Source organism: Bacillus cereus group sp. BfR-BA-01383, assembly GCF_022663495.1.
Taxonomy (GTDB): domain Bacteria; phylum Bacillota; class Bacilli; order Bacillales; family Bacillaceae_G; genus Bacillus_A; species Bacillus_A cereus_AU.
The window spans coordinates 1-48948 of record NZ_JAKUFP010000033.1 but is presented as its reverse complement, the minus strand read 5'-3'; the positions used below and the strand labels follow the sequence as shown (position 1 = coordinate 48948).

Here is a 48948-nt window from a genome sequence, read left to right as displayed (position 1 = left end):
AAGACAGCTCTTGTTTTTGATGCATATTCATAAAAAGCACGTCACCCTTTCTCATTAACATAAGAGAATAGTAACGTGCTTTTAAGTTTAAAAATAGTCTAAATCCTTAATTTGATGGATGTGGGGTACCGCCACATCACCATCAAGTTAAGCTTATATAAGTTTAATTTTACTTAGAATTTTTTCTTTTTTGTAAAGGTCCAGTGTAAGTTCTTTAAAGATTTGCATACTAAATAAACCCTATTGGGTTTCAATTTTTTTGATTATGCTACATGATTGTGAGACATAGTAAAGTCATATACGACGCCTAAGATATCAAAGACTGTTTTCTTCTTGTACCGGTGAGATTTTCTCCCGTTTTTCTCTAAAAGATAAAACAAACGCAGTAAAACTTTTAATAATTCATGGATGCCCTTCTGTAATCCTTCATAAAACAATAGATAATAATTCTTTATCATATAGATGGATTTGTATTCACTTAGCTCTTTCTTTTTCTTATCCAAGAGTAACTGACGCATTTTGAACATCGTCGATGAACAAAGTAAAATACTAATGAGTTGTCCATATAAATGGCATTCCAAATGCTCTTTCTTGATTTCTTTGCACTTGTTAATTTGAAAGAAAGATTTCCATGTTTTGAACAAGATTTCAATTTGCCAGCGTAATGAATACAAGTCATGGATATTTTCCGTTGGAACATTTTCTGAAGAAAGATTCGTTATATACACGTTGATTCCACTCAACCTTTTACTTCGTTCTTTGTAGGTAATACCTTTCTTCTTTTCTTTTTTGGCTTGTTCCTTCAATCTTTTCTCTGTTTGTTCTTTTGTTAATCGATGAATAATAACACGAGCTGGTATTTTTTGATACTGCCCAATGTATGCTTCTGAAATTTCCATTGTTTGACCAGGTGACAATTGATTCATGAGTTCTTCCATATCTAACTGAGTAAATAGTGTTCCTTTCTTCACGGTCCCATTTCGAAAATACTCTGGATTATCATTTTTACGATAGATTCGAGAATTTAATTTCAAACGTGAGACATAGTAGGCTTCCTTTTCATGGATCTTTTGTAAATCATGTAAGTCGAAATACCCTAAATCTCTTATGCACAAGTCTTTTGGTTGTATGGCTTGTAGGCTTATTGAACCAAAAGTTTTATCATTTTCTCTTCCTTCTCCTACATAAACGTGCAGGAACTTTCCACTTAATAGGTCATACTCCAATTGAATTTTAACTCCTGCCGTATGGCTACTTCCACCCGAACCTTGATAATGTGAAGAAAACTTATCTGGAAGCTGAAATGTTGTAGAATCTAGAACCCGAATGCGCTTGAATATCGGAGTATATTGATGAATCATTTCTTGTGTTGAATGGATTCTTTGAGTTAAAAGGTTAGCTAGAACTTGTTCAAGAAACTGTACTGCGGAAACATTAAATCGTTGATTAAGTCCTTCAGGACTGATAAGAACACCTGTAGATACTTCAAGGCAGCTACATAATTGTGTGAGTGATGTACTTGCGACCTGTTGACTAAGCCATACACATAAAGCAACTAACTCCTGTGCTTGATATTTACTCTTTCGCTGAACGAATCCTTTTTCTTTGGCTAGGTGTTCTAGAACATGAGGAGACATATGTCGTTGTAATTCTTCAGCAATCAGCTGAAGTTCATCAAGAATCGAAAAATTCATAAAGAAACGCCATCCTTTCTGTATATTGCTACAAAAAGAATAGCGTTTTTTTCGCTTTATAAATACAATTTTTTTCAGTAAAAAATGTGGACGGTACCCCTAATACCCCAGAAGGAAAAGAAGAGTTTGAATCCTTTAACGTACAGGGTGTTCCATATATCATTGTAAAAGATCATGAAAATAACACTCAAAAATCAATTCTTGGATTCAGCACTCAATCATTAGAAGAAGCTATTTTATAATAATCATCCAACACCATGAAAAAGAAACGAACAAAAATGTTCGTTTCTTTTTCATGGTGTTTAATGCTCAAGAAAACTTATAACCGCATAAGTATATAGAACGACTAGAGCAAAGGCACATATTCCCATAATTATAATCGCTAGTGCGCTTTTCTCTTGTCTAAACCCTATAATTCCAAGAATAAATGCACTCAACATTGTTACCTTAAGCATTGTAGAAAGGTTGGGAATCGAATATCCACTCAACCAGGTAGAGAAACTTACAATTACGGAAAAAGAGAACAAAGTTAGAACAATAGATAATATATTAATTTGCTTCCCATACTTCAGTTGCATTTCGCTACCCCCTTTTCTTTTCATCAGTGAATAATAGGTAGATGGCTATATTTTTATTTTATTCTAAACTTTCTTGAAAATCTACAACAAAAAGAAGAGGTTGTCCCAAAAGTCGCTGAATAGTTACTTTTAGGCAACCTCTTTTCTTTATTTTTTACTTTCCTCTAGTTTAGAGATATTTGCTTCTTTTTCAGGTAACGTATCAACAAAATCCTTTTGAGATTTTAATAGGTCAGATTGTTGTATCCAAGCCATAAGATCATCTAAAGATTTACGAGCTTCTTTTACATCGCCAGTAATATCATTCATGTTCAACTTATTAAATGTAGCTAAAAATTCTTGTTGAATCTCACCTTGCAATGCATTGGCTTGCTTTGTTAATTCTTTATTTTCATCACTTTTTGCCTTTTGAACATTATTCATAGCTTTCCCGATTTCATGTTTATCAAAAGCATCTTGCGCTTTCTTTAAATTTTCGGTTTGTTCTAACTTACTTTTAATCTTCTTATCATCCTTCAACTTCAAAGCCTCTTGATAATTCTTTATAGCTTCGCTATATTTTTTATCCTTAATGTTCTTATCAGCTTTTGATGTATAATCTTCAAAGGAATTACTACTACAAGCTGCTAGTAGCAAGATGAATGCTAGAAACAACCCATAAAACTTAACGTTTTTCATAGAACCTATGCCTCCTCTTCTATATGCATATACTTATAATATTACAATTTCTGTAAAAATAGAAAGGAATAGATATGTTATCAATTTGATAAATATTCTATTGGAGGCATTATGTATCATTTATTATCTTTTTCGGTAGACTGAATATATTTAAAGAAATCCGGTGGTTCTTTCATTGCTTCTTTTTTAAATTTTTCAAGCTCTTCACGTTCACGCGGAGACAATCTTTCTAGTAGGGGTACCCCCTATCACCATCAAGCATAAGAAATGCAAATACCTCAAAACGAAAAAATGAGCATTTTGGAAAAAAACCACGTTAAGCAAAAAATACAATGAGCTGTCCATATGGACAGCTCATTTACATAATTATCGTTATCAGAAGTTACTCTTGGATTCTCATAATTGGATCTTGATCATGAAAACCAATACAAATTGGGATATGAATTGTTGCAATAATTTTTTTAAATGTAACAACAGTTCTAGCAATAAGATATAATGTTGTGCCTAGTGCTTTCTCATTATTATCAAATCCATTTTCAGTGTAAATCTGCGCAAATTCTTTTAAATCAGGACCTTCTACTTCACTAATCCAATCACTTGCCCAATCATCATCTTCTTCAGATAACTTTGTATACTCATCACAAATAAAGAAAGTACTGTTCCAGTCGTTGTCCATATCATATTCAAAATAAATGGCCTTTGCTGAATTCTGATTAGCTATATGTAGGGAGGTAGAAAAGGCATCTTTCAGCTTACTTTGAAACAAATCTAAATTTATATTCTGGATTCGTTTTGCTTGTTCTTTTCCTACTAATTTGGAGCATAGGTCGTAGTATTTCGCTTCAATCTCTGGCCATGAATGTTTTAATAATTCAGCTTGCATTTGATCTAAATAGTCGTATATTTCCATATTATTCATTCCTCTCTAAAAATAAGGCTTATATACTATTCAAGTTATCATAATTCTCGTTATAAGAAGTTAATTAACATTAGTTTATTCGTCTTATAAAATAAAAAATTAAGGAGGACAAAGTAACAGGAAGACTAAATTTAATAAAATCCATTATAGAATAAGATACATATCCTCTAGATAATCCAATGTACATTAAATACGTATAGGAAACACCTAACAATATAAACAGGGGAATCCCAATACTTAATTTATAACTTCTTTTTATTTTTCTATAAAAGAATTCCCCTAGTAAACAGCCTATAAGTACAGGTATACTCCCATACATAATATAAAGAATAGCTATCGACCAGAGAGAACCCCATGATTCCTCCATACCCTCAGGGTTAATTATAAATTCCAAACTAGATGTAAATATAGAAAAGAATATAAGACATACTAAATAACTAACTATAAATTTTTTCATTGCTACCCCCCATATAATTCATAATGCTATCTTCATTATATGGCAGTTACCTTTACCTTATATAGATAAAATGTAATATGTATATCGTATTCATGTAAGGTTAACATAACATCTCATTATGGGAATTCAATGTATTTAGAAGACTATTAAAAGTCCTCCAGATTGTTTAACTGGGGGACTTTTGTGTTCACATAATTATCGTTATTGGAAGTTATTTTTTGTTTTATTTTTTCTCACTAATTTTAAGTCGTCTTGCATTTCCAAAAAATGCGCTCCCAATTACGAATATAACAGAAGAGATATACAGTGTTATCCCTGAATATTCATTATCAAATATTGTAGTATTAAGAAAAGTAACAAACATCATCAATATAAGTGATATGTACAATCCATTAATATTTTTCATTTATGTTCCTCCCTTACTTTTTTCTTGTTCTTACGAATAAACCACAACACCACAGTTAAAAATAATAAAAAAATCAGTAAAAAGAGCGGTATTTTTTGAATAAAGAAAAATCCTTTCCAAAAATCTAACTTAGTACTATCAGGAGAATCTGTTGCCATCCCACCTATAAAAAAAGACAACGGAATAGCAAGTATATTTATCCCTAAACCGATCATTATGAATGATAGATTTTTATTCCGAATTTTTGGTAATGCAGCCATAATAAATAAAGATAATGCGGTACCAATTATAAGAAACAGTAATCCAAAATAAAATACAATATACATAATAAATCCCATAATATCCCTCCAAGACTTTAATTGTACCATCAATAAGGGTAATTTTGGTTGAATATGATATTCATAGAAAGTTAACATAACGTATCATTATCGGGATTCAATGTATTTAGAAGACTATTAAAAGTCCTCCAGATTGTTTAACTGGAGGACTTTTGTGTTCACATAATTTTTGTTATTGGAAGTTGATTAATATTAGCTTATTTGTCTTATAAGTTAAATTGAGAACAATTAGATTCCAAAATATTTCAGTTCTTTTTGTATGTTATTCAAAGCAAATCCCTCTCGTTCTCGAAAGGGGTTATTTGATTCGTTCGAAGATAATCTCAAAATATTGCGCGTATCCTGCGATTGATGGTGCAAAAATTTGAACAAATTTCCAACCGTCTTCAGCATGTTCGGCAATAATACGCTTATAATCTTCTTTAGGCTCCCCTTTCCAGTTATTAACTTCGACTTTCACGAATTTGTAATCGTACATATCCTTTCCCCCTTTTCCTAATTGTACCATTTCGGAGAATCGATTTGTTATGATTTTTGGATGTATATGTTATTCGCATTCAGTTAACATAACGCAATATTATTGGTAGCAAGGAAAAGGAGGAACCCCTACTCTCGTAAGGGAACCTCCTTTTTTATTCTATGCATTTTTTTATACATTCCTATTTTGGCGTGCCTTTTGGCCTCCCCATAGTTCCCTATGTCTCCCGATTTTTCGCATAAAATATTGCATGCTCCTAGGGGGTCACTATATATGAACACTACGTATTTGACTTTCTCAATGACCAACATTACTTAACGTGGTAAAATAATATTCGGATGGGAATCCAATGTTATTAAAATTAAAGTGGTTATCAAGTCGGAGGAAGGCACCTTAGGGTGTCTTTTCTTTTTAAAATATATAAGCGCACCATCCCTTTCCTAATAGAGGCTCCCCTCATGCCTCCTTACAGGGAGAATGATAAGGCATTTTTTATTTACCCAATTACCGAGCTCTCAAATGTTTTAAATAGTTACAATACATGTATTGCTTCAATTACATATGATCATTCTTAAGAATGTCATTGAAATGTACCAATAGATTCTAGTGCAGCAAAATAAATTGTGCTATGATGTGAGCAAATATAAAGCTATCTAACGGAGGGATTCACATGCCGCATGTTGTGTTTCGTGGAATTACTACTGAACAATTAAAACGTATAAGCAAGCCATTAGTAAAAGAGCTCGCAGAGATTTGTGAGTGTGGTACGGATAATTTTACGTTGGAACTACCAAGTTCTACGTTTGTATTCAATGGAGAAGAAATAGAAGCGTTTCCTCTTATTGAAGTGAAATGGTTCGAGCGTGGACAGGAAATTCGTGATCGATTTGCCAAGGCCATTACTACATATGTAATGGATTTTGGACTTCCAGAAGTAGAGGTTGTATTTACGGTTTTCACAGAATCAGCGTATTATATTAACGGGAAGCATTGTGCAAGTTAGAGCTATTTGAAAGATTTTTGTAACATTTATAAGAGGTAGAACCACATTGCCATCAAGCTAAGATTTTCAGAAACCTCCCATAACAAAAATTTTATCTTTTCACAGTTATTCATAAGAGTTCGGCTCATTTTTTCTTTTTTTTGGCCTTTATTTTTCTTAATTTGGTGGGTATGTATGGTGACTCCCCTCATGCCTCCTTATAGGGAGAATGAGGGAGCATTTTTTATTTACCCAATTACCGAGCTTTCAAATGTTTGAAATAGTTACCTATCCCCTAATCACCGAGTATGTTTATTCCTCTAAATCACTGTCCATAATAATAAATAAAGACAAACCCTTTATCCTTAAGATACAAAAAGAGGGATTTAATAAAGAATTGATTTGTTATTTAAGTCCCTACATGACAGCACATGTGAATCGATTTGGAAAATATCATATTGATTCAAATCGCGAACCTGAGAAACTACCGTTTGATCTTTCTTTATTTTCAAAAGACATGGTATTCCCTTAAAAATTGTATAATAAAAAACCGTAGGAATTGTAATTCCTACGGTTTTTTACATCAATTAAGCCCTTTAATATTATAGTTCCTCAAATTCATCAATTTCAACTTTGATAAGTTGTCCAATTTCTTTTCCTGTCCCAATCCTGATGTAATTACATGTATCTTCAGCAACCCCCAACCATAGTAACTATCACTTTATCTTCCAATACTTTCAGATAATAAACTTTTTACTTAATACTAAACAAACGTAGGAATCAATAATTCCTACGTTTGTTAATAAAAATCCTTTTTACTTAATAATATCTTTTACATTTCCTATACGTATGTCACCATCATGATGATATTCAATGACATATCCCATATCTGGTGAATATATCCATGTATCAAAACTAACAGCTGTAACATCATCTATTACTTTTAAAACTTGATGTAAGTTTGTTTTAATTATTGGCACTCTAGCATTATCCCAAATAATATATACTGTTTGAGAATATATTCCAAAACAGTTTTGTAGATATACTTTTATTTCATCCTCATTATATAAATCACCATAGTTTTGAATATTGGACCAATCTACTCTCCCCCATGATGTAATAGGAAATGCATTCCCAAAACTTTTTACTATCATTTTCCCTTGATTAGTTTCTAAAATTTCAATTTCTTCGCCTAATGCTTCAATACATTCTTCCAACAATGTTGCCATTTTATTACCTCATTTATTTAAATATTTCAATAATGATTTGAAAGTCTCTTCGTCTCCTTCAAAAGGAATTGCATATTTGATTGCTTTATCTTTTTTCCCATTTCTAAAATCTTCTACATTGATATGCATCCCTTTATTAGGATCATAATCTAATCTCCATCTTGCTTTATGATCAGCTGCCTCTCTACCAACAATTTTACCATAACCAGCGCTTTTTTCCATCGTTCCTATAAATGGTTGTGAATCAGCCCCTAAATCTCCCAATAAGCTCATTGCTTTATTTCTCGCTTGTTCATATGTTTGAACCTTATCAAGAACAATCTCTCCAGAACGACCACCTTTAGCAGCCGCTTCTAGTGCCTTTCCTTTCTTTTCAAGGTCACCAATCTTTCCTACAACTTTACCAACAACTCGTGTTGTACCACCAGATACGACGGCCAATGTGCCCCATGCATAATCTTCTGGACCGTATTTTTGACCTGTTACTAAGTCTTCACCTTTGATTAACTGTCCCAGTTCTTTTCCTGTGCCAACTATAGGCGTAATATCTAACATGAATGATAAATCTCCATCATTCGCACGATTATAAATACGAGATGGATCTCCACCCAAATCATACAATGCACTACTTAAATCAATATTGCCAATATTTCTAGCTGCTGCAGGAATATCAATCTTATGACTTGCTATTCTATTAGCGGAGTCCATAAAAGTATTTGCAAGATCTATTCCCATATTGAAATCTGTGAAGAATCCTGGGACTTTCGCATCCAATGCTTGTAAATCTTGGGCAATGATTGGAGCGTTTTTTCTTGTTACTTGTACAAGTTCCTCTAATTGAGGTTTCGCTTCATCTACAGAATGTTTTAGGCGAATTGAACTATTTACAACTGGTCCTAAGTCTTTAACTACACCCGAAAGTCCTTCAGCTAACTTGCGATGATTTTTTTCGATTTCAACTGTTGCATCAGCTACATCTTTTAAAAAGTCTGCCGATTTACCAGCAACCACATCTAATGCTTTGTAGTAATCAGCATAGGCTTGAGCCATCGATACATATTGTTGAAGAATAAAAGCATATGTATCCATACCAAAATTCAGTAATTCTTTCCCATCGGCTCCAAGCAATTTTGCGAGTTCTTTCCTTTGCGTAACCGTTAAATTTCTTATATCACCTTTCATTGCATTTACTAATTCTTCTAACTTATCATGTGACTCTTTTATCACTTGCATTTTATACTGTGCATCTTGCTTTGCATTGTTTATGTTACTAAAAATACTTTCCCAGGCCTCTGCATCATCTAACAAACCTTGTTCGGATTCTTCTAAAATTTTAATCGTGTTATTTATGAATGGTTCGTCACTTTTTAAATAATCTAATACACCCTCAAATATTTTTATTTTCCCATCAAGAAGAGTAAGTGGACTTTTGGCTTCCTGGTCAAAAATAATTGCATCATGAATACGTACATATCCTTTTTCTCCTTGATAATTAACTTCGTACCAAGAGCCAACTTTCCCAGTTACTTCTATCACTTCACCATTATTCACACGTTTTGCACGTAATACTTTTCTTAAATCTGGCTCTGGATATACTTTTTTAACAAGGGATTCTAATGTAACCCACCCTTTAACCATTTCTCCGTCTTGATTAAAGGAGAATTTCTTGTCTTTATATGTAAAATCTCCTGTTTGTAATGCACCTGAAGGCTGTAGTAAATACCAATTAAACTCTTGCTTCATCCAACCATTTTTGGATTCATGAGAAGCATCAAAATAATACGGTTTCCCATCAACATGTGTAAATCCTGATTGCACAGGACCTAACGGACCAAAGTAATAGATTTTCCCGTCAATATGTTGGATTCCAGTTTGCATCACACCATCTGTTCCCAGATAATAATCTGACCCATTTGTGTGTACCCATCCCGTTTGCATAAAACCATCGGTACCAAAATAATAACGTTTCCCATCAATTGCTTGGAAACCAGTTATTCTTTGCCCATCTTTTTTATAGTACGTCCATTTTCCTTCTTCTTGCACCCACCCTTGTTTATTATCTAAATAGAGTGCTTCTTTTAATTGATCAATCCATTGTAATCCATTCGCAAGAAGAGTTAAACCACTATCTAATTGTTTATCAAATTTCTTGTGAATATTAGGAGGAAAGTATTTTTCAGGATCTTTATGATACTCAGTTATCATAAAATGAGACAAATTCGTTGCTTCTTTTGCTACATCCCATGAACGAACTGGTGATTCACCAATCACAACGGACTCAAATATCCGAACATAACCGACTTCTCCTTGATATTTGACCTGGTACCATAAGCCCTGCTTTGAGATGACTTCTAAAACATCTCCATCTTTTACAGGTTTAGATTTAAATAGAAATTTTGTTTCTGGCTTTGGATAGATTCTTTTAACAGCAGAACGAAGGGTAATCCATCCCTTTTCCATATCCCCGTACTTATTAATTTCAAATGGTTTTCCTTGATAGGTGAATGTTCCTGTCACATACTTCCCCTCTTTTATATAGCTCCATGAAGTTGCAGAAAAACTCCATCCGGTCTTTAATTTACCAGGTTCACTATAATATAAAGTGTCTTTCCCTACCTGCTTTTTCCCTTCATATAGCCTTCCATCTTTAAAAAAGGAATACTCTATTCCATCTAAAGTGATGTTATCTCTTTGCTTACTTCCATCTTTTTGATAATAGTACCAATTCTCATTTTCTTTAACCCAGCCTACCTTATTTAAAACTTCAGCTGCTTCTGTAAATGTTGGTGCATAGGTAGAAAATAATAAAAATAATGACACTATAAGTCCTATGACTTTCTTCATGCTCGCATCTCCTTATCCATTCGTTAAAAACCTTTTAATTGTATATTAGATTTCATTGCTATGAAGATAATAAAGATGGATATGCATAATTGCATATCCATCTTATCAATAGGGTGTCACTTTAGGAGTTATTTTGCACCTATTTTAAGTGCTATTTTGCACTATGAGTAAATATAAAAAGCCTAATTTCTCATTAAAATTGAGAAATTAGGCTTTTTTCGTTGCTCCATTAAAGCGCCTGATTGCGGAAAATCATTTTCCAGCTAGTTTTTTTCATGCATTAGTGAAAAAACAACCCTTTAATAAGAAACAGATACTTTTTTTTCATTCTTTTCACTAACTTTAGAATCTAGCGTTTTTGTTATTATGTAGTACAAAAATGTACCAGTTAACCCTAGAATAAGAAGCAATCCCCCCATATATATAGGACGAATCCACTCTCCAACGATAATCAACAACGAAGATACAATCATTGCTCCATAGAAAGTCAAGCTATTAAAAGCCATATAGGTGCTACGAGCGTTAGATGGTGCAAGTTCCCCTATCATCGCCTGTTTAATAGGAACATACATCAGTTCACCAATTGTTCCAATAAACATGGCAATAAAAAGTAACAACACGCTATTTGTAAAAGCAAAAACACTAAAACATATAGAAAAAATCAACATCCCCGTAACTAGGGTCCAACGATCACTCCACTTTTTAAATAAGAATAATACAACACTTGATAGGAGAACTACAAGAATTGTATTTTCCGTTCGGAGAAAACCCAGCATCTTTGTGCCATCAAGCATGAAATCTATTCCAAACAATGAGGCTGAATGATGGGGTATATCTTTTTCAAGACGAATCCCAATATAGTTTGTTAAAGACTGTTCCAAGGAAAAGATCAAGATCGCTCCGAAAATATAAAACATAAACAGCTTATCTTTTAAAACGGTCGAATAAGTTTGAAACATCTCTATTGTTGAAAATTTTTTCTTATAATTAGAAGACTTAGATGAAGGTTCTGGTGTGTAGGTTTCTGTGATGAAGAATACGGTCATGAAGACAGATAACAAAGAGATGAATGAAATCCCAATAAATAACTCAAACAAGTAGTTTTTAAAAAGAAATGCTCCAATGATTCCTCCAATAGCAGTTGCTAAATTCCCCAACCAGTAGCTAATAGTAAATATTAGCTTTCTCGATTCGGAATTAGTAACATCTATGATCATAGCTTGTGCTGCTGGCTGAAACATTCCTCCACAAAACATATTGATGATAAAGAATGCTGCAGTAATATAAGGAAGGTTAAACCAAGGAGAATTACAAAGTGCTATAAACAGATACGAAAGCAATATACCAATTTCAGAATAAATCATTATTTTTCTCCGACCTATTTTGTCTGAGATATGCCCTCCGATAAACCCTCCAATGACCCCACTAATCACAATTATTATAAGAATAATACCTGTTTCAGTAGCTCCGATTTTCTGAACAAAATAGATTGCCAGAAAAGGTATAACAGCCATGGAAATAAGACCGCCTAGAAATTGCATGACCAGACGAAGTTTGATGTTGGGATGAATATCCCTCAATTTCATATAAATCACTCCTTATTTATTAGAGATAGGTCCAAATAATCTCAGGGCTTGTATCGTTATATCCTTCCATATCAAGTTTGTATATTCATCAATAAACGTTAAACGCATTCCGTTTAAGATGGATAAGTACGACTCAGTAATTAATGAAGGCGATTCTTCATAAAAGTAACCCAGCTTTTGCCCTGCTTCAATAATCGGATGAATACAGTCTATAAATGTATTTACGAAATCGTCTAGTTCTTTAAAAAGCTTTGGAAATCGATCAGGTCTCGCAAGAACCTGCTGAATTAGACGCAGGTATTCACTTCTCATTGAAAAGAGTTTTACATGGCAATCTATCATTTCCTTCACAACTTCAAGAGGATCACCTTTAAAGTGTTCTTCTATCTCAATAAAATATGGTTTGATTTCCTCCAATGGCTCCAAAATCGCTGATTCGTAAAGTGCTTCTTTTGAATCAAAATACGTAAATACGGTACCAAAGCTAACTCCTGCTTCTTTTGCTATTTCGGCAACTTTTGTTTCTGCAAAACCATTCTCACTATACAATTTAATTGCGGCGTTTAGGATAGTAGATCTTTTTCTTTTCTTTTTTTCATCTTTAGTAAGTACAGGTTCCATTTAGATACTCCTTTCATAAAAAAATGATTGATTAATCAATCAAATTTTATTGTAATTTGTTTCCATTGTCAATATGATGAAGGAATTTATTTTCACATTTTTACAGTTAGTTATATTCGAACTTCGTAAACGAATAAATTTATTTTAAAAGTCGTTATTCCATTAAATGGCCCGATTGCGGAACAAAATTAAAAAAGCGCTTTTTATCAAAAAGCAGCCTGTCAATATTTCTTAAACCCAATATTTGTTCCAAAACTCGTCCTTTTCTGAACACGCTTCTTTTTGATTTAAAAGAAGCGTTTTTTATTGTCTTATATGTAATAAAACTCTGTTCATTATTCTATGTTCAATAACCAATTTGTTTCTATCTTATGTTACAATGGTAATAGAGTAAAAATTAGAAAGAGTGATAATTGGTGTTAATTGGATATGCACGTGTATCTACAGGATTACAAAATTTAGATTTACAAACAGATGCACTAACTCAATATGGTTGTAAGAAGATTTTTCACGATAAAATGAGTGGAACAAAAAAACAACGTCCTGGTTTAGAGGAAGCAATTCATTATGCACGTGAAGGCGATACAATTGTAGTTTGGCGATTGGATCGTCTAGGACGCAACATGCAAGATTTGATCCAAATTGTGAATAACTTAAATAAACGTGGTATTGGTTTTCATAGTCTTCAAGAAAATCTAACAATGGACAAAAGTAATGCAACAGGACAATTGATGTTTCACTTATTCGCAGCTTTTGCTGAATTTGAACGTAATTTAATAGAAGAAAGATCGGCTGCCGGCCGAGCGGCAGCTAGAGCAAGAGGAAGGCTCGGTGGCAGACCAGAAAAGTTTGGATTGAAAGACATAGAAATGATGAAATCCCTAATTGAAAGTGGTACACCTATCAAAGATGTCGCAGAAAAATGGGGTGTATCTCGCACTACAATTTATCGCTATTTAGAAAGACAATAAATCAGAAAGGTGGGTATTAATGCAAAATGAACATCCTCCATTAACGGCTTATTCAGAAGAACAACGTCGAGAAGCAATGATAAAGTATAAAATCATTGCGCCTTATCTTACCGATGAGAAAACATTAACTGTCATTATAGAAGAAACCGGTATTGCCAAAAGAACGCTGCAATACTGGATTCAGGGCTATAAACAAAATGGATTAAAAGGTTTAATTCGAAAAACAAGAAGTGATGCCGGCAAAACACATTTAGAGCCGGAAGTTTTCGTATCGATCGAACAATTGATATTGAAGTACAAAAGGAATTCATTAACGTCTATTCATCGGATGATTTGTGAGCAATGTCAGAAAAAAGGCTGGGAAAAACCAAGTTATTATCAAGTGCATAAGGTATCACAGTCCCTTTCGCCAAGCTTGAAGAAGTTAGCGCATGATGGTCAAAAAGCATACAACAATCAATATGATTTAATTCATCGAAGAGAGGCAAGCTACCCCAATGAAATTTGGCAAGCAGACCATACCCCATTAGACATTATAGTTTTAAATGAAAAAGGAAAACCAGAAAGACCTTGGCTAACAATCATTTTAGATGATTATAGCCGAGCAGTCGCTGGATATTTCTTAACTTTTGAAAATCCCTCTGCTATACATACTTCTTTGGTCTTACACCAAGCAATATGGAAAAAAAGTAATCCCGATTGGCAAATATGTGGTATTCCTGAAATATTTTATACAGACCATGGGAGTGACTTTACATCCAACCATTTAGAGCAAGTAGCAGTTGATTTAAAAATTAATCTAGTTTTTTCTACAGTTGGTGTTCCAAGAGGGCGTGGGAAAATAGAGAGATTCTTTTTAACCATTAATCAATTGTTTCTGCAAGATCTACCCGGTTATTTGGGAAATCAGACAAGCACTTCACTTCTTACCATTAAAGAATTAGATGAAAAATTATCAAATTTCATTATAAGTAACTATCACCATAGGGTTCACAGTACAACAAAAAAAGAACCTATACAGGCGTGGAATAATTCTGGATTTCTTCCCAATATGCCTGAGAGTTTGGAAAGTCTTGATTTATTATTGCTAAATGTAGCGAAACCAAGGAAAGTTCATTCTGACGGGATTCACTTCCAAGGACTTAGATATATAGACAGAAATCTAGCTGCATACGTTGGAGAAACGGTCATTATTCGTTATAATCCAAGAGATATTGCGGAGATTCGAGTGTTTTATCAAGATAAATACTTATGTACGGCTATTTCCCCTGAAATCTCTGATTATACAGTAGATTTAAAAGAAATTGTTTCAGCACGAAATAAAATACGAAGAAGCCTAAAAAAGCAACTCGATTCCGGAAAAACTGTTGTAGAAGAAATTGCTTTGTCAAAGCAAAAGGATCTAGAGAACAAAACAAATGAACCTACCAAAAAGTCAAAGTTGAAGAGGTATTTCAATGAATAAAAGTCAAAAATTTATTGAAACAAAAGAATATAAGCGATTCGCCGAGTTTTGTGATGCATGTATTAAATATAAATATATAGGCATTTGTTATGGATTACCAGGTGTAGGAAAAACATTGTCCTCAAGGTATTATGCAAATTGGGATTCCATTGAAAAACAAATAGCTTATAAAACAGCAAATGAAATTGGCCAAAATGCAGATGAAAAGATACTTGAAGCTAGGACAATTTTTTATACAGCTCCAGCTGTACGAGCCACTAAAATGACTCACGAGATTCATACTGTTGGAATTAGAATGAACATGGTAAGAACTATGTATAAAGTACTTACTAAAGGAGAAGAAGAAAAATACTCCACTGACGCTTATGAGGATATCGACTTGATTATTGTTGATGAAATAGATCGCCTAAAAGTACAAAATTTAGAACAACTTAGGGATATTTACGATCGAAATGATATAGCGATGATATTAATTGGAATGCCTGGCATTGAAAAGCGATTAGCTCGATACCCTCAACTCTACTCTAGAATTGGATTTGCTCATGAATTTGATAAACTTAGTAAAGATGAAACCCATCATATTTTGGAATATAAATGGGGAGAGTTAGGACTTTCTATAAAGCTTGAGGACTTTTCCGATTATGAGGCAATAACTAGCATAATAAAGATTACTGGAGGGAACTTTAGGCTCATACAGAGATTGTTCACTCAAATTGAAAGAATACTCGAAATTAATAAGCTTGAAACAATAACAACAGAAGTTGTTGAAGCCGCACGAGATAGTTTAGTAATCGGGATCAAGTAAATAAAAAACGCTATCGTTTTTTATGATGATAGCGTTTTAATATTTACTTATAATGCAAAATATTACTTAAAACAAGCGCAAAATAACTCCAAAAATGACATCAATAGGGCGTACTCTATTGATAGAATTTTGGCTCCTTGATATTATTAGCTTAATAGACTCTCAATAACACTTATCAAAATTATAGATTAAAAGAGGGATAAAAATGATTTATGGATATGCTCGAGTAAGTACACAAGATCAAAATCTAGATAGCCAGATTGATCAACTTACAAAATACGGAGTAGATGAACTTGTGGAGGAGAAAATAAGTGGCGTTTCTAAACAAAAGCCACTTTTAGATGAACTTCTTTCCAAGGTAGTTCCTAATGATACATTAGTTGTGACACGAATGGATCGTCTTGGCCGAAACACTATTCAGTTACTGCAGTTAGTTGAACAACTTAGAGAAAGAGATATACACTTTGTTATTTTAAACTTAGGAATAGATACCAGAACACCAACTGGTAAATTCTTTTTAACGGTAATGGCAGCCTTTAGTGAACTAGATCGAGAAATGATTAAAGAGAAGCAACGTTCAGGAATTAAATTGGCCAAGCAAAAGGGGAAATATCGAGGAAGAGTTAAAAAATATACAGATAAGCATCAAGGTATGAATCATGCCATTGAATTACGTAAAACTACCAATAAAACTGTAAAGGAGATATGTGCAATTACAGGAATCAGTCAGGCGGCATTTTATCGTAGGCTAAAGGAAATAGAAAAAGATAATGGATAACAATTTTAATATATTTAATTATTTTGCAACCAATTTACTTCCTCATTCGACTTTATTGTGTAACGGAGAGGAGAACCAAAATGGATATAGCAAAATTAGTGAAAAAAGCAAAAAAGGGTGATGATGAAGCATTTGAACAACTGATTGATTCTGTTCGACAAAAGCTATATCGAACAGCCTATGCATATGTTAGAAATGAACAAGATACTCTTGATGTCTATCAAGAAACAATTTATACAGCCTATATTTCAATAAAGACATTAAAAAAGCCAGAACATTTTTCGAGTTGGATTACAAAAATTCTAGTCTTTAAATCGATTGATTTTATTCGGAAAGAGTCTCGCCATTTTACTACAGATAATGAGGAAATCTTTACTGAATTAATCGCTTCTGAAAATGTTGATTTTATCATGCATTCGATGGATTTATCAGAAGCATTTAAATTCTTAAATCCTACTGTTAAGACCATTATTTTGTTGAGGTATTATCACGATTTGTCCATTAAGGAAATTGCCACCATCATGAATTACCCGGAAGGAACCGTGAAATCACACTTAAATAGGGCGAAAAAAGAGTTAAGACCCATTTTAAAGGAGGGCTATCTTTATGAATAAAGACAAATTCAATCGATCCATCGACAACATAAATGTACCTGTTGAAAAGCTAATGGCTAGGGAGAAGGCGGCTATCTTTCAAGCCAAGAAAAAAATAAAAGCCGGAAGAACCACAAAACGGTCAATCTTGGTTGCATGTGGGTTATGTCTATCTTTGCTTGGTTCTGGATTTGTTTCAACAGGCATGGCGGAAGCCTTATCAAATGTTCCCCTAATTGGTCCAATTTATAAAGATTTTAGAGACATTGCCTCAGATAAAATTGAACACGATCAACTTACGACAGTAATTGATAAAAAAGATAGTAAAAACGGCTTAACAATGACTGTAAAAGAAGCAGCTTATGATGGAAACCGGATAATCGTAACAGTTGTTTATACAGGTCAAAAAGAACTTTCGATGAAAGAAGAAAAGGCCGGCTTTAGCTATATAACAATTAATGGACAACAAGAAATTAAACCAGCGATGGGTTCAATAGGGCAAGATGACGTAAACTCGAAAACAATAATTGAACATCATCAATTTACTTTTTCTAAGTATAATGAATATGGCGATAACATTGAGATTGAGGTCCATGGAGAAGATTTATTTGGCTATGAAGGTAAGTTGAAGGTGGCTTTCCCACTTGAAAAAATAAAAGGTGATGTATTTGAGTTTTATCCAGAAGTTACAACTCAAACGGTTGATGAAGTGTATACACTAACAGCCGACAAAGTAACATTCTCACCTTTATCAACAAGAATAGACCTAACGATTGATTACCCTGCCGAAATGGATAAAAACGATAGTTGGCCATGGTTTAATTTCTCTGTAGTCGATGATAATGGTCAAGTATATGATAAACTAAAACTACAGGAAGGCATGGCTGTTGGGAACTATGGTCATCATATGGTACTGACTTTGCCTCCAATGGATACCATACCAAAATCATTCACACTCAAGCCAAGCCGAACAAATAGTGAAGGATTTAGTAAAGAAATAAAGGAATTAGAATTAGTCGTTCCTTTAAATAAAAGTAAATAATGACCTCGTTTGCTTTGTTTACTCCTATCGCGGAAGTACCTTAAGCTAACGAACACGCGATAGTTGAATAATGGGTTTTATTAAAAAACGTCATGAAAGCCGGATTCCATAGCTATTGGAATCCGGCTTTTTCACATTAAATTTCCTTAACGTTGTAAATCCGCATTTTCCTGACGGTACCCCATAATAAGGATTCTGCAACAGGAAATAACAAAATTTATAAAATATAAGCATTTAAGAATCAAAATTTAAATTTGAATTACGCCCTTTTCCCTTAAGGGTCTTTACTATATTAATAAAGAAGATTAGTCCTACGGTAAAGAATGTAAGTGGATGTAACCATGTTCTAAAATTAACCAAAGTTACAATAATCATTATTATAGAAGCTATAAAGCCTATAATATCAATGCTAAAAGATAGTTTCCCTTTTGTTGTTTTCATTTATAACTATTCCCTTCCAGATGCCACTTTTAATTTATAATTCTCTATATAATAATAGCATGAACTTTGATTTTTTACATTTAATTACTTTCGTTGGTTCTGGTGCAAGAAATACTGTCATTGTGTACACTGGGGTATCTACCACATCGCCATCAAGCGGAAATTTTATAGTGCCCCCAGAACGAAATTTTGTGCTAACTTGTAACAAAAAAACTTATTTTTTCGTTTTGGGGTAATTTTAAATTCTTAAGTTGATAGGCATGGGGTATCGCCAGCATTTTGGAAAAAAACCACGCTAAGCAAAAAATACAATAAGCTGTCCATATGGACAGATTATTTACATAATTATCGTTATTGGAAGTTAATAAATTTATATCTTTCCCTTCTTGGATAGACTGCCAATAATAACAAAACCACTAAATATAATTAAGCATATAAATAAAATTGGATTTTGGCCGGAATTATCATATTCCCGTTTTTTTTAAACTGATATTTTAGTATTATAATATTTGTGGTAAATAATATGTTGAAATTAAGGAGATATTATGGAAACGAAATCACGGAAAATCATTTTAGCTGGCACCATATGCTATACGATTTTAGTTTTATTTTTTATGTTCTTTGCGTTTAACAGGCTTGATAGTGTAGCCAGTGTAGAAGGGTACACCTTTATCCTTGTTCCAGAAGGAGTACCACTTAAATTTCCAGAACTAAATTATTCATGGATTGTTCAGTTTGGAAATATTGCTGCTTTTATTCCTTTTGGAATACTATTTCCCCTATTGTATTGTGTCAGATTTGGGAAGTTTATACCTTTGTTTGTTTTAGCGATTCTCGTTTTAGAAACCATTCAGGCTTTAACATATCTTGGTAGCTTTGATGTAAATGATGTTATTTCCAATACGTTAGGTGCAATGATTGGCTATGTTGCCTATAGAGTTGGATTTTCTTCAAAAATTTCTTATAAAAATCTCATGGCTTCGGCTCTATCTATTGTTGTCCTTATAATTGGAGTCATGGTGGTCTCTGAAATCATCAAAAAAAGAGAAGGCCCTATTCAAACATTAACTGTTATGAAAGAAATGACAGGAACTACACCTATGACTGAGAACTTTCCAAGTTTCACCATAGCAGGTGAGCCAATAGAGCCGAAAATGAACGTGTATAGTAGTGAAGGTGAATCAACCAAAACATACAACTATATTCTTGGGAACAAAGAAAATGTCTGGCTTTATTTCTATTTCGGCATTCCCGACAATGTAGACTTTAAGGGTGAAGCCAAAATAATCGTAGATGGACAAGAAGTATATCGATTAAACGAACAATCTCTTCAAGGAGCAGAGGCTTTACAGGAGGAGTTGCCTTTTAACGAGGTAAACGAGCTGACCATTAGCGTTTCCGGAAACGCTAAGTTGTGGGACGTTGGAATTAGAGAGATGAAACATTGGTGGGAGTAAAGAATCAATATTTTAAGGGGCTTGTTTTGCACTTTACGTCATGATTGTTCCCTCTATCTTTAAAAAAATGGGTACGAGTTGTCCTTTTAAACTATGAAAATGACGATGAATAAAAATTCATGTTCGGTTAACATAACGCCCATTATCGGGAGCGAAAAAAAAGGCGAACCCCTTACTCTCATAAGGGGTTCGCCTTTTTTCTTTTTATCAATCTATGCAATTTTTTATACATTACTATTATGGTGTGGGTTTTCAGGTTCTCGTTTGTTATTCTATTGGCCGAAAAACTGTATAAAATCTTGCATGCTCCTAGGGGTCACTATATATGAACACTACGTATTTGACTTTCTCAATGACCAACATTACTTAACGTGGTAAAATAATATTCGGATGGGAATCCAATGTTATTAAAATTAAAGTGGTTATCAAGTCGGAGGAAGGCACCTTAGGGTGTCTTTTCTTTTTAAAATATATAAGCGCACCATCCCTTTCCTAATAGAGGCCCCCCTCATGCCTCCTTACAGGGAGAATGATAAGGCATTTTTTATTTACCCAATTACCGAGCTCTCAAATGTTTGAAATAGTTACCTATCTCCTAATCACCGAGTATGTTTATTTCTCTAAATCACTGTCCATAATAATAAATAAAGACAAACCCTTTACCCTTAAGATACAAGCTCTTTCTCAAGAGTATCAAACTCGGTGATTAGGGTAGAGTGGTATAGTCCCCTCTTATCAACTTAATATGTACACCAAAATACCCTTTCAGCTATTGGTTCACTGGCCGATACCTTTATGAAATTTAACAAAATATCCGTTTCGCTTGCTCCTACATATTCATCTTCATCTACATTATAATATTGAACCACCTCAACTTTATATAAGCCATTTTCTATTTCAATCTTATATTTGGAACAATTTCTATCAGGTACTTTGTTATTTTGAAACTGAGCAGCCATTGTAAGGCAGTCATAATCCACTAAATATAGTTGATTTTCCGTTACTTCTATATACCCTACTGCTTTCCTAAAGCATTTATGAGTTATTTCCTCTGCACCTTTTCTAATCTCTACTCTCCAAGAATGTTCAATTCCTTCCTCAGTCATTTGAAAAACTAAAATATGCCCTTGCTTCATCTCGTCTCCAAAATGTTGCAAGAGATTATCTAACTCCCAATCTTCATCTACGAATGATTCGTATTTATTAGTGTTCGCTAATCCGATAAAATTCGTATCACCAAAGTCCATACAAAACCTCATTTTTCTCTTCCCCTTTGCTCGGTGTTTTTTTGACATTGTATCATTTTACTTGGGATAAAACACCAGTTAATTTAAGTTAAAGCTTTCTCAATAGCTTCATCTATAATAATTTCCTTCAAATATGTTATTCGAGAATATGGCCCGATTGTTGAATAACATGACTGGCGTTTTTTAAACAACTTTATTATGTTTTAAACGACTTTATTGTAAATTAAACAACTTTATTATCTCTGTTGTTGGCTTAAAACAAAGTTTGATTAAGAAAGTGTCACGAATGTTGATTTTGTAATAGAATAAGCCCTTTTATTTTGAAAAAAGATTGATCAAAATAAGAGGGCCACATTTTTCTATATAATTCATTTTTAAAACAAAGTTTGATTACAATTTTTTATAAACACTACATCTTTTTTTGTAATCTAAGCTAACAAGAAAGATGCCTTCTTTATAAGAATAATATAGCTACCGGATTGTCGACTAGATACCTAGCAAAAAACTATCATTATCAATGCATAATCAAAAAGTAAATTTAGTGAAAAGGGAATAAAGATGTAAAGAAACTTTAAACCACTTAATCCGTCTTTCTTTTATGTAAATATGGTAATAATGAAATTATCCCAAGGATAGCTAAACACGATCCAATCCACAGCGGAGATACAAAATCATATCCTTTATTGATTCCAAGACCACCTAGTGACGAACCAATAACAATACCCAGCGTAATAAAAGAACTATGAACGGTATTTATCATTGTTCCATTACCAGCTGTTTTCATTACCCTCGCAACCATAGCTGGATTCAATGCTACACCAGTTAAACCAATAAAAATCATAGAAATAACCGCAATGTATTTATTCTCTGCACCTAAAGCAAATAAAGACAATGCTACGATTAATATAATTAATCCACCCATAAGTGTTTTCATTGTAAATTTGTCAGCGAACTTGCCAATTATTATATTCCCAATTACCGTCGCACTACCATAGAGAGCAAGTAAATATGGAATACTTGCGCTTGAAAAGCCTGTAACATTTATAAAGATAGGAGTGAAATAACTAAATGCTGCAAACGTACCTCCAATAATAAACATACTTGTTACGTACGCTGCCCAAAGATGAATATTCTTAAATCGCAGAAGTTCGTCTTTCCAATTTAATTGCTCTATATTTGAAGATGATGGTAACAACCATTGGATCATAATTCCTGATACTAGAACAAGAACAGAAACAGCCCCAAAGCTAATACGCCAGCCAAAATATTGTGAAATAATAGTTGTTATAGGTAGACCTAAGACAGTTGCGATCATTAAACCTGCAAGCACAATTGATGCAGCTTTTCCCCTTGAATCAGAGTGAACCAATGTTGCAGAAAAGGAAATCGCAACTCCAAAAGCTGAAGCTGAAGCGATACCAGTTATAATACGTGAAATCATCATCGTATCATAGTTCCAAGCAATAGCTCCGAGTGATTGACCAATTAAAAATATAAACATTAAAAACAATAATGCTTGTTTACTGCGCACTCGTAGGAGAGTGAGAGTTGCGGTCACAAGGGGACCTCCTATGACCATTGCTCCTGCATAAGCTGTAATTAAATACCCAATAGACGATATAGAAACCTGAAATGCAAGAGCAAGTTCGTTCATCATACCTGCAACCATAAATTCTGATGTAGTCATACAAAAGATTGCTAAAGCTAATAAATAAATAATCGATGGCATAAAAACACTCCTTATCCATTATTGTAATGATTGGTACAAAAATAGCGCGAAAAAAGAGCGCACTAAGCGCCAAAAATGGACTCCATTGTTCCTTTGATAACCTGTTCAGCTAACATCCGATTTTGCATCGATACATTAAGAACACGGAATCCGTAATAACTGCTTAAAAGCAGACTAGCTAATTCCTCAGCTGATTGCTTCTTTGAAATTTCACCTGTTTGCAATCCTTCCTCCATCACTGTTTCAATAGCTTGTTTAAGAAGCTCAACATGCTTTGAGAAAATTTCTTGTACCATTAGATCGTTTTTAGCACGTTCTACACTGGCATTAATCAATAAACATCCTTTTTGATCAATATTCTCAAAGTCTTCTTTCAATGCCCATTCAAAAAAATTACTTAATCGTTCTTTAACTGGAATTGGAGTATCTAACAATTTCCTTTGTTCCCTAATCCCAATTTCATGATAGCGTTCTAATACTTGTTTATACAGTTCATGTTTACTACCGAAAGTATTGTATAAACTTCCTTTTCCAAGTCCTGTATCACTGCATAAATCTTGTGTAGAACACCCCTCATATCCTCTTATCCAAAATGTTTTCATTGCAACATCTACAATTGAGGAATAATTAAACTCTCTGGGTCTGCCACGATTATTCAATCTTATTCTCCTCTCATTTTAAAGATAACATTAGTAGAATACACTTTTTGTACCGACTGGTCAATAAAAGTGTTTTATTGTAACTTTAAAGTAAAATTTGATTATTTTAGATTACGAATAATTAAAAATAGCCCCTTATTCAAACGCAAGTGTTATTTGAATTTAAAATTTTATCAATCTTTATTATTAATTATCAAAATTTGTTATAAGTTATCAATCTTTTTTATAGGCTGTTTTCGTAAGTATTGTGGCTATTAAACTATTTGAAAAGACACTTTTAGAGTGTCTTTTCACTATTGCTAAATTGAATAGCTGTCGATACCCCATACCTCAAAAATATCATTTTTAGACTTTGTAAATAATGTCACATCTAATCCCAAATAATCATCTTCACCTGTTAAACAATGCTCTGTAAATCTTGTTGTAATCATAATCTGAATACCAATAGGACTAACTTGTTTCGAATAAGAAATTGCATCGATATAGTAATTACCCGTTAATTTTTTACGTATTGGAAATAACTCTGAATTTTCATTTTCGTCAAAACACAAGTTATCATCATTGATATATTTAAATACTTCCGTATTAACAATAGAACAAATCTCATTCCATCTTTTATCGATGTCCTTAATTTGTTCTAATGAAATTCCATTATAAAAAATTATATTAGCCTTATTATCATTTTCTCTGAATATTAAATTCAAATTCACACCTCCTAATACTCTATTTATAATACTAGTTAATTCAACTTTCTTGTCATTTTGTTGAATTAATTGCCTATACTTGGGGTATCGCCAGCATTTCGGAAAAAAACCACGCTAAGCAAAAAAAAACAGCCCCCCACAAGAGAGGCTAGTTGACGTAAAATTCGTTATTGGAAGTTAAAACAATAATTCTTTTTTATTTGCGCAGTGAAGAACATGTATAATTAAAAGAATGTTTTAGACTGAGTATCGCTGAATTATTGGGATTTCTCCATTCTTATTCTCCTGTTTTAATAAAATAAGGATTTAGACTGATGAATAGTTTTTATTTAGAGAAACGAGGTTTTATTAAAATAAAGGTAACTACTCAGCTACCCTAAGGTTTTAATGGTTTAATATTTTGATTTTCAAGTTTGCCTTCACAAATTCCTGTTAACACTGATAATAAGAAAAACAGGAGGTGAAGTGTATGAACCGAAAAGATATTCTCCTTGTTTATAAACAAGGACCAGATTCTGTTGTGAATTTAGTTGAAACATTATGCACTCGTATTCAAGAACTCGAATTCAACGCAAAAAAAACTCAAAAAATAGTCATAAACCACCATTAATGGACGGGTTACAAAAACCAGCCACGAAAAGTTTGCGTGAAAAAACAGGCCGTAAAACGGTCGGTCAACTTGGTCATAAAGGTCATACGCTTCGCCAAGTGGAACATCCGAATCATGTGGTTGTTCACCCTGTAACAGTGTGTTCGTGTTGCCAATCATCATTAGAAAATGAACCTGTTAGCTCGAAAAAAGTGCGACAAGTGTTCGATATCCCGCCTGTTTCTTTTGAAGTACTTCAACATGAAGTAGAACGAAAAATTTGTCCACGTTGTTTTCATATCGAAGAAGCTCCATTTCCAAAAGGTGTGACAAATGCGACTCAATACGGGCCAAATATTCAATTGATGGTGAACTATTTAACGCAATATCAATATCTATCTCTTCAGCGGACGACTGAATTCTTTCGAGATGTGTATCAACATTCGATTAGTCAAGGAACAATCAACCGTCTCATTCACTCTTTTAGTGAAAGCTTACAAGAAAAAGAAGAAGAAATTCGTTCGGGAATTTTGGCTTCTCCAATTGTTCACTGCGATGAAACAGGGCTTCGCAATCAAGGGAAAACGGAATGGGTGCATACGTATAGTACACCGGATCTTACCATTCAATATATTCATCAAAATCGCGGGTCTGTAGCAATGGATGAAATTGGTGTAATGCCTGCAATCAGAGGCATTGCGGTGCATGATTGTTGGAAACCATATTTTCAATACGACAAGTGCCAACATGTTTTGTGCAATGTGCATCTTCTTCGTGAATTACGCGGTATATTTGAACAAACGAAGCAAGAATGGGCACAAGAAATGGCCGATTTCCTTTTGAAAGCGAAAAATCAAAAAGAAACAGGTGAATTAGATGCACAAAAACTCGTCAACTTGCATCAAGAATATGAAACGATTCTCGCAAAAGGAGAAGAATTGAATCCCATTCGCCCAAAAGAAAAGAACGCCCGCAGAAGACCGAAGCAAAGTCTGGCGCGTAATCTCTTAAATCGATTGAGCACATATCAAAACTTGATTTTGGCCTTCCTTCTCTACCCCGCCATTCCATTTGATAATAATCAAGCGGAACGAGATATACGCCCAGTAAAACTACGACAAAAAATAAGCGGTTCGTTCCGGAGTGAATGTGCTCGCAATTATTTACGAATTAGAAGTTATATGAGCACGATAAAAAAACAAGGGAAATCTATTTTTCAATGTACCAAAGAATGGATTGAAACGGGAGAATTAGATCTTTCCCCAACTAAAGATGAGAGGTAGTGCTTCGTAGCGATTACCTCTATTTGTCTTGCATTTTTAACTATGGGCTGAGTAGTTACTTTATTTTTTACTTAGTGAAAGACTATTACCTTTTAGATAATCAAGAGATGCGCATTTTTTGGATAGTACGTTAAAACCTAATATAATATATATCTTTTATATAAAAAGAATATAAAGATAAAACTATTATACTTATGAAAAATGGCTTACAAACTCAGTAATAACAGTGTCTGCAAAGTTATAGAACCATAAAAAATCGAAAAAAACACTTATTGGAAATGTATTTATTGCGTTTTACGTCGCTCCAAATATACAAAATATCATAAAGTTGAATTACTTAACCTACACATAATCAGCATCATTTTGATGCGTAGAAGTGTATATAAGATTAATGGTAGTCTAGATTAAATTAATAACATGATTTCCACATACGCTATAAAATAACCCACATTTTATTAACATTTAGAAGTAAGTTATAGACATAATTCAGTAAATCAACATTATTAACAAAAAACATTCTGATTTTAAGTAGATTTTTATATGAAACGTTTATAAATGAAGCTTTTAGCTATTTTATTGTACACATTTGGACAATATTATTAAGATATCCACTGAATTTATATATATATTTACGATTTTTAGTAGATTAAATCGTAAAAAGAGAGTGAACATTCAGAAAAATGTAAAGTGAAATTGTGAATTACTGATTATATTTTAGGAATTTTGTATGGAAGTGTATAAAAAAAGAGAGGTATTCTAACTCAAATTTAAGAATCTCTCTCTTTTATGTTTGGATAGTACGAAAACAACTTCTAATTTCAGCACGAATAGCCCTCCGTCTTTGATTTTTCAAAAAAGGAGAGCATGTAATTTTACATTGCAGGAAGCAGCTGATCTACCGTGCGTGGTGTTTCACTATTTTTACGGTAATAAGCTTCTAAGGAATGAAGAAAATCGATTAAATTAAAGTCTTTAGGAACTTCAATTACACGGATTTTTTCCTTAGGCAATCTATCTATTTTTTCAATGAACAGTTCGCGAATATCACTTGGAATATGATGTTCTTTATGGCCATGAGATTTTAATAATTCACGAATTTTAATTTCTAATGCAATATATGCGTTAACATTTACGCCTTGCTCAAAAGCATACTTCCTAAATAGTGTTTCTTCTTGATACTGCATATAATTACGATGGTATGCTTCTTCAGTCACAGGAACCGCATATGTAGAATGAAGAAGGTCATGTGCTTTACAGAATAACTTCTTAACATTTTGTAATGAATATATAGCAAAGTGAGTACCAAATTTAAATAACGCATCTTCTTGCTTTTCTTTCGGTACATTATGTGTAATCAGAGAATAAATACCTGTTTTAGCAGCGGTATCTAATACGCGATATTGAGAAGACTGCTTTAATAATTTGCTTAGTGTATAAACAAGATTTTTAGGGAAACCCTCTTGTCTATCAATCATTTCTCGTAATCCACGAATCACTTGGCGGATTTGACGATGACAGGAATGTTTTAAGACATTTACAAATTGGTTTATATCTTTTGTAAATTCTGCAATATTCATTTCAACTAACGATTCTTCAATGAACTTAGCTTTACGTTTATAGGTAAGTCTTGGTGTAAATGGATCGCGATACTCTTCCCCTACTTCCTTATTACACAAGAAATCAGGGTGTACAGATAAATACAGTGTTGTATACTGCTTTTTATTCTTTTTCCCTTTTTCTAATTTGCAAATTTTAAACAAAGAAGATCCAGTAGCAGTAGATTTAGTTGTTAATTCAGCCATTACAGAACGTATCTGATGTGGGTATTTCTTATGTAAGAAGCGATACATACCGCCAAAATGAGTCTGTTGTCCTTGTTCATCAAATTTGTATAGTGAACGTTTCAAAGTAGTTTCTCGTTTTTGCTGCATTGCGATATCAATAAATAGCTTTTTAGCAGCAATGGATAAATCGAAGAATTCTTTTGTAAATACAATTGGGCTGATAAACGTGTAAGGATTCGCTTTATTCGTTTCCTTGTTCATAAAATCAGTTAATGTAATTTTATATTTACCACTGTACTCATTCTCAATTTCAATGATGTTGTGTAAGCTAAGCTTTTTCAACGCAACATAGAATTGTGAATGATGAATATGTGAAAATGCTTCTTTATAGTCTTTGTAGTCCTCCCAAAGCATGTGAATGGAAACATGAGAAAGTTCACCATAGGTATTACATTTTTTATGTAGAAATAGAAATACTTCTAGATCTGCATTAGTAATACCATATAGCTTATGCTTTCTGCCATTTGCTTTAGTGAAGAGATTTTTCATTTGAAGTGAAAAAGATGGTTTGGCTTTTTCAACAAACCCTTCTTCATCTGCAATTCGTTCCTCGTAAGACATTGAATTTACGATATCTTCTAGATATGTATCTTTAAAGCTATAGTATTTGCCTTCTAAAGCTTCCACTAATTTTTGCCATACTTTAATTGTTACTAATACTGGAGTTGTTGTTTCACCATTTAAACTACGTTTGTTCTTTATAACGAAAGGTTTAGCCATCTTTTTCACCTCCTCTTATTATGAGTTTCAGTTTTTACCTAAATAGGATATAAAAATTCAATTTTGATTATATCAAATCAAATCTTGGTGAAATGTGTCTCTTTAAGAGGAAAATCAAAAATGTGAAACGCAGCCTCATCCTTAGAGGCACAAGGGATTCAACGTTTCACAAAAAAAATCTTTTGGCCACCATAAAGCTATAAGGTATTTTGAATATGAAACGTATCTGAAATTAATGAAACAGCACCTAAACCTTGATATAATAGGTTTTTTAGTGCTTTGGGTTAAAAGTTGTTGCCACCATATAGCTATAACGTTTCAAGTTTTGAAATGACTAAATAATGTGTAGAATTCATTCATAAATGTTGTGGTATAGCGTTTTCATGTTAATTTACGTCAAAGGATTATTGCCATCATATAGCTATATACGTTTCATGTTTTTTTTAGATTGTTGCCATCATAAAGCTATTCCGTTTCATGTTTGAAATCAATGCTTCATTGCGCTTGAAATGTACCTAAACCCTTGTTACATATGGATTCATAGGTTTTTTTAAAAAAAAGTTGTTGCCATCATATAGCTATAGCATTTCATTGGGATTTTTTGGTTTTTTTAAAGAATGGCTTTATATCAATGTTTAGCACTAATTTAAATAAAAAATATTTTTTTTATATGAAAAGATTTTAGTGCGTTAATGTTTCATATTTAAAGAGTTGTTGCCACCATATAGCTATAACGTTTCAAGTTTTCAATAGTAACTGCCACAATGTAGCTATGATGTTTCATAAAAGTAAAGATATTCGTGCCGATATATGGAATAACGTTAATTCTTGTTAAATGAAATCCAAAAATCCATTGGTATTTCTTGTTCAGGATATACTTGCCAACATAAAGCTAAAGCGTTTCAAGTTTTCAATAGTAACTGCCACAATGTAGCTATAGGGTTTCATAAAAGTAGAGGTATCTTTGTCGAAGTAAGAAATAACGTTAATGCTTGTTAAGTGGAAATCAACAGTTTATCGGTATTTTTTGTTTCGAATATACTTGCCAACATAAAGCTAAAACGTTTCAAGTTCTAAGGAGTAATTGCCACAATGTAGCTATGACGTTTCATAAAAGTAAGGATATTCGTATCATTGTATAGAATGATACGAATAATTTTTTAGATGAAACTAGCAAATCATAGATGTTTCTTGGTAAGAAAGTAATTGTTATCATATCGCTATAATGTTTTATTTCATTTGTAAGAAAAGGGACAATTACGTTTCACTTTAAAAGTATGATTTACACTATTTAATGCCAAATGGGTTTCCCGCATGGAGATTGTGGTGTAAAGTAGTAATTTTACAAATAAGTACAGTCTTATATAATACAAGTACAAGAATGTTTACTTGATAGGACAAATACTGTTCGATAAATCATTTCTCGATATAGATTATTCTGATAACGTTTCAACTTATATGCTATGTTGCCACCATATAGCTATAACGTCTCAAGTTCTATAATTTATATTTCTAATTGGTGGGAATTTAGTAAGGAGGTTTTTAATATGGAGAAAGTATTAGTGTTGTTTAGCGATGCCCTTTTACTTGCTGCTCCAATGTATGAAAAGAACACGCAGCTATGGGAAAAGTGGAATAGATATTATGAGGAAGTACAAGGAAATCATGACAAAGTAGTAACTTCAGCTAATATATCCCCTTCATTTTCAGCACTTGTCTCTTGGTTAGGTCAGAAACAAGAACAAGGGATTTCATTATTGCACATATATGCAAATCTAGATAAATATAAAATTGAGATTCGAAATGTACTCGATAAAATAATAGAGCAAGAATTTGGAGGTACGTCTGAAGAAGTTGAAACGGCTATAATATCTAATACAGACGTTGAAAAGTTAAAAGAGCAAATTGATCTACAAGAGGATTACTATCCTGTAAGTAATGATGCGGTATATTATCAACTACGAGATGGTATAGCCAAGAATCACTTTGAAGAAGATGAAGTAGGAGCAGTACCTGTTTTACCATTAGAAACTAAAAATACAAGTGGAGTTGCTCAGCTATCATCACACAAGGATGAAGATTTAAGGCTAGTAAACACCAATGAAGCAGAAAGATGGTCAATACTAGTCGATGGTGTTATTAGTAACATGGATGATCTTACCGCAGACTGTTTAGATACAATTACAATACAGTGGTTGAATCAAGCGAAATCTCCAGATGATTTTATTGATTTCAGCTATGAAAATGTACTAGATATGTGTAATATTCCAAAAGCATCAGCAAATGGTATAGAGTATTATCGTGCAGAAGATAAAATTAAAATTGCACAACGTATAGCTGCTTTGGCGAGTATCTTTATTTATTTAAATGACGATAATGAAGTCGTGGTTTTAAATGATCGTGCAGAAACTGGTGAGCAATTTGAAATGAAACGTGAAATAATTAAAAGACTTTTCGTTTTAGATTCTGTAGTTCTTTGGAGAGATAAAAATACCAATGATTACGTAGGTATTGAATCTTGTAGAATAAAGCCAGGTAGCTTTTTGTCGATGTATTTATACGGATCTAGTAGCACAACAGCGTTATTATCTAAAAAAGCATTGGAGTATAATAGTTATCGACACAAATTTCATAAGCGACTAATTCGCTATTTATCTTGGCAATGGAGAATTCGACAACAGTACAGTAATTTAAAAAGACCATATTCAATTGATGGAGAAAAAGGACTATTGTCTGTTATGGGGATTAATATAGCTAAGGGACGCCCCCACCGTATTCGTGAGCAATTAGAAAATGTATTAATAGATTTAGAAAAAGAAAAAGTTATTTCACATTGGGAGTACGCTGAGGAAATTGATGAATCAAGAATTGGAGAACGGAACTGGTTTAAGAATTATTACTCAAAATTAGGAATCATCATTTTACCACCAAAAGAGTTAATGGATAATATCGGCAGTTTGGCAAAGAAAAAGGTAATTGATACTCCGGATAAGCAAGAAAATAATGTGATTATAAATACGATAGCTCATAGTACAGTAAGTACTGAGGAGCTAATTAGAGAGAAAATTATGCACCAACATATGCATCAAAATAGAACAATGCGCGAAATAGCAGATGAGTTAGGCTTATCCCCTGCTACACTATCGAGATTCTGTAATAAGAAAATGAAACGGATTTCAAACAGTGTTAATGATAAGTTAACAAAATGGTATGAAAGACAAATGATAATCGAGTCCATGTAAGCAAAAAGGAGGAAACCACTTTGAAAATGGTTTCCTCTTTTTTAATGAATCTTATTGACGGAAAATTCAAACACGTTGTATAATTTTTGGTATTACCAATATCTTTAACATGTATTACCATAAAATAAAGGGGACGATGGCTTGAAAGAAAAGGAACGCTCCTCAGATAAAATTGAGAATGAATTAATTAGATCCATATTGGCTGGTGTTTATTCTGTAGGAAGTACTTTACCGCCGGAAAGAGAGCTTGCGAAAGAATTTGGTGTTGGTCGCCCAACTATTCGGGAGGCGCTTCAACGTTTAGGAAGGAGTGGATGGATAACAGGAAGAAAAGGAATGCCAGCGATTATTAATGATTATTGGAGCAATGGGAATCTAACGACACTTATTAATATTGTTGAGAATCATCATACCATTACAGATGAATTTATTATGTATTTATTAGAATTTAGAAGTTCGTTGACTCCGACTTATATTCGTGATGCTGTTACGTTTAATCAACCTAAAGTGGTTGCTCTCCTTGCCAATCTTGAGCAGCTTGAAGATAGTGCAGAAAGCTATGCAGCATTTGATTGGTATTTGCAAAAAAGGTGTGCTGGGCTTGCTGCCAATCCAATCTTTCTACTCATTTTAAATAGCTTCGATTCCATTTATGTAGATATGGCGAAAAGATATTTTTCTGTAAAAGATCATCGTGGGTTGTCCTTCAACTATTATCACGACTTATTAAAAGCTGCATTAAAGGGAGATGCAATTGAAGCTGAAAGATTGTGTAAGACAACATTGGAGAAAAGCTTGGCTCTCTGGAAAGATAGAAAAAAATAAAGAAAGTTGGAGGCGTGATAAATGAAACTAAAATATTTTAAAGAGTATTTTTCCTATCCTGATATTTTGATCATGAGCTGTCTTTTCCTCATTAGCTTTGGATTTATGATTTTACATTTAACTTCTATCGGAATTTTGGGTGCTTTTATTTTGGGAATGATTATATATTCCTTAGCTGAGTACGCTACTCACAGGTTTATTTTTCATCTAAAGCCACCAAAGAATGCATTTTTATTAAAAATGCTTAAGCGCCTACATTATGACCACCATACAAATCCGAATGAATTACATTTATTATTTTTACCCTTATGGTATAGTGTGCCAAACATTGCAATTTCAGGAGCAATTTTTTATTTTCTTTCATCCAGCTTGGTCATGACAAACGCATTTATTGCAGGTATTATGCTCTTTTTATTATTTTATGAGTGGAAGCATTATATCGCGCATCGCCCCCTTCAACCAATATCACCATGGGGGCGATGGATGAAAAAGGTTCATTTATGGCATCACTTCAAAAATGAAGATTACTGGTATGGTGTTACGAACCCAGCCTATGATTTTCTCATGGGCACCTTTAAAGATCAAAAGGATGTTGCCCAAAGTAAAACTGCTAAAAATCTAGAAAAACGTGGTGACCAGAAAATAGAATTATAAAAAATAATCCATTGTCATCATCCTGGAAATGTCGAATGAATTTTGCAGCTTCGACATTTCTCAGGAAGTGACAGGCATTTTTTCCTATTGAGTAGTAAGCATGGTAATAGATTGCAAAGGCTCGTTTGAAAGTGTTTCTTACCGAAAAATGCATCTATTTTGTTCTCTATTTCTCTTAGCATTGCGTCATTTTTCACGAAGTGTTTCGCGGATTCTATCTACAATCAGTATCGCGTTTGCCCCAGTGATTTCTTTAGCGACTAGTTCCAGAAGAATCTTTGTATCAACAGAAAATTTCCACGTAAAGCTATGGTACCTGACAATGTTATTGCGGAGAAACTCGGAATATTCAGGCGTGAAAGCACGACGAATACAGCCTTCATCATGTATCCATCTAAAAAGTGATTTGATGCAACGAACTCGGTGTCCTAGACTAGATGGCTTTAAGTGTTCTCCTGCTTCAATTAAGTAACCCTTTAGTTTTTCTGTAGTAAATTCACTCATGTTAATGTCACCAAAATAACGTAATAAAAGATTATATTGAAAATAATATGTTTTTAAAGTCAAAGGTGAATATCCCTCAATTTTTTTATCTAATTGATACTGTTCCCAGGCCTCAGTTAATAACATTATTCTTCACGCTCCCATTCTACAAATCAATTAATCTAGATTCTATTATGTTCAAGGAGAGTCTCTTTTATACGCAAGTTATTCAACAATCGTAGAAAACAAAAAAATTACTTAACCATGAGAACACTTGAAATACAAGAAAAAGACGCCTTCTCTATAAAAGAATAGCGCCCGATAATTGAACAAGATAAATTCCAAGGTTTCCCCCATTTATGTATAACAACTTTACTTCCTTTCGAAAGTAAACGTATTTCTATATATATTGCTTTTATTATACCGTCTATCGTAGTTTTTAGGATATCGCTCTTTTACGTTTACAATTAAACAGCTTTATTATCACTGCACAGCTTGAATATAAACTAATGCGTGAAACGGCAACACCGATATTACCACAAAAGGCAGAAAAAAATAGCCCTACTTTGGCAGTGGACTTGTTGTTTAGCTATAAGCGTGCTATACGCTATTAGCTATATGCCAGGGGTATTGTATATATTGCATGTACTCAAATCATAATTTTAGATTGCAGCTGTTCCATTACAAAAAGTATTAAACTAACTAGCAAATATGCGATTTTTATATGGGAAATAAGGACAATTCTGAGACTGCATACTTAATAAAACAAGTATGTTTTTTTCTATAAATCTTTCAAAAGAAAAAAAGGCGTAATCCTTGATACATAAGGGATAAGCCTCTTTGCTTACCTCTTGCAATAGTATGTAATGGCAAATACCTATATATGATATCACAAATTAATGTTATATTTCCCCAATCAGGATGAATACCACTATCCAACCATCTGTACTTTCCATATAATTGAAATATTCTATGTGTCGAGGTGAAATCATGGATTCTTCTTCGTTTTACTCTATTGTGATCATAATTGCTGCGTTAGTCATATGGCGTAGAACTTTGGCAATGTATCGCCCTATTAAAGGAAACGGAACCCGCATTCTCTTACCCATACTATTTTTGTTACTCCCCTGCATTCACATCATCTTAAATCCAAAAGCACATGCCGCTGGCTGGGAATGGATTTGTGCAGCTATCTTTGGATTTCTTTTGTCAATTCCACTTATTTGGACTACTCACTATGAACTCCGATTCGATCAGCATATTTATGCTGTAAGAAACAAGAGCTTTATTATTACCTTTCTCATCGTACTTATTATCCGTTTTTTACTTCGTGATTATTTAAAATGGCTAGGTCCAGAAACAGAAGCAGCACTATTTATGACTGTAGCACTGGGATATATCTTACCTTGGAGAATTATCTCTTTCATCAAATTTCGTCAACTATACAAAAGTCGAATCCAAACTAACAATAACATTGACTTACAATAACACTAATTATGTGAATGGAAAGTACTTTCAGAACTTCTGAGGGGACTTTCCAGGTTTTGCAATACATTGGTTTTATGCTAACAAAAGATGCTTATTTTTTTGAAGAACTATGTTAATTTTGAGGAACAAAGGGACAGATTTACTGCCCCCTATTGTTTACTTATTTTGATTTTTTTTGGGCTCTTAATGCGATTTTTTCAAGTCCATTTTCTCCCGCAAATTCTACATCTGCTTTTGGTACAGCATTTTTATTGTTCTTCAATTGATTATTCTTATTTTTAGCCATTTTTTCACCACCCTTGTAGCCTGATTTAGTTATTCCTTCAAGGATGCCAACTATAATAAATACACTATATACAGATAGCGGAGTTGTGTTTTTTCGTCATCAGCACCCACGATTTTAGTTTGCTTTCTTTTTTGTAGCCTATTCGAATTGATTTACTTCTTTAAATAAACTGCCCCATTCGCTCAATAAGAAATTGAATACAAAGCGATTGCACCCAATGGTTTTAACAATTAATATTTTTTGTTCCTTCGTTGGATAGATACGAAATTTATATGCTTTGTTGTAGCTTTTGAATAAAGTTTGATTAAATTAATCTAATAAACCTTGATAAAAGAGCAAATAGAAAAAGCGTGCTTTGAAAAAAGATTGATCAAAACACGCTTTTTCTATATTCAATTGAATCATCCTTTTATAAAAAAGTTTGATGATTTTTGTGATCCTTGCTCAATTAAAGCGCTCGATTATTGAAGTTCGGTTTTAGACTAATCCACTTCACATATTTACTTTATGAAGCTTCAAGATGAAGACTGCTGCCACGATAAGAAGGGACACCGTCAGAAAAGTAACTGCGAACGCGCTTTGCCCACTTGCGTACAAAGCTGCGGAAGCAACAATGAACACAACCAGCTTAAGCGTAGTTCGTATGGGGAAGGAGAAGATGGGGAGCGACGCCTTCGGGGAGAGAAACATACCCCATAGAGTGGCTATGACTAGTGGCGTGGCAACCGCGAGTATAATTTTGACCGCTGCCCCTGTCTTGATATGATAACCCCAGTAACTGAACGCAGCCATTGCACCAAGCTCCAGTAGAAAGAATCCGGTGAGGACGCTAACACCTATCCATTTTATTTCCATCCGACTCTTCCTCCCAATAAAAAGAATTAAGAAACTAATGTTAATTCTTTTTATATACAATATGTTTCGGTCATATTCTAAAATTCTGCCCTTTAACTTAATAACAATTATTTCAAAATCCCGTGATTTGAGCAATCGCCTTATTCCAGAAAATGGCCCTTTAGTTGAGTAACTTTATAACACATAAAAAGAATCAATTAAAAAAGGATTAATCAAAGTGGATTCCTCTACAACAGATTAAGATATAATTTTCATATAAATATTTGCTTAAAACCTGTGTAGAAGTCTTGTTTTTATGTTTTTAATCGTGGACTTGCATACTTAAAAAATAAATACCCCTATTCGTTTTAAACATATATTCTTCATAACAGCATGCATAATAATCTTCTGTTTCTAATTTAACCCAATAAACTTCTTCTAGTTCTTGTTTGAATTCATTTAATAACTGTTCTATTATATATTCCTTCGATGTCAATCCATGTAAATCCATGTAAATCATATCCATGTGGTATTGTACCAAACCAAGATGCTTCCCCATCAGGGTATTGACAAATAAGGGAATCTTTTTCCAAATCTTTCAACTGTATGAGTTCTATTGTGTCATTATTAGTAGCGTGTGTAGCCATTTTTGCAAGCTTATATATACTTTCCCGCTTATTTTCTGATAAAAGAGTAAGCTCATAATAATTACTCACATGTATTCCTGCATTAACTTTAGCAAAATCGTTTTAAATTTCATTTATTAATTTCATATTTAAATCCCCTTAAATTTAAAGATTCTTCAGCTAAATGTTAGCATATAGTTTTGATAGCTAGTCAGACTTTCATGTTAGTGCAATAAGAAAAAACAAAGTGTAGATAATTCCGATTCCTCTTTTTATAAACGGGCATACTTTTTTCAAAACAGTACGTCTTTGCTTCAAACCAAAACTAAATAACCATTGCTAGGTTTACCGTTTCCAATGTACAAAATTATACTATTTAAAATTTCTTCACACTCTGATGTATCCTGAGAAACTTTCTGTTTTGTCAGCAATCCCCCTCTTCCTCTTTCTTGTTAGGATAAACATCAAGTCCAATTTCTTGAACAAAACTAATCGTCATTTGGTGTATCTATTGCTTTGTTAAGTTGATAGCTGTATTACAGTAATATGTATAATTCAATTAGTAAATCTATACTGAAATAAAAATATAATAAATTTAGTTGTATTAATTAATATTATGACTCTACATGTTAATTATAAAGATGGTGTAGATATGAGATTAACAAGTGAATGTGTAGAGCCTAACACTTGAGATATTGAACTTGCAATTATGTGAGTTAATTCCTGAGAGGAGAACTTATAACATGACATTGACAGATTTCCTTTATCAATGGTTTTAAATAGTAGAAAAATCGTTAATAAATCTAGCTGAATACGAAGATCTCTTTATTAAACTAAAATTTTCATATCAAACCATATGATATGAAAAGAGCAATGATTTTTGTATGTTTTATACACACTGTACATATACACTTTATATATAGGTTTTACATATAAGGTGTATAGAAATGAAATGTGTTAAATATGTTGATATGAAATCGATATATCAGCCACAAAACCTTTATTTTAAGGGAGTGATATATACAGTTTGTATATACAGCTTATATATAAAGTTTATAAATAGAGCGTATGGATGATTTGTGAAGTGTTTTAACATGAAATGTTTGTAATTTGATATTTTTTATAAAGGATTATTCAAAAGAATGTCAAATTAAATATTAAATTTATAGTTTTATAGAAGGTGTTGTTAATTACATGCAACCTGAAATTGATATATATTATATACAGCGTTCATGTACGCTGTATAAATTCATGTTTATATATCAACATTTTAACTAACTTTAATACTTATACGCTTTATATGTAAGTTCTATATATAATCACTTGATATACGTCTTATATTAATGTAATATATTTGTAGGAATAATTAACCAACGTTTTAAGGGGGAGGCAACTTGAACGAGGTATTGAGCGAAAAGTATAAAGTAATTAAATTTCCTGATGAAGTTGTGAACATGTTTGCAGACATTCTTGAAGAGGACGAAATACTTTATAATGTATTTCATTACATAGGATCTGAGGTAAATAAACAATACCAAGAGACGAAATATATGAGAGGCATCTCAATAAATGAAATAGTAGGTAATGTTGTAATTGATAGGAGAGTTAAGAAATTAAAGGGAAAATCATACTCATTAGAGGTTGAACGAACCAATATATCAAGAAGATCTGCTGAAGTAAGTGTTAGTACATTATCTTCAATGTCATTAATAACTGAAAAAATTATGCACCCTTATAAATTTTTAATCTCAACAATTAGAGGGCAGCAGGTGTTAATTGAACTTGGAAAACGTAAAGAAACGAATAGATAAGAAAAAGGAGAGATAAAATAATGGCGAAGAACTTTCTTAAAAACGAAGTAGCAGTAAAAATGACAATGGTTGGTTTTGGTCAGGCTGGAACTAGAATGGTAGATAAATTTGCTGAATATAAGCATACGGATGGAACATCTGTGTACAACTGTCTTGCCCTAAATAGTAACGATGGTGATTTAGCCGAATTAAAAAACGTACCAACAAGTAACCAAGTATCACTAAAATTAGGGGGACTAGGGAAGAATCCAGAACGTGCTGTAAAAGTACTAGAATCAAATGATGAAGCGAAAGAAAAGTTAAAAGAATTCATCACAGAGCGTGTAAGACCAACAGATGAATTGGTACTATTTTTTGCTGGTTTAGGCGGTGGAACAGGTACTTCTACAATCATTAAAGCAATTGAAGAATTCTCGGCTTTTCATAATAAACCTATAATCGCTGAAGAACTTAAAAGTATGGCAATGAAAATTCCTAGAGAGGAATTAATAGCAAATCAACAAAAGTATGCAAAAATTGCATTCAATAATGCAATTGAGCGTAAAGATTTTATTAAAATGGGTATTGTTGTGACACTCCCTGTAAGAGCCGATGGCCCTGATGTACTAAGACAAGTAAATAAATTCTCTCAAGAGATTTGGAAGTTAGCAAATGACCCAGCAAAAGGTGTTGCATTCGTTGTTTTCGCAGATAACCAACATTTCTATGATGAATTTAAGGGATTAAACGAAAATGAGAAAAAAGGTATTGCTAATTCACGAGACTATGCGAATCAGCGCATTGGTGAAATCATCCATGAATTAAATACAGCTTCTAATGGCGCAGGAACATCTGTTATTTTAGATTCACAGGACTTTAAACGTATTTTATTAGAGAAAACTGGTTGTCTAGTTATTAATAAAATTTCTCGCAATATGAATCAAATTGAAAATAGTAAAGAAATAGTAGATATGTTCTCAGAATCGTTGAAAGGAAGCTCTTTCCACCATCCTATAGAATTAGTGAAAAAGAACGATGATGGTGAGTTGGAGGCTTCTAAGGTGCATCATTTTGGAATGCTTGCAATTCTAGACGAACAAAAGAATATTGATGATTCATTTATGGATGATGCAAAAGTAGAAGTTACGAATACATTACCAATCAACGGTACGGTATTTAATGGGTATTTAATTAGTAAAAATGATTTTATGGGCAGTGTGTATACGTTCTATAAAACTGATGCATTACCGTCCCGTTTGTCTAAGGGTTTAGTTGAAGAATTCAATGAATTTAAAGAGAAGCAAAATCAAATTCAGTTTAAAAAATCTCAAATTAGTACAATTGAAATGCAAGATCAAGACGATGATTTCAGTATTAATTTTGGTGATTACATCGATATGGGAACTAGTAATGAGGAATCATCAGCAGATGCTGAGAATGATGAAGAATTAGCTGCATTTATGGATCCAGACAAAATGTTTGGTACATCAAAATAATAAAAAAGAGGCCTGGGAATATCCCGGGCCTCTTTTTTATTCGGATGTCATAATAGATTTCATATACTCTATCATATTTTCGTTTAAATAATTCTCTATAAATAGGTGTTTTTTTGCTAAATCTTCCTCTTTTTTAAACCAACCAACTTTTTTCATACGCTCTTCCTCAGGTTTTTCATTCCAGAGTTTTTCAGCTTGTCTTCTTAATTCTTTACGAGCTCTATGTTCAATTATTATGTTATCCAGTCTTTCTTGTCTTTGGCGTTCTTTCATAGCAATTGGATCTTCAGGCTGAGGTAATGCTTTTAATACATTTTCAAATTTCTCTTGAAATTGTATTTCGATGTTTTGTAAATGTGCTTGAACCTTTTGTTCCACCAATTTCTCGATTGTCTCAGCTGCGTCCTGAAAATCAAATTGAGATAATATTTCGTTAGAGTGGTTTTCAGGAGATACTGGCCTTAGTTCGAATTGATGCGGTAAAAGTTCGATTATGGCATCTAAAGACCACTTTTCATCCCTTTTCTGCTTTATGAAAAGTGCTATATTTAAATCTAATGAATTATATAGCTTTTCATTTGTATTATTGGTTCTAAGAGTCCCGTGCAATCCCTTCTCTTCTAACGTATTAAACCAATTATAAACAGTATTATGGTGTCTACCTACTAACTTAGAAAACTCTGTTATTCGCCAGGCCTTTTCAAAAGCGTCTTCGTGTAATGAGTTCTCATCATCTACCATGGTTTGTTCTGAGTGATTTTCCTGCTTAATCATAGTATTACCTCCTTAGCAGTATGTAATTTCGCTGATAAATGACATTAACATGAAATGCGAGATTGATATGTTAAGTGTTTTTCGACGGTACTAATAGGAATCCCTTTCTTATCTGGAATTAACATGAAAGATAACATTAACATGTTATACTCAAAGTGTTAACAGAACATTAACAAAGTGTTATCTATCCTCACCAAATGTCGATGTTTTGTTAACTGGGATTTGAAATGCATCAATGTTATATAGGATTAATGAGGTACCTTTGTCACCCATATCCTTATAAATGGTTGCTATGAGATTGACAGTTTTATTCACATAACATTAATGATAAGTAAATATAACCGATTTGTAAATAAATTATGAGGATATAGCATTAAACTTTCAAAAAAATAGGTATAAATATGATTAAAAGGGTCCATATTATTAATAATTGTAGTATGAGCCTTTTCCATAGATAACACTTGAGGATATATAACAGATACCTGTTTGACTAATAGAGTGTAGTATCTCTTTTTAACTGATTCCAAGACTAGTAAAGTAATTTTAGATAACAACTATTATAGGTTCATATAAGCGTTAAATTCTAATAGTTAGTCGAGTTATTGGCTATTAGTAGTTTGAAACACTACAAGGTCCCATTCGCTTTGTTGTTGGATAGCTGTAATGCTTAATTTCTAAGTGTTTGCGATAAAGAAAAAAGTTTTTATAGAAGGATCTATTCAGTCCCTAATTATAAGCAATAAAGACTGATGTGAATCTTGGTTTATTAACGCTTTTATTAATAGGGACATATACCTATTGCTGTTTTGTCAATGTCTTGTTATCACAATAATCAAGAATAGTTGATATGAGATTAACAATCTTATCATTCTGAGGATTAACATGTTAATGTTTATTGATATGTTAATCTCATTAATGATGAGTATTTCAATCCAATTATGTGCAATGTCAATCTCATGTTAATACTTACAGAAAGGATTTCTACATTTAAAATAACGATCCTTTAATTATTCGCCCAAGAGTAGATTTGAAACCTCTAAGCCGTATATTACAAAGTAATTTTACTCATGTTAATATTATTTTATTGATTGAATTAACTATAATGAGCGCTGCTTTGTTTGATAGTCTATATTTCTTAGTGATTTTTCTACTTGAAACTTCTAGTAATTTATAAAGCGCAATTCTTAACTAGTGTGGATTTTCTCAATTCAATTTTCGTCCTAATAAAGCCATAGTTTTTATTGATGTTTTGTTAATGTCTTATTTTCATTACTGCTAAGTATAGTCAACATGAGATTAACATTCTTATTCTTTTGTCAGCTAACATGTTAATGCCTATCGATATGTCAATCTCAATCCTGTTATGTATTTCGATCCTGCTTCGCGAAATGTCAATCTCATATCAATACTCTGCGAGAAGAATATATTTGTAAGAAGTATTAAATCTTTAATTGTATATCCAATAGTGGATTAGAGATCTCTAAGTTACATGTTACAAAAAACTATATATATTAATTATATTACTTTATTAAATATGGTCCGATATAATGGATGTAATTTTGCTTTACAGTCTATATGTTCTATTAACCTTCTGTTCGAAATACTTTATTAAAATATGGAGAAACATTCTTTATATTTTAATAGGGAATCATTATATTTATTAATGTTTTTAACCTCTATAAATTTTTATATTTCAATTCTGTTCTAATAAACCTATGGTTTATCCATGTAGTATTAGTTTCTTGTTATCCTTAGTATCAAGGGGGTGACATGAAGTTAACATTTTTACTTTTTTGAAGGTTAACATGTTAATGTCTGTTGATATGTTAATCTCAGTTCAGGTTTGCACTTTGATACTTTTTCACGAAATGTCAATCTCATGTCGACATCCTTCAAGGAGAATGTCTTTGTAAGAAGTACAAATTCTTCAATATTTATGCCGATTGCGCATTTTTTTAGAGTAACAGTATCAGTATGTCCAAGATTTAGAGATTACTTACATGTATTTTGAATTTTTTGCACCTGAACCGTTTATATTTTTTGTAGGATTTTTTGCTTTTTTGTCGAATACACTTAATGCAAGGAGGGACATTACATGATTATTAAAGACTATTTCATCAATCTATCTATTTTTTCTTTATTAGTTAGCGCAGCAATATATATTCAAGTGTTTACGATTCATTCCAGGCGATATTTTGAAAAATTCTATGGGGGGATCATCGCAGTTACTTTGATGTTCTTTTCTTTTCCGTACATGGGATTTTCCTACGATCTTCGAGTTGTTCCTCTTATTCTATCTTTTATTTACTTTGGTCGCATTGCTGGTTGGATTACGTTAATTAGCATTATTATAATGCGCATCTTTTACATTGGAGGGTATTGGGAACCTCCTGTGATTGCTTATTTAGGTATGGGTATCTTATTTGCTACTTTTAAAACATATTTTAAAAACCTTCATCCTTTTAAAAGTGCATCTTTATATTTTTCTGTTTTTTTCGGAATAAAATGGTTAGTTGGTGTATTCTTTAATAATACATTACTTTACACTGGAGGCTTATTATATATAGCTTTAGGACTTTTAATTGGACTATTTCTTATGGAAGCCTACCAGAGATTGTATTATTTAACACAGGACTTATCTAAAATGAATCGGGAATTAAAAAAAACGAAGCAAGAACTCAAAGATACCGTACATGAGCTTCAAGGGGGTATCTTTAAATTTAAAAAAGTGGATAAACATTTTATACACACTTTGTGTGATGGGCAGTTTTATTATCAAAACGGAATTTATTCTGAACGGGTGGTAGGAAAAAGTTTACGTACTATTGATGCTTCTATTATTCCTCCCCATTTAGTTCCACAATTAATGAAGTATTATCTTCAGGCGTGGGAAGGGAAAGAAATTATATTTGAATTACCCTGGCCGAATGATAAAACTATTATTCTTATTGCGCTTAGGCCGATTAAACGAAATGGACAAGTTATTGAAGTTGTTGGTTCTACAGTCGATATAACCGAAAGGAAAAAGGTAGAATCAGAATTAAGAGCTACCAAAGAATTACTGGAATCATTTATCAAGCATAATGTAGATGCTATTACCATATCTGATCGAGAAGGGCATATTTTACAAGCCAATAAAGCTTATGAAAATATATTTGGGTGGTCATCACACGAAATCATAGGTAAGAGATTACCTTGTGTACCAGATTTCTTAATGGATGAATCACTCATTAATATTCAGAAAATTCTAACAAGGGAATCAATAGTTACTAGATTAGAAACTGTTAGACAACGTAGCGATGGAAGTCTTCTTGATGTCAGTCTGACGGTTTCTCCTATACTAGATGTAAGAGGAAATGTGATAGCTTTATCAGCAATATGTAGAGACATCTCTGAAAGAAAACAAGCAGAAAGAGAACGGCATCGATTACACCAACAATTAAGAGATAGTGAAATGAAGTACCGTGCACTAATCGAACAAGCAACTGACGCAGTATATGTAGTAGAGCTGAATGAGGATCGTGTTCCAAGTCGATTTATTGAAGTAAACCCTGTTGGTTGTAAAAGATTTGGATATAGTAGAGAAGAACTGCTCTCGTTACCGTTTCCAAATGCTGTACCACAAGATTCACCAATGATTGTAAGGTTGTTAGAAAAAATTAGAGAGGGACAAACTTCCTTCACTTTGCAAGATGAATATGCTTTTCCAACAGGAAAAATAATAACAACTGAGTTTGGTGTCCGTATTTTTAACTTAAATGGTAAAGAAGTTTTCCTAAGTATTTCTCGTGATATCACTGAACGGCTAAAGACAGAAGAATTACTACGAAAATCTGAAAAACTTGCTGTCGTAGGACAATTAGCGACCGCAATGGCACATGAAATTAATAATCCATTAACCGCAATGAAAGGGTTTATGCAATTACTAAAATCAACGGAAAATGAGAATAATCAGTGTTATATAAATATAGTATCATCAGAGATTGAGCGTATAGAAAGTATTACAAATGAATTTATGGCGGTAGCTAAACCACAGGTGGTAAAGATACAACCCAATGATATTAGTGTGCTAATGGATCAAGTTTTGATGCTACTGCAACCTCAAGCAATGATGAATAATATACAAATTCGCATCGATTTTACAACTGGTATTCCTTTGATTCCATGTGAAGGAAATCAATTAAAACAAGTGTTTGTGAATATTTTAAAAAATGCAATTGAATCCATGCCAACGGGAGGGGAAATTCTGATTCAAATTGATAAACTTGAAAATGATCAAATAAGCATTCGTTTTATCGATCAAGGGTGCGGGATTCCAAAAGAACGTATACCATATCTCGGAGAACCTTTTTATAGTATTAAGGAAGAGGGGATTGGCTTAGGGTTAATGATCTGTTATAAAATTATCGAAACACATCAGGGAAAGGTATTTATTGAGAGTGAAGTGAATAAGGGAACTATAGTTGAAGTCACTCTCCCTATTTGTACATTTCAAAATTAATACATTCTTTTACTGAAATTTTATAAGAAATCATAGAATGGAATTGTGAATAAACATGAGTAATGAGCAACAAAGGATTTCTGCTATGGTAAACACTTTAGAAGATTATCGAGTTAAGGACATATCTAATAACTAAATTTATTTTTAGTGAGCAGTTAGCTTTTGCTAGCTGCTTTTTTGTATATATTGTAATCGATTGTTCATTTTACTGCTTTTTTGATGTTTCATATACAGATTATATAGCCTTACAAAGCTTTGTAAGTGTTTTGTAATATTTACGAGAGACTTTTTTAACAGTTATGAGAGAGAAATGAAAGATTTGTTATATATGATGAAATTAATCTTACTAGTAGGTGTTCTAACTCACCTAGAAACCAAGGAGGAAAAATAACAATGAAAAAATTGAAGCCAGCACTTAGTGTATTAGGTAGTGTATCGATGGCACTGACTTTAGCATCTCCTGCTTTAGCAGATGTAAAACAGCCGAATCCAGGAAGTACAGTTGAAATATTCAAAGAGAATGCAAATGCAAAAAAAGAAGATAAGAATTTCACGCTCGGATCTGATGGGGAAATAGGTTCGCTCATTACACAAAACATTGAAATGACAAACAACGATTGGGACAAAGATGGTATTTCTAACGACCTAGAGATTAATGGATATAAAATTGAATTCAATTCACAAACTGGGAAAAATGAAGCGAAAGCATGGGATCCCGAGAAGGATAAAGGGAAACCAAAATTTATATCGAATCCTATGAATGCAAATACGGATGGTGATCCTTTTACTGATATGTATGAGGTTGAGAATTATAATAATGATTCTGATACTAATTTCAATCCGATAGTTGCCAATATGCCAAATTTACAAATTGGTGTCAAACGAATTGAAGTGATTCCTATTGCAACCATTACGGATAATAATGGCGGATCTGTTAGCAGAGGATGGGAAAAAAGCGTATCTACACAACATTCATTTAATGTAGGTCTAAGTGGCTCAGGTGGTGTAGAAGGCTCAGCAGCCGGTCCTGTTCCTTCCGGAAGTGTTTCAGCAAACGTGGGATACGGATATTCAAAAACAACTACTGAAACGGAGAGTTATACAAATAATTTTGATTGGTCTACCGCAACAACTGTGGATACAGCGAACGCAGCAAAATTACGGGTACATTTGGAATATAAGAATGTAGGCACAGCATCCGCTGAAAATGTTTCGCCTCATTTTAATATTCGTTTAGGAAACAAAATTATTAATACTGTAAAGGCAACACAAGATCGTTATAAGGCAAACTATTTAAGTACAGAAAAAGGTGGACGGAATAAAACAGAAGTAGTAATTGACAGTTTAGAGGGACAAGCAGATGCGAATATTGTCTTATCATTGGATGAATTGAAAGCTGTTGAACAAGGGGAACTTCTTTCGATTGAAGTTTTACCTACAAGTACAATGGATTTATCCATCGAAAAAGGTGAAGAAGTAATGCATTTAGGAGATTCAGGGAGATATGAATCTAGAGTAAATGCAGCTACAGAACAATTAGAAACAGATATAGGAAATATACCAAAGTTTAGGATGTATACTCCTAAAGATAAATCCTTTGCTGATAAGCCAGTCTTATCCTATAACGAAGTTTTTCAGCATATTAATATAGATACGAATAAAGTAAAACATATTGTAAACAAGGCTAAAAGTAATAATCAAGTATCAGTGGTCTCAGATAATAATGGAACTGATGCATTGAACGCTTTAAAAACGGGGCAGGGGGATCGCAGTTATTTACATAAAGACTCTGTACACGGTGCTTTTGCAAAACTACAGCAACCAACATTAGTAGAGGGTAGTTATGATCCTGTTACGCAAAAGATTCGGGCATCAATCTTACCTGGTTTATTTGGTGTGAGCAAAGAAATCCCTACTACTTATAGCAAGAAATGGAATGCTCCTTCACAAACAGTAACACTAGTTAAACGTGAGAATGGATATACATATGAGTCTAGAGAAAATATACACCCTATTAAATCTGAAATTGCAGCGCACAGAAAAGTTACATTTGAAATTAATGACGCACACAATCTAACGCCTACACAAAAGATTGATGCAGAGATTAAAGCTAATAAAGAATTCGAAGATTATGTAGTAGATAATTCAGGTGAATTTGTTACAGAAGGAGTTCCTTATACTGTAGCTTCATATGGAAATACAGCTTATTGGGGAAGTCATCACGCAGGGAATAAATGGGAGTATCTTTGGGCTGAGAAATCTAATGATGAAAAAGTGAATGTAATTATTGAAAGAGTAGGTCAACCTAAACCTGGAAAACCAATTAAAAAGGATGAAGAGGTATTAATTAAATTCCAAAGTCCTATTTATTCAGATTATGCATATTTAAAACTTCAAGATAGTTATATCCATTTAGATCAAAAACAGAACGCAAGTACTTTTAAATTTAATCATGCATATCCAAAGAACTTCACTGGATACCATAAGCAATGGAACATACTATCTAATGGTAACAAGTTAAAGGTAGAATATTTAATCGATTATATGAAATATGGTAATGGAGAGAATGGAACTGATACTATAGCATGGAATCTATCAAGAGCTCAATAATAGGTAACAGTTCTGTTGCTAAGTTTGAAAAAAGAACCGGTAATGAACTGAATTCGAAAAGTTAGATACAAAAATTTAGGCTACTAATAGGGAATGAGTTCGATATGGAATGAGGGCACTGAAAAACTCCATTTAGTTCCACTTGGCGAGATATTCGACGATTGAATCGTCGAATATCTCGCCTTTTTAATTTATAATAGAG

40 protein-coding genes and 2 pseudogenes are annotated in these 48948 nt (G+C 33.0%); 18 read left to right on the top strand and 24 right to left on the bottom strand.

The window, feature by feature from the left end:
- Positions 1–263 precede the first annotated feature (263 nt).
- The 8 genes from MR065_RS22230 to MR065_RS22195 form a co-directional block, all read right to left on the bottom strand.
- Positions 264–1694: an IS4 family transposase gene (locus MR065_RS22230; RefSeq protein WP_242215097.1), complete on the bottom strand. Its 1431-nt coding sequence runs from the start codon at positions 1692–1694 to the stop codon at positions 264–266.
- 302 nt (positions 1695–1996) lie between these two features.
- The gene (locus tag MR065_RS22225; protein ID WP_242215096.1) at positions 1997–2272 is read right to left on the bottom strand and encodes a hypothetical protein; all 276 of its coding nucleotides are present in this window, start codon (positions 2270–2272) and stop codon (positions 1997–1999) included.
- 147 nt (positions 2273–2419) lie between these two features.
- Positions 2420–2950, bottom strand: coding sequence for a hypothetical protein (locus MR065_RS22220; protein ID WP_242215095.1), 531 nt, complete (start codon positions 2948–2950; stop codon positions 2420–2422).
- A 382-nt stretch (positions 2951–3332) separates the two neighbouring features.
- Positions 3333–3860: a hypothetical protein gene (locus MR065_RS22215; RefSeq protein ID WP_242215094.1), complete on the bottom strand. Its 528-nt coding sequence runs from the start codon at positions 3858–3860 to the stop codon at positions 3333–3335.
- Between the two features lie 79 nt (positions 3861–3939).
- Positions 3940–4326 carry a hypothetical protein gene (locus MR065_RS22210; RefSeq protein WP_242215093.1) on the bottom strand — a complete coding sequence of 129 codons (387 nt, stop codon included), beginning with the start codon at positions 4324–4326 and terminating at the stop codon, positions 3940–3942.
- 223 nt (positions 4327–4549) lie between these two features.
- Positions 4550–4732: a hypothetical protein gene (locus MR065_RS22205; protein WP_242215092.1), complete on the bottom strand. Its 183-nt coding sequence runs from the start codon at positions 4730–4732 to the stop codon at positions 4550–4552.
- Entirely contained in the window at positions 4729–5070 is a 342-nt protein-coding gene (locus tag MR065_RS22200; RefSeq protein ID WP_242215091.1) for a hypothetical protein, read from the bottom strand. Before MR065_RS22200 ends, MR065_RS22205 begins: the two co-directional genes overlap by 4 nt.
- Positions 5071–5368: 298 nt before the next feature.
- Positions 5369–5548 carry a DUF4177 domain-containing protein gene (locus MR065_RS22195; RefSeq protein WP_000272495.1) on the bottom strand — a complete coding sequence of 60 codons (180 nt, stop codon included), beginning with the start codon at positions 5546–5548 and terminating at the stop codon, positions 5369–5371.
- Between the two features lie 670 nt (positions 5549–6218).
- On the opposite strand from MR065_RS22195, the gene MR065_RS22190 reads away from it, so the two are divergent.
- Positions 6219–6551, top strand: a complete 333-nt coding sequence (locus tag MR065_RS22190; RefSeq protein WP_001120969.1) for a DUF1904 family protein — start codon at positions 6219–6221, stop codon at positions 6549–6551.
- A gap of 794 nt (positions 6552–7345) precedes the next feature.
- On the opposite strand, the gene MR065_RS22185 is transcribed toward MR065_RS22190, so the two are convergent.
- The 4 genes from MR065_RS22185 to MR065_RS22170 all read right to left on the bottom strand — a co-directional run bounded on the left by MR065_RS22185 (position 7346) and on the right by MR065_RS22170 (position 12810).
- A complete protein-coding gene (locus tag MR065_RS22185) occupies positions 7346–7759 on the bottom strand; it encodes a CDI toxin immunity protein (RefSeq protein ID WP_242215090.1) in 414 nt (137 codons plus the stop codon).
- A gap of 9 nt (positions 7760–7768) precedes the next feature.
- Positions 7769–10603, bottom strand: coding sequence for a pre-toxin TG domain-containing protein (locus MR065_RS22180; RefSeq protein WP_242215089.1), 2835 nt, complete (start codon positions 10601–10603; stop codon positions 7769–7771).
- Positions 10604–10902: 299 nt separating this feature from the next.
- Positions 10903–12189, bottom strand: a complete 1287-nt coding sequence (locus MR065_RS22175) for an MFS transporter (RefSeq protein WP_242215088.1) — start codon at positions 12187–12189, stop codon at positions 10903–10905.
- Positions 12190–12201: 12 nt separating this feature from the next.
- Entirely contained in the window at positions 12202–12810 is a 609-nt protein-coding gene (locus tag MR065_RS22170; protein ID WP_242215087.1) for a TetR/AcrR family transcriptional regulator, read from the bottom strand.
- 416 nt (positions 12811–13226) lie between these two features.
- Here MR065_RS22170 and MR065_RS22165 point away from each other — a divergent pair, with 416 nt between their 5' ends.
- From MR065_RS22165 to MR065_RS22140, 6 genes are all read left to right on the top strand, one after another.
- Positions 13227–13781, top strand: coding sequence for a recombinase family protein (locus tag MR065_RS22165; RefSeq protein WP_000904909.1), 555 nt, complete (start codon positions 13227–13229; stop codon positions 13779–13781).
- Between the two features lie 19 nt (positions 13782–13800).
- Positions 13801–15246, top strand: a complete 1446-nt coding sequence (locus tag MR065_RS22160) for a Mu transposase C-terminal domain-containing protein (protein ID WP_242215086.1) — start codon at positions 13801–13803, stop codon at positions 15244–15246.
- On the top strand, positions 15239–16051 hold the full coding sequence (locus tag MR065_RS22155) for an AAA family ATPase (protein WP_242215085.1): 813 nt from the start codon (positions 15239–15241) through the stop codon (positions 16049–16051). The genes MR065_RS22160 and MR065_RS22155 overlap by 8 nt, the downstream gene beginning before the upstream one ends.
- Positions 16052–16256: 205 nt before the next feature.
- The gene (locus MR065_RS22150; RefSeq protein ID WP_242215084.1) at positions 16257–16829 is read left to right on the top strand and encodes a recombinase family protein; all 573 of its coding nucleotides are present in this window, start codon (positions 16257–16259) and stop codon (positions 16827–16829) included.
- An 80-nt stretch (positions 16830–16909) separates the two neighbouring features.
- Positions 16910–17443: a sigma-70 family RNA polymerase sigma factor gene (locus MR065_RS22145; protein ID WP_000350214.1), complete on the top strand. Its 534-nt coding sequence runs from the start codon at positions 16910–16912 to the stop codon at positions 17441–17443.
- Complete coding sequence (locus MR065_RS22140; protein WP_242215083.1) at positions 17436–18464, top strand: DUF4179 domain-containing protein; 1029 nt, start codon at positions 17436–17438, stop codon at positions 18462–18464. Before MR065_RS22145 ends, MR065_RS22140 begins: the two co-directional genes overlap by 8 nt.
- Before the next feature lie 234 nt (positions 18465–18698).
- On the opposite strand, the gene MR065_RS22135 is transcribed toward MR065_RS22140, so the two are convergent.
- Positions 18699–18905 (bottom strand): hypothetical protein, encoded by a 207-nt coding sequence (locus MR065_RS22135; protein ID WP_242215082.1) that lies wholly within the window; start codon positions 18903–18905, stop codon positions 18699–18701.
- Positions 18906–19450: 545 nt separating this feature from the next.
- On the opposite strand from MR065_RS22135, the gene MR065_RS22130 reads away from it, so the two are divergent.
- Positions 19451–20362, top strand: a complete 912-nt coding sequence (locus MR065_RS22130) for a VanZ family protein (protein ID WP_242215081.1) — start codon at positions 19451–19453, stop codon at positions 20360–20362.
- 740 nt (positions 20363–21102) lie between these two features.
- On the opposite strand, the gene MR065_RS22125 is transcribed toward MR065_RS22130, so the two are convergent.
- The 4 genes from MR065_RS22125 to MR065_RS22110 all read right to left on the bottom strand — a co-directional run bounded on the left by MR065_RS22125 (position 21103) and on the right by MR065_RS22110 (position 24701).
- Entirely contained in the window at positions 21103–21609 is a 507-nt protein-coding gene (locus MR065_RS22125; protein WP_242215098.1) for a hypothetical protein, read from the bottom strand.
- Positions 21610–22189: 580 nt separating this feature from the next.
- Complete coding sequence (locus MR065_RS22120) at positions 22190–23338, bottom strand: MFS transporter (RefSeq protein WP_242215080.1); 1149 nt, start codon at positions 23336–23338, stop codon at positions 22190–22192.
- Positions 23339–23400: 62 nt separating this feature from the next.
- Complete coding sequence (locus MR065_RS22115) at positions 23401–23997, bottom strand: TetR/AcrR family transcriptional regulator (RefSeq protein ID WP_242215079.1); 597 nt, start codon at positions 23995–23997, stop codon at positions 23401–23403.
- 299 nt (positions 23998–24296) lie between these two features.
- Positions 24297–24701 (bottom strand): hypothetical protein, encoded by a 405-nt coding sequence (locus MR065_RS22110; protein WP_242215078.1) that lies wholly within the window; start codon positions 24699–24701, stop codon positions 24297–24299.
- Between the two features lie 469 nt (positions 24702–25170).
- Here MR065_RS22110 and MR065_RS22105 point away from each other — a divergent pair, with 469 nt between their 5' ends.
- Positions 25171–25311: a hypothetical protein gene (locus MR065_RS22105; protein WP_242215077.1), complete on the top strand. Its 141-nt coding sequence runs from the start codon at positions 25171–25173 to the stop codon at positions 25309–25311.
- Positions 25311–26573 carry an IS66 family transposase gene (tnpC, locus tag MR065_RS22100; protein ID WP_242215076.1) on the top strand — a complete coding sequence of 421 codons (1263 nt, stop codon included), beginning with the start codon at positions 25311–25313 and terminating at the stop codon, positions 26571–26573. Before MR065_RS22105 ends, tnpC begins: the two co-directional genes overlap by 1 nt.
- A gap of 872 nt (positions 26574–27445) precedes the next feature.
- Here tnpC and MR065_RS22095 read toward each other — a convergent pair.
- Positions 27446–29137 (bottom strand): hypothetical protein, encoded by a 1692-nt coding sequence (locus MR065_RS22095; RefSeq protein WP_242215075.1) that lies wholly within the window; start codon positions 29135–29137, stop codon positions 27446–27448.
- 1547 nt (positions 29138–30684) lie between these two features.
- Here MR065_RS22095 and MR065_RS22090 point away from each other — a divergent pair.
- The 3 genes from MR065_RS22090 to MR065_RS22080 all read left to right on the top strand — a co-directional run bounded on the left by MR065_RS22090 (position 30685) and on the right by MR065_RS22080 (position 33858).
- A complete protein-coding gene (locus MR065_RS22090) occupies positions 30685–32379 on the top strand; it encodes an AraC family transcriptional regulator (RefSeq protein WP_242215074.1) in 1695 nt (564 codons plus the stop codon).
- A 141-nt stretch (positions 32380–32520) separates the two neighbouring features.
- Positions 32521–33204, top strand: a complete 684-nt coding sequence (locus tag MR065_RS22085) for a GntR family transcriptional regulator (protein WP_215582972.1) — start codon at positions 32521–32523, stop codon at positions 33202–33204.
- Between the two features lie 21 nt (positions 33205–33225).
- Positions 33226–33858 (top strand): sterol desaturase family protein, encoded by a 633-nt coding sequence (locus MR065_RS22080; protein ID WP_242215073.1) that lies wholly within the window; start codon positions 33226–33228, stop codon positions 33856–33858.
- A 186-nt stretch (positions 33859–34044) separates the two neighbouring features.
- Here MR065_RS22080 and MR065_RS22075 read toward each other — a convergent pair whose 3' ends face one another.
- Positions 34045–34488 carry a site-specific integrase gene (locus MR065_RS22075; RefSeq protein WP_242215072.1) on the bottom strand — a complete coding sequence of 148 codons (444 nt, stop codon included), beginning with the start codon at positions 34486–34488 and terminating at the stop codon, positions 34045–34047.
- An 843-nt stretch (positions 34489–35331) separates the two neighbouring features.
- On the opposite strand from MR065_RS22075, the gene MR065_RS22070 reads away from it, so the two are divergent.
- Positions 35332–35829, top strand: coding sequence for a CcdC protein domain-containing protein (locus tag MR065_RS22070; protein WP_242215071.1), 498 nt, complete (start codon positions 35332–35334; stop codon positions 35827–35829).
- A 160-nt stretch (positions 35830–35989) separates the two neighbouring features.
- On the opposite strand, the gene MR065_RS27510 is transcribed toward MR065_RS22070, so the two are convergent.
- The 4 genes and pseudogenes from MR065_RS27510 to MR065_RS22055 all read right to left on the bottom strand — a co-directional run bounded on the left by MR065_RS27510 (position 35990) and on the right by MR065_RS22055 (position 37671).
- A complete protein-coding gene (locus tag MR065_RS27510; RefSeq protein WP_001107285.1) occupies positions 35990–36115 on the bottom strand; it encodes a hypothetical protein in 126 nt (41 codons plus the stop codon).
- Between the two features lie 147 nt (positions 36116–36262).
- Positions 36263–36397, bottom strand: a pseudogene (locus tag MR065_RS22065) (helix-turn-helix domain-containing protein); the annotation flags it as partial.
- Between the two features lie 210 nt (positions 36398–36607).
- Complete coding sequence (locus tag MR065_RS22060; protein ID WP_002144369.1) at positions 36608–36970, bottom strand: YrdB family protein; 363 nt, start codon at positions 36968–36970, stop codon at positions 36608–36610.
- 301 nt (positions 36971–37271) lie between these two features.
- Positions 37272–37671 (bottom strand): annotated as a pseudogene (locus tag MR065_RS22055) (hypothetical protein).
- A 1298-nt stretch (positions 37672–38969) separates the two neighbouring features.
- On the opposite strand from MR065_RS22055, the gene MR065_RS22050 reads away from it, so the two are divergent.
- Positions 38970–39386: a hypothetical protein gene (locus tag MR065_RS22050; protein ID WP_002150988.1), complete on the top strand. Its 417-nt coding sequence runs from the start codon at positions 38970–38972 to the stop codon at positions 39384–39386.
- A 20-nt stretch (positions 39387–39406) separates the two neighbouring features.
- Positions 39407–40861: an FtsZ/tubulin family protein gene (locus MR065_RS22045; RefSeq protein WP_242215070.1), complete on the top strand. Its 1455-nt coding sequence runs from the start codon at positions 39407–39409 to the stop codon at positions 40859–40861.
- A 36-nt stretch (positions 40862–40897) separates the two neighbouring features.
- On the opposite strand, the gene MR065_RS22040 is transcribed toward MR065_RS22045, so the two are convergent.
- On the bottom strand, positions 40898–41635 hold the full coding sequence (locus MR065_RS22040) for a terminase gpP N-terminus-related DNA-binding protein (protein ID WP_002150985.1): 738 nt from the start codon (positions 41633–41635) through the stop codon (positions 40898–40900).
- Between the two features lie 2095 nt (positions 41636–43730).
- Here MR065_RS22040 and MR065_RS22035 point away from each other — a divergent pair.
- Both MR065_RS22035 and MR065_RS22030 read left to right on the top strand, forming a co-directional pair.
- The gene (locus MR065_RS22035) at positions 43731–46136 is read left to right on the top strand and encodes a PAS domain S-box protein (protein WP_242215069.1); all 2406 of its coding nucleotides are present in this window, start codon (positions 43731–43733) and stop codon (positions 46134–46136) included.
- A 393-nt stretch (positions 46137–46529) separates the two neighbouring features.
- A complete protein-coding gene (locus MR065_RS22030; RefSeq protein ID WP_242215068.1) occupies positions 46530–48746 on the top strand; it encodes a binary toxin-like calcium binding domain-containing protein in 2217 nt (738 codons plus the stop codon).
- The last annotated feature ends 202 nt before the right edge of the window (positions 48747–48948 follow it).

Bases quoted from the DNA above. Each gene is read 5' to 3' on its own strand.
- MR065_RS22230 (WP_242215097.1), bottom strand. From the start codon at position 1,694: ATGAATTTTTCGATTCTTGATGAACTTCAGCTGATTGCTGAAGAATTA.
- MR065_RS22225 (WP_242215096.1), bottom strand. From the start codon at position 2,272: ATGCAACTGAAGTATGGGAAGCAAATTAATATATTATCTATTGTTCTA.
- MR065_RS22220 (WP_242215095.1), bottom strand. From the start codon at position 2,950: ATGAAAAACGTTAAGTTTTATGGGTTGTTTCTAGCATTCATCTTGCTA.
- MR065_RS22215 (WP_242215094.1), bottom strand. From the start codon at position 3,860: ATGGAAATATACGACTATTTAGATCAAATGCAAGCTGAATTATTAAAA.
- MR065_RS22210 (WP_242215093.1), bottom strand. From the start codon at position 4,326: ATGAAAAAATTTATAGTTAGTTATTTAGTATGTCTTATATTCTTTTCT.
- MR065_RS22205 (WP_242215092.1), bottom strand. From the start codon at position 4,732: ATGAAAAATATTAATGGATTGTACATATCACTTATATTGATGATGTTT.
- MR065_RS22200 (WP_242215091.1), bottom strand. From the start codon at position 5,070: ATGGGATTTATTATGTATATTGTATTTTATTTTGGATTACTGTTTCTT.
- MR065_RS22195 (WP_000272495.1), bottom strand. From the start codon at position 5,548: ATGTACGATTACAAATTCGTGAAAGTCGAAGTTAATAACTGGAAAGGG.
- MR065_RS22190 (WP_001120969.1), top strand. From the start codon at position 6,219: ATGCCGCATGTTGTGTTTCGTGGAATTACTACTGAACAATTAAAACGT.
- MR065_RS22185 (WP_242215090.1), bottom strand. From the start codon at position 7,759: ATGGCAACATTGTTGGAAGAATGTATTGAAGCATTAGGCGAAGAAATT.
- MR065_RS22180 (WP_242215089.1), bottom strand. From the start codon at position 10,603: ATGAAGAAAGTCATAGGACTTATAGTGTCATTATTTTTATTATTTTCT.
- MR065_RS22175 (WP_242215088.1), bottom strand. From the start codon at position 12,189: ATGAAATTGAGGGATATTCATCCCAACATCAAACTTCGTCTGGTCATG.
- MR065_RS22170 (WP_242215087.1), bottom strand. From the start codon at position 12,810: ATGGAACCTGTACTTACTAAAGATGAAAAAAAGAAAAGAAAAAGATCT.
- MR065_RS22160 (WP_242215086.1), top strand. From the start codon at position 13,801: ATGCAAAATGAACATCCTCCATTAACGGCTTATTCAGAAGAACAACGT.
- MR065_RS22155 (WP_242215085.1), top strand. From the start codon at position 15,239: ATGAATAAAAGTCAAAAATTTATTGAAACAAAAGAATATAAGCGATTC.
- MR065_RS22150 (WP_242215084.1), top strand. From the start codon at position 16,257: ATGATTTATGGATATGCTCGAGTAAGTACACAAGATCAAAATCTAGAT.
- MR065_RS22145 (WP_000350214.1), top strand. From the start codon at position 16,910: ATGGATATAGCAAAATTAGTGAAAAAAGCAAAAAAGGGTGATGATGAA.
- MR065_RS22140 (WP_242215083.1), top strand. From the start codon at position 17,436: ATGAATAAAGACAAATTCAATCGATCCATCGACAACATAAATGTACCT.
- MR065_RS22135 (WP_242215082.1), bottom strand. From the start codon at position 18,905: ATGAAAACAACAAAAGGGAAACTATCTTTTAGCATTGATATTATAGGC.
- MR065_RS22130 (WP_242215081.1), top strand. From the start codon at position 19,451: ATGGAAACGAAATCACGGAAAATCATTTTAGCTGGCACCATATGCTAT.
- MR065_RS22125 (WP_242215098.1), bottom strand. From the start codon at position 21,609: ATGGACTTTGGTGATACGAATTTTATCGGATTAGCGAACACTAATAAA.
- MR065_RS22120 (WP_242215080.1), bottom strand. From the start codon at position 23,338: ATGCCATCGATTATTTATTTATTAGCTTTAGCAATCTTTTGTATGACT.
- MR065_RS22105 (WP_242215077.1), top strand. From the start codon at position 25,171: ATGAACCGAAAAGATATTCTCCTTGTTTATAAACAAGGACCAGATTCT.
- tnpC (WP_242215076.1), top strand. From the start codon at position 25,311: ATGGACGGGTTACAAAAACCAGCCACGAAAAGTTTGCGTGAAAAAACA.
- MR065_RS22095 (WP_242215075.1), bottom strand. From the start codon at position 29,137: ATGGCTAAACCTTTCGTTATAAAGAACAAACGTAGTTTAAATGGTGAA.
- MR065_RS22090 (WP_242215074.1), top strand. From the start codon at position 30,685: ATGGAGAAAGTATTAGTGTTGTTTAGCGATGCCCTTTTACTTGCTGCT.
- MR065_RS22080 (WP_242215073.1), top strand. From the start codon at position 33,226: ATGAAACTAAAATATTTTAAAGAGTATTTTTCCTATCCTGATATTTTG.
- MR065_RS22075 (WP_242215072.1), bottom strand. From the start codon at position 34,488: ATGTTATTAACTGAGGCCTGGGAACAGTATCAATTAGATAAAAAAATT.
- MR065_RS22070 (WP_242215071.1), top strand. From the start codon at position 35,332: ATGGATTCTTCTTCGTTTTACTCTATTGTGATCATAATTGCTGCGTTA.
- MR065_RS27510 (WP_001107285.1), bottom strand. From the start codon at position 36,115: ATGGCTAAAAATAAGAATAATCAATTGAAGAACAATAAAAATGCTGTA.
- MR065_RS22060 (WP_002144369.1), bottom strand. From the start codon at position 36,970: ATGGAAATAAAATGGATAGGTGTTAGCGTCCTCACCGGATTCTTTCTA.
- MR065_RS22045 (WP_242215070.1), top strand. From the start codon at position 39,407: ATGGCGAAGAACTTTCTTAAAAACGAAGTAGCAGTAAAAATGACAATG.
- MR065_RS22040 (WP_002150985.1), bottom strand. From the start codon at position 41,635: ATGATTAAGCAGGAAAATCACTCAGAACAAACCATGGTAGATGATGAG.
- MR065_RS22035 (WP_242215069.1), top strand. From the start codon at position 43,731: ATGATTATTAAAGACTATTTCATCAATCTATCTATTTTTTCTTTATTA.
- MR065_RS22030 (WP_242215068.1), top strand. From the start codon at position 46,530: ATGAAAAAATTGAAGCCAGCACTTAGTGTATTAGGTAGTGTATCGATG.